This window comes from Aerococcus kribbianus (assembly GCF_026805545.1).
Lineage (GTDB): Bacteria > Bacillota > Bacilli > Lactobacillales > Aerococcaceae > Aerococcus > Aerococcus kribbianus.
On sequence record NZ_JAPRFR010000003.1, the window covers coordinates 57,672 to 115,342 of the forward strand.

Consider the following 57,671-nt stretch of genomic DNA (forward strand, 5'->3'; position numbering starts at 1 on the left):
TTACTACCAAGAGTTCTACTATATCAAGGATCCTAAAGCAGATGGCTCTTTACCAACCGACTGGGCATCAAAATTTGGTGGCCCAGCTTGGGAACCCTTTGCCGATACAGGTAAATATTATCTCCACCTCTATGATGTCACTCAAGCCGACCTGAATTGGCATAATCCTAACGTCCGTCAAGCTCTCTACGAAGTGGTAAACTTTTGGTTAGAAAAGGGTATCACCGGAATGCGTTTCGATGTACTCAATGTCATTGGCAAAGAAGATTTTGTGGATTCTGGTGCTCCAAATTCTGCCGAAGAAAAAGCTCTCTACACCGATACACCTATTGTTCACGAATGGGTGCAAGAATTGCACCAGGAAACGTTCGGTCGCTATCAAGACACGGTGACCGTGGGCGAGATGTCTTCCACTAGTATTCCGCACGGGATCAAATATACCAATCCTGACCGTCAAGAATTATCTATGATCTTCAGTTTCCACCACCTCAAGGTTGACTACCAAGATGGTGACAAATGGACCAAGGCACCTGTCGATATCCCAGCCTTCAAGAAAATTATTGGCGACTGGCAACGTGGCATGGCTCAGGGTGGAGGTTGGAATGCCTTATTTATGAATAACCATGACCAGCCTCGAGCCAACTCGCGTTTTGGTGACACAGAGCACTATAATTTCGAAACCACTACCATGCTCGCCACCATGATCCATCTCTTGCGAGGGACACCTTATATCTACCAAGGCGAAGAAATTGGAATGACTAATCCTTATTTCGCTTCAATTGATGACTACCGCGATGTGGAGTCACACAACGCCTACAAAGAGCTTCTTGATAAGGGCATTGATCCTGATCAAGCTTTGGCTATCATTGGCGATAAGTCACGCGATGCTAGTCGAACACCAATGCAATGGGATGACAGTGAAAATGCCGGTTTTACTTCTGGTCAAGCTTGGATTGGTATTCCTGATAATTACCGGACGATTAATGTTGCTAATGAGCGTGAGAATGGTCGTATCTTCCCTTACTATCAAAAACTAATTCAATTACGTAAGGATTACCCTGTGATACAAGAAGGGGATTACCAAGAAATTCTTGCTGACCATCCTAAGGTTATGGCCTACTTGCGACAGTTGGCTGACACAGAAATGGTAGTCTTAGCAAACTTTACTGCTGATCAAGAAAGTGTTGAGCTCGATAAAGACTATAGTGATTATAAAAAATTAATTGGTAATGGTGATTTAAAACAAATTGGCCATAGTGCTGAATTAGGTTCTTATGAAGTCGCCGCCTTTATCAAAAAATAATTTAAACTAGATACAAAAAGCCATGTGGGTATCTTACCCACATGGCTTTTTTACTTTAATTATTCTATTTTTAAACTATCTAATCTTCAATGGCTATGATCTTATCAAAAATCAATAAGGACCATAATTGATTGCTGTGGCGATAAGTAGGAAGAAGATCCCAATAATCATCCAAATAACGATTAACCGCCAAACAAAACGGAACCACTCTGGCCATGGAATCTTAGCAATGGCAAGTTGGGCCATCAAGACACCTGACGTCGGAATCACTGAATCCAAGAAACCTTCTCCAAATTGGAAGGCTAAAACGGCAGTCTGCCGAGTTACCCCCAGATGGTCAGCAATCGGCACCATAATTGGCATAGACACTGCTGCTAAACCGGAGCTTGAAGGAATGAATGGATTCATAAAGACTTGAGCAAAGAACATCCCCACAGCGGCTAAGGAAGCTGGTAATTGTTTCAAGACATTGGTCAAGAAGTAAATCATGGTATCAATAATTTGACCATCTTCCATAATAACTAGGATGGACCGGGCCAAACCAATCATCATGGCAGGTCCAATCATTTCCTTGGCCCCTGCAATAAAACGGTCCGCCGTCCGGGAAAATGACAAGCCGGATAAAAGGCCACCCAGAATACCCATCAATAAAAAGACAGCAGATAGTTCTGTAATAAACCAATCAAATAATAGTACACCAACAGCAATGGAGATAAATCCTCCCACAAAGACAAGCAACAAGGCCTTATCACGTAAGTCAAGGTCGATAACATCGTCATCTAGCACATCAGAAATATTCAAATCATTTTCAGCAATTTTATGGTTTTTAGAATAATAAATCAGGTAAATTGAAGTCACTAGCCACATAATGAAGAGCACTACTAAACGCAAGCCTATACCAGAATACAAGGGGAGTTCCGCAATCACCTGGGCGACTCCAATAGAGAAAGGATTCATAAAGCCTGCATAGACCCCAATAGCCGCTCCCAAGGAAACCATGGATAGACCAACATATTTGTCGTAACCTACTGCCTTAGCAAGACGTAAAACCAAGGGGACAAAAACGAGGGTTTCTTCCGCTAGTCCCATGGTCCCGCCCCCTAAGGAGAAAATGAAGAGAATTGTCGGAATCAGTAAGTACTCCCGACCTTCCATCTTATTAGCAATAGATTGGATGGCCTTGTTCAAAGCGCCACTGTCCTCAAAAATTTTGAAGGTCCCACCACCAATCATAACGAAGAAAACAATCTCAGCTGTTTCCACCAAACCTAGGGGAACAGCCTTTAAGAAATCAAAAAGGTGTTGGGGTTGCTGACTAACATAATGAAAAGAATCGGGAACGACCTTGGTTCGTCCAGCCTCAGTAATACGCTCGAATGATCCGGCGGGAATCAACCAAGTCATCACCATCATAAATAAGGCAATCCCTAGCAGGATGACATAGGTATTGGGCATCTGCCAACTTTTTTTCTTCTTCATAATTTTCTTCCTCTCTGTGGTGAGCCCATGAAGTCATGGCTCAATCCTTGTCCATAAAACTAGAACTCCGCCGAGCAAATTCAGCAAACCGAAACTTCTCTAAACGGTGATGAGAAGAAGTGTACTGAAAAAAACGTGCGTCTTCCAAATAAACATAAGAATTTACCTGGATTACATGGTCCTTAGCTTCCAAACCAAGTAAGTTCTGATCCATGTCATTGGTTGGGGTGGCAATAATTTCTTTGGTGGCATAGGCAATGTTCAAACCTAATTTCTCTTCAAAATAATCATAAATGGAGTCTTGGGCAATATGATTAGGAATCTGGCCTACAACTGACAAGCGTAAATAATCTTCATCAACAATTTCCCGTTGACCATCTAAATAACGGCATCGGACCAGATGAATAAACTTTTCATCAGCAGAAACAGCTTCAACACCTAATAGAAAAGATGGAGTCTTAACCGTTTCATTGATGATTACCTCAGTTTGACTAGAGAAACCTTGTTCAGTTTGAAGCTCCTTGTAGGAGGTTAACCCTGAAATAGGAAATGAAAAACGTTCATGGTCTAAAACTAGGGCTCCCTTACCCTTCTGTTTTTGGATATAACCCTTGTCTGACAAGGTTTTTTGTGCCTTACGGATAGTCTCCCGCGAGACCTGGTAATCCTCCGCCAAAACATGTTCGCCTGGTAGATAGGAGCCACTGGGATAGTAACCGGATTGAATTTTATCGGTTAAATCAAAGGCTATCTGTTGAAACTTACTCATTAACCTTGCGCCACGTCCTTCCCATTAACACTACATTCACTCATTTACTATTCTTTATCTCCTGTTCCCTAGCCAATAAACACGACTTCACCTGGATTCCTCCGCGAAAACCGCCCAAGGAACCATCCTTAGCAATCACGCGATGGCAAGGGACTAGAAGCATAATAGGATTACGACCAACCGCATTGGCCACTGCTCGACTGGCTTGGCTATTGCCAATTTTTTGGGCTAATCCTTGATAAGAGCATGTTTCACCCCAAGGAATATCTAATAGCGCTCGCCAAACCTTTTCTTGAAAAGGAGTGCCCCTATCTAGAACTAAGGACCAGTCGGCTAGGTCACTAATCACATAATGATCCTTTTGAATGGCTGTAACCACTGGGTCTAAAATTCCTAAATGGTCTTCACTCATCCCTTGGTCACGCCACGGCGCTAAACAATTAGGGTCATTATCCAAGGCATATATTTGCCCAGCTGTTCCAAGCAGCCACCAATCAGTATCTAAATAAGTAAATTGTTGGTAAAGCATTGGCATCCTCCTAGCAAAAAGAGCCCTGACTTTGGTCAAGGCTCAAGCAAAAAGCAAAGGTTGCTCTCATACGATGTTCACTTTTAGGCGAAAAACTTGCCGTATCATTTAGCTTATTTAATTTGACGGGCAATGTCCTTTCCGCGACCAACTGCTTGGTCATAAACGTCCCATGCGCTATCCGCTAAACGTTCGCTTACTGGTCGATCAGGTGTGAAGGAAAGGTCATCCCATTGGCGACGTAATTGTCGTTTGGAACGACGCGCTTGACGGTTAACATCATCAATTAAGTGACTTACACGGTTATTTTTGTCTTCTTCATAAATTGCAATAGCAGAAATTGCCGCAATTCCAGCTAAAGCACCTAATGCGATTAGAGTCGCTTTGGTTGAATTCTTCATGTTAAAAACTCCTTCGTCTTTTATTCTATTATAACACAGGGCGCACTCATAAACTATACAAAGCTGAAGTTAATGAATGATAAACACATATAATAAATCATTACTTTATGGCTAATAAGGGATAATAAACTTGAAATTCCGCAGGCGCTTGGTCATAGGTCAAAAACTTCACCGCTAATTCTGCAGGGCCCGCTTCAACTGGATGACCAGTAAGCAAATAACGAAAATCAATATGATAATGACTGCCCTCATCCTTAACTGGATTAGCGGGAATAGAGATTTGGTTGATGTCCACCAAAATTTGTCGGCAAGTTGGAGTAAACTGTAAGCCGGTTTCTTCACCAAATTCCCGGATGGCAGTCTGCCCTGGGAATTCCCCAGGCTCCACATGACCAGCAGGAAGCAAGCTTTGGTGAAGATAGGGGTGGTGAATAAAGCAGAGTTCTTGGTTGGAAAAATAAAGCGCTGAAGCTGATAAGTGCAGGGTCGACTTCCGATCTGCTAAAGAATGATCGGCGGCTACCTTTAATTGGTCTTGTAGACTCTTCCAGTCTTTCCCTAGCAAATGAGGATAGTTTTGCTTGGCTAAGCGAGCTAAAGCGTTTAAGGCATATGATTTAAGCTTGGTCATAATAGGATGCTCCTATAGTTTTAATTAGATGGAAGGAACCAAGGACAATGACAGGCTGCTTAGGATTAGTGGATTGCGAGTGTTGCTTGGCTTGTTCGAAGGCCCGGTGAGCGTCAACTTGAATAGCGACATTGATTCCATAATCAGAAAAGACCTCTGCCAAATCAGTAGCTGGTAGACGTCGCGAAGGAAAATCAGCCTCGGTGACGATAAAATCAGCCTCTAAGTGGCTAAGACAGGCCACCAAGTCATTAACTGCCTTATCCTTGAGAAAGGCACAGACGATAGTTAAACATTGGTTGGGAAATCTCGCCTGCAAAGTCGCCCGCAATTCGCCCATTGCAGCTGGGTTATGAGCTGCATCAAGAATAATTGGTGGATCCTTAGATAAGCAGTCAAAACGTCCAGGAAGTTGCCAGCCAGACAAGGCTCGATTGACTAAATCACTATCAAAAACTAAATCGTGATCTGCTAGCCAAGCTTGATAGCAAAGCATGGCCGTGGACAAATTCTCACACTGAAAACTGCCTCGTAAAGCTAAATCAACGGTAACTTCTTGACCATTGAGTAACCGCAAACAATAGTTTTCACTATGGGCCTGCCAGGTCACTTGCGAACGATCTTGGTAAAACCATTGGGAATCTGCTTGGTCTTCTTGTTGATGTTTGAGCTGGTCTACGACTTCTGAGTCTTGCTCAGGTCCTACGACCACCTTTTGATGGGGGCGCATAATTCCTGACTTAGTTTTGGCGATTTCACTTAATGTATTCCCCAGCATGGCGGTATGATCACGAGCAATCTTAGTGAAAACGGCATAATCCGAATGAGCAATGGCATTAGTCGCATCTAATTCACCACCTAATCCGCATTCTAAAACCACATAATCACAGCCTTGCTCAGCAAAATAAGTCATCGCCATTAAAAAGACTAATTCAAATTGTGAGAAATCCTCTGCTACTTGGCTATTAACCCTTTCCAATAATGAGGAAAATGCAGATTCGGCAATCATACGGCCATTAATTTGGATGGATTCTCGTTCCGTATAAAGATGGGGACTGGTAAATAAGCCCAACTTAAAGCCATGACCCTGTAACAGATGGGATAGCATATGGGCTGTTGAACCCTTGCCATTGGTTCCTGCAATATGAATAATCGGCATTGCTTGATCCGGGTGGCCCAAGGCTTCTAAGGCAGCTCGCAAAGGAGCCAAGCGATCCCCTTGACCATACAATATTTCCGCATGTTGGGCCCTAAATTGGGATTGACTGGATTCTTGAGAGGTCATTATTGCCCCACCTTTGGCAAGGATTGCAGGAATTCATTACGCAGTTGATTATCCTCATTGAAAGCACCCAAGAAATATGTGGTTCGAGTCATGGATTGGCTCTTAGCCACTCCCCGCATTTCTACGCACATATGCCGGGCATCCACAACCACTGCCACTCCCTTGGCCCCAGTAATATCTGCCAAAATATCAGCAACTTCATGGGTGATTTTTTCTTGTACATTTAAACGACGCGAAACAAAGTCCACCAAACGGGGAATCTTAGACAAGCCAATGATCTTTCCGTCTTGTGGCAGGTAACCAACATGGACCTTACCAAAGAAAGGCAACATATGATGTTCACACATGGAATAAAAGGGAATATTGTTGACACTAACCATCTGAGATGATTCGGTCATTTCAGTGGGAAACATTTTTCCTTGGGTAAATTCACTAACTCCGGTCGAAGACGTTGTTTCTGCCAAGGCCTTAGCCACCCGCTTAGGTGTTTCCACTAACCCCGTCCGGTCAGGGTCTTCCCCAATTTCAATCAACAAGTCTCTTACTAATGCTTCAATACGCGCTAAATTGAGTTCTGTCATCTTAATTTCCTATTCTTTCTATTTTTTGTTCTGATACTTGTAAGTGTTTAATCGCTGCCTCCACCTGGTCATAATAAGTAAAGTCTCTAGGCATAATTTCTGCCAAGGGGACCAGGACAAAAAGGCGGTTAAAAACTTCAGGATGAGGTAGGCTAAGTGCTTTGGTATCTAACTGAGTGTCGCCATAGAAAAGAATATCAATATCAATGGTGCGTGGTCCCCAATGAACTAAACGTTTCCGGTCTAGACTGGCTTCAATCTCATGAATCAAATCAAGTAAGTCTGTAGCTGATAAGTCTGTTTCCATAAGCAGCGCCTGGTTGATAAAGTCATCTTGGACAACTCCACCCACGGGAGAGGTTTGATAATAAGCTGAAGCTTTAATCAACTTATTATCAGGATTTTGACTTAATTTGGCTACTGCTGCTTGTAAGAAGCCTTGCCGGTCACCCATATTGGACCCCAAGCTAAGATATACCTTAGTCATTCTATGCCTCCAATTCAATCTCTGCAGAATCTAAAATTCCCTCAATAGGCACTTGTAACTTCCGCACATTGACCTTAACTCTGGCAATCTTATCAGGGCTTGCAGCCTTAATCAAGTCAACAATGTCAAAGGCTAACGACTCAATTAAGTCTGCCCGACTCTGTTCAATATACTCACGAATAATATCATAAAAGACCGCATAAGATACTGTTTCGTCTAGGTCATCACGGCTAACTGATGACTTCATCGTTACAGTTAGATCAATGGCAATATTCTGACCTAAATGTTTTTCTTCCGGAAAAACACCAATATGGGAATAAAAGCGCATATTATTTAATTTAATTTTAAACATAAAAGACCTCCTCTTGTGGATTAACCAAAATTTACTTGTCCTGGTAGGCAGGAAAATCAATAGCTTCAACCTGGTTTGCCAAACGGACATGGTTAGCAATGCTTTGGGCAATCCGATGGTCATGAGCAGCATGAACACGAACAACCTCAATGCCTTGGTAGGCAGCAATCGCCGTCAATACTGCCGACGCTTGATCGCGGTGGGCAAAGCCAGCTTCTGTGCTAACATCATTTTCTACGCCAATCTCACCCAAAGTATTTTGGATAAAACGTTTTCGTGAGACCCCTAAAAAGCAAGTAAAGCCCCATTCGTGGATTAAAGGAGCAAATTTAATGGCTTGGTAATTTTCACGTTTAGTGAAGCCAAAACCGACGCCCGGGTCCAACATGATGCGTTCATGGTTTAAGCCAGCTTGGTCGGCATAGGCTAAACTTTTTTGGAAATAATTTCTCAGCAAGGAGGGGACATCCATTTCAGCAAATTCAGCTAATTCCTCTGCAGAAAAGACCCCCTCAGCCCCAAAAGTAGGGAAAATTTTAGATGATGGATGGTCTGGACGAACAATCACCGGATTTGCCATGATAATAGCACCGGCATTACTTTTGGCAATCGTCGCCGCCATGTTAGGGTCACCTAAAAGTCCGGTAATATCATTGATAATATCTGCTCCAGCAGCGATTGCGGCTTCTGCTACTTGGGCCTTCCAGGTATCCACAGAAATAAAAATTTCCGGATATTGGGCGCGCAAGCCACGGATAACAGGGACAATCCGATTAATTTCAGCTTCAATTTCCACATAGCTGGAACCAGGTCGGGTGGACTCCCCACCAATATCAATCATCTGGCAACCCTGAGCAATTAAGTCTGTGGCTCGTTGCAGTGCCTTATCAGTGGCAAACCATTTCCCCCCATCAGAAAAAGAATCCGGTGTGACATTGACAATCCCACACAGGATGGTTTCTTGGCCGTGACTGATTGTTCGCCCTTGACATGCGAATTGAATGACTTGTTCTGCCTCCATGCTAGCACCTCGTTCATATAATATAAGTAGACATATACACACTTACATTGTAAACGATAACACAAAGAATAGCGATAACTTTTTTAAAATTTATCGCTTATTTTTAACTATAGATGGTGTGCCTAAAATTTCATTTTAATTGAAATAGAAAAATAGAGGTTAGAACCCTCGTCCCAACCTCTATCCTAAATGAAGTTATTTTAAATACTAGTTAACGCTTCTTGATCAATGCTAATATTTTCTTTGAACTCACTACCATTAGGATGTTTAACCTTAATATAAATTTTTTCCTTATTCACACCCACAGTGACTTCATCACCAGCTCCTACTTGGCCTGCAATCAACATATCTGATAAGGGATCTTCAATCTGACTTTGAATGACACGACGTAAGGGACGGGCTCCATATTCGGGTTTAAAGCCAACTTTAGCAATATGTCGACGTCCGCCAGCAGTAACCTTAAGCGAAATTTCTTGTTCACTCAACCGTGCTGCTAGGTCATCAGTAAATTTCGTCACAATTTCTTCGATTTGTTCTTGAGCCAAGGAATGGAAGACGATAATTTCATCTATCCGATTGATAAATTCAGGACGGAAGGTACGCTTCACTTCCTCACGAATTCGTTTACTCATGGCTTCATAGTTGCTAACTGGATTTTGTGCTCCGAAACCAACTGATTTCTCATCTCGAAGAGCCGTTGCCCCTAAGTTAGAGGTCATAATCAGAATAGTATTGCGGAAATCAACCCGACGCCCCTTACTATCAGTGATATAGCCATCATCAAAGATTTGTAACATCATGTTAAAGACATCGGGATGAGCCTTCTCAATTTCATCAAAAAGAATCACAGAATAAGGATGTTGGCGTACCTTTTCAGTGAGTTGGCCACCCTCTTCATAACCAACATAACCAGGTGCTGAGCCTACTAAACGAGAAGAAGCATATTTCTCCATGTATTCAGACATGTCAATCCGAATCAGATGTTTCTCGGAGCCAAAGAGGTTAACTGCTAAAGTCTTAGCCAGTTCCGTCTTACCTACCCCGGTAGGTCCTAGAAACATAAAGGAGCCAATGGGACGGTTAGGATTTTTCATACCTGAGCGAGCACGCTTAATGGCGCGACTTACCGCTTCAACAGCTTCTTCTTGGCCTTTGACCCGTTGATGGAGGTCAGACTCTAGGTGCTGCAATTGGCTGGTTTCTGAGGCTTGCATCTGTTGAACGGGAATCTTGGTCCACATCGAAACCACTTGGGCCATATCATCTTCTGAGACTAGAGGCCGGTCCTGATCAACTTCCTGATCTTTGGGCTTAGCCGCCATAATTTTAGCTTGTAAGTCTTGGACTAAGTCGAATTGTTGTTTATGCAGTTCAGCCGCTTGATCAAAGTTGCCTTGATTCACTGCGGTTAATTTTTCGGCTTCTAATTGGTCAACCAAACTTTTAACCTCATCTGGATTATGACTAGGTTTTTCTGGTAAGGGTTGATCCAAACGTTTACTTGCTCCGGCTTCATCCATAATATCAATAGCCTTGTCGGGTAAATAGCGATCCGAAATATAGCGTTCTGATAGACGAACGGCTGCTTCTAAGGCAGCATCAGTTATAGCGACATTATGGTATTTCTCGTAGGCTGGCCGTAAGCCCGATAGAATAGCCACTGCTTCTTCTAGGCTAGGTTCTTCCACCTGTACCTTGGCAAAGCGTCGTTCTAAGGCAGCATCTTTTTCAATGTATTTCTGATATTCATCAAGGGTAGTCGCACCGATAATTTGTACGGTACCACGGGCTAAGGCAGGTTTCAAAAGATTAGAGGCATCAATTGCTCCTTCTGCCCCACCAGCGCCAATAATGGTGTGAATTTCATCAATAAATAGTAAGGCATTACCGTCTTCTTCGATTTCATTGACCAAATTTTTTACTCGGTCTTCAAACTCACCCCGGTATTTTGTCCCGGCCACTAAAGAGCCTACATCTAAGGACAATAAGCGTTTATTGGCTAGGCTAGGAGGAATATCGCCATTGGCTAATTTTTGGGCAATCACTTCCGCAATAGCTGTTTTCCCCACACCAGGTTCACCCACCAAAACAGGGTTATTCTTAGTGCGCCGACTCAAAATTTGCAGTAGGCGGCGGACTTCGAAGTCCCGGCCAATCACTTGGTCTAATTTGCCATCGCGAGCTGCCTGAGTTAAATCCTTAGTCAAGGAAGCTAAGACACTTTGTTTTTGTTGGCTACCATTTAGCATTGAAGACTGGCGATTGGCATTCTTAGTATGACGTGGCGGCCGTTTACCAATCATTCGATAAATATCTTTGCGTAAACGCCCTTTATCAACAGCCATATTATCAAGAATCCGAGTGGCCAGCATAGTCTCTTCCAAGATAGCCAGCAGAATATGCTCCGTACCGATTAAGGAGGACTCTAAACGCTTGGCCTCCTCTGCTGCTCGATATAAGACCTTACGACTCTTAGGTGAATAAGCACGATCGTCCTTATAGGCCGAATCTTGAGCGCCATTACCATAACCCATGATGAGTTCGACTTCTTCGCGTAATTCATCGTATTCAGGTAGGTAATGCGCTAGGGCGGCATGGGCTACACCCTGGTCTTCCTTGAATAAACCTAAGAGCAGATGGGCAGATCCAATTGATTTGTGACGGAAAGCATTGGCTTCCTCTGCTGCATAATTTAAGGCTTGCTGTGCACTTTTTGTGTAGATCTCATGCATAGACTAACTCCTCACTGTTTGTTTACTGGTATTTAAGTTTCACTAAAAGGTTGCGTAAAATTTCCGAACGCAAACGGTTAGGATGGTCAACTAAGGATAAGGCATCCTTATCTAAGGCGGCATACATAAGCTGAGCCTCACGTTTACTGATAATCTCGTTATTATAGAGATTTGTAATAATAGCGGCTGCATCACGGTCGGAAGTTTGTTCATCCACCATAGCTAACATGGCATCGATAAAGTCCGATTCGTCGGCTATGTCCAGTTTCATAATCCGGATATAGCCTCCGCCTCCACGTTTACTCTCAACAACATAGCCATTTTCTGGTGTGAAACGCGTTTTAATGACATAGTTGATTTGTGAAGGGACACATTGGAAGCGGTCAGCCATCTGCTTGCGCTGGATTTCAATTCGTTCTTGTTCTTGTAAAATTTTATTGATATAGGTTGCTATAATATCAGACATACTTTCATTTTGCATCTTATTTCACCTCGAGTCTGACTATATTTGACTATTCCTCTTTATCATACGTAATTTTGCCAAACAAGTCAATCAAAAGAGCCTTCCCTTCTTGCAATTAAGAAACAAAAAAGACCTTAGCATAGGCCAAGGTCTTCTATATTAGTCGGGAAAACAGGATTCGAACCTGCGACCCCTTGGTCCCAAACCAAGTGCTCTACCAAGCTGAGCTATTTCCCGCAAATAAAAATGCACCCAGCAGGATTCGAACCTGCAACCGCCTGATTCGTAGTCAGGTACTCTATCCAGTTGAGCCATGGGTGCATATTGTTATTAAATTGTAAATGCCGAGGACCGGAATCGAACCGGTACGGTAATCACTTACCGCAGGATTTTAAGTCCTGTGCGTCTGCCAGTTCCGCCACCCCGGCGCTTTCTTTTATAAAAGCGCTCCGGTATAAGAAATATTATACCACTAATTAAAGTTTTGTCTAGCTCTTTTTATAAAAAAGCGGAAGACGGGATTCGAACCCGCGACCCCCACCTTGGCAAGGTGATGTTCTACCACTGAACTACTTCCGCATATTTAGGGATGCCGGCTAAAGGACTTGAACCCTCGACCCTCTGATTACAAATCAGATGCTCTACCAACTGAGCTAAGCCGGCAAATCAAAAAATGACCCGTACAGGATTCGAACCTGTGACCCACTGATTAAAAGTCAGTTGCTCTACCAACTGAGCTAACGAGTCATTATGGAGAATGAGGGGTTCGAACCCCCGACATCCTGCTTGTAAGGCAGACGCTCTCCCAGCTGAGCTAATTCTCCAAGTCATCCTGTCTTTTTGACAACTATTAAATAATACCACCAGATATTAAATTTGTCAAACCTATTTTTATATTTTTTTCGTATTTATAAGTAGGAGGGATAATTATGCTATTAAAATTCGCCTTGTTTTACTTTGCTGCTTTGTGGGCTTCATTTTTTATGGTGGTTGGTCAACGTAGTGTCAAAGACGAAAATTCCCTCACTGGTCGCTCACACTGTGATTATTGTCAAAAAACCATCCCTTGGCCCTATCTGCTACCAATGATTGGGTATTTGCTATATAGAGGACACTGCCAACATTGTGGTCACAAGGTGTCAATTATTTATCCATTAGGGGAGCTAACTTTTGGATTAGGGGTTTTAATCATTAGCAGCTATTCGATTTTCCCAAGTCGTGATCTCTTCGTCTTTTCTTTACTTTTTATTATGGCTCCTGCGGATTTAGTAGACCATTGGGTGCCTGATTATTTACAAGTTATCTTATTGGTCGGTTTGCTCAGCCTATATCTTTTCACGGGTTTATCATTCAACTATCTCACTACTGGACTTGCTTTACTTGGTTTTTTCCTACTCAATCGTTGTTTTAAAAATGGTTTGGGCGGAGCTGATATCAAGACCATGCTGATCTTACTACTGTGTTATCCACTCACTTTCACTTTACTATTTTTGCAACTCGCCTGTTTGCTAGCTTTGATCGTTTTGCTTTATTTAAATTTTTGGCGTCGTTCGACTGTTCGTGGTCTGGTCTTTTTTCCCTTTTTGTGTTGGGTCTTTCCATTGACTTTTATATTTTTTAATCGACTATTTAACGGATTTCTATAATTAACAGTAAAAAGGAGCAAACCCTAACTTTCTAAAGCAGGTTTGCTCCTTTTTCCTATCACTAGATTCAGTTTAAATGACGATGATTACTTAATTGTAACGTTTTTTAGTAAACAAGACACCACACCCTGAAATTAAAGCAGCCAAACCAACTAAGATGGTAGCTTCTTGACCTGTACTTGGTAGGGCTGAGGCAGAAACGACTTCTTCTTTATCTGTTAGTGAAGATTGATCAGTTTTCCCGGCTTTTACTTCTGCATTTGCAGCTGTTCTTTTGCCTTGGTCGATTGCTTCAACGCTAGCCTCAACTGCCTCTGTTCTTTTATTTGAAAGGGTTGGGGTTTGATTTTCGTTCGTTTCAGCTTCTGTTTTTTGACCTTTATTTTCTTCTAGAATTGGGGCTTGATCTGATTCTTGGTTATTATCGCCATTGGGTTTCTCTCCAGGGTGAATGTTACTGTCTTGTTTGTCTTCTTCATTTTTATTTGTATCACCTAGTTTTTCCGCATTTTTTGAAAGAACATAGGTATGAACTAAATTCGTAGCGCGGTTATTTATGTCTTCTCCCACAACTTCATATAACTTAATAATAATCTCATCAGCAGAAACGTCATAAGTAAAGAAGTTTTGAACGTTGGCTTCCCGAGCGTTAGAGTGACCCGTTTGGTAATATGCGGACTCAAACGGTTGCTCATTCATGGCAAATAAGGATAAATAGTAGTCTAAATCTGCTTGTGAAAGATCTGGAATAATTTTATGAATTTTTTCATATTCTAATACCCAGTCAATCCCTTTGTCATAAATATCATCATAAGTTTTCGTTCCGGCTGTTGACGGAATCATCATTACCGTCCCATTGGCTTGGTTGAAACGAGTCACACCATCGCCTTCACTAATAACTCCGTCCGCTTCATCAATAGCTACACTAGCAAATTTGTCCGGAGCATAAACTAAGGGATAAGTAACCGTCAAGTTATGATCGTGACCGTTCAAGACTAAATCCACGTCATAGTTATCAAAGACTTGCATCAATTCATCACGAGCCGCTTGCACTGAGCTATCTTGCAAGGAATGGTAAGAAGATGAAATTAAGGGACGGTGGGCAGACACAATCAGCCAGTCGACCCCTTTGTCACGGGCTGCTTGTAAATCAGCCTTCAACCAAGCCATTTGTTGGGCGGAAATCATTGGTCCTTCATCATCGTCTTCAGTGTTTAAAACGGTAAAGTGTGCCCCATTATAGTCAAAGGAATAGGCCACTCCTGTCGTCATATCCAGCTCTTGTGGAGTATTGATATGGCTTAGGAAATATTCATTATCATGATTACCTGTCCAAAGGCGTGAGGCATGTGATAAGTTAAGCCTTCTAGAGCAGATAAGGTTTCAACCCACTCAGAATCGTTGTAGTCTTCATTCACGACATCACCAGTATGGAAGGCAAAGTTGGCATCAGGCATGGTGGCAAGGATTGCTTTAGCAGTAGATTCGGAATAAGCCGCTTCCTTCCGGGCATTATCAGATGAAAAAGCATTTTGTGTATCCGTATAATGGACGAATTTAAAAGGCTGATTCCCTGCTTGAGCAGTGGTAAAGCTACCAATCGGAACCACTGCTGGGAAGCCTTCCTTAGAAATTTGATAACCATAGCGAGTGCCAGGTTTTAAACCAGTGACATTCACTGTATAAGCTGTTTCCGCCACTGGATCATATGGCAAGCCCACAGCATAATCTTCAAAGCCTTTATCGGTCCATTTCAAGTTATCGCCAGAGAAAACTTCATCTGTGAAGTAACCGATAATTTTCTTGTCTTCCAGAGGAATATCTTCATCATTAGGTTCCGTTACCGCAAAGATATAGTGCCCATCTTCAGTTTTTTGGATATAAGAACCTTGATATGCAGTCATTTCTGGTGTCCAAGCTTTGACTGAATCAAAATTTCCCTCTTCATAAATATACACCTTGTAGTCAGGATTGGGGTCAGTTGTAAACCATTGGAAATTCATTTCTGACTTAGGATCTGATCCCAAGTTCATAGTAATTCGGTTGGCTTCGTTATTGACAGGAGCTTTTTGAGCAGCAGGCTTCTCCTTAACAACAGGCGCCGTTTCACCACCAATTGTTACTCCAGTAATTGTGCCTTCTTCATCCCAAACATAACCATCATTAGCTTCAATAGAAAAATCATAGCCTTCAGCGCGTTCCAAGTTTTTACGTTTGGTTTCTGCGGTTAAGGCTTGACGTTCTGCTTCTTGTAAGGCATTCTGCTTAGCAACTGCTTCTTCATAGCTTTCTGACCCACCTAAATCCGCATCATTTCCAGTCGCTTCCTCACCTGTTTTGTTTTCTGCAGCTAGGGCCTTAGCCTCCACAACGTCTTGCTTATCAACTGCAGTTTGATCAACTACTGGTGCTTCTACAGTTAATTCAGCAACATCAGTATTTTCTTCAGCAAAAACCGCTGCATCATAAGCAGATAACATGACAGAGGCCATCATACAAGTTATCAATAGATGTCTTTTTTCATCGCTTACTCCTTTTTTAATACCCAATAACAATACATTTCTATTATAGTCCGCTAGTATTAATTTTATGTAAAGTTACTGTAAAGATAGTCAAGAGCAAGTTAAGGTGAGCCTAATCTGAATCCTTAAGCAAAAAGGCTGGAGCATCTACTCCAGCCTTTGCCTAAATGATTTATTTAGCTTTAGTTAATTTCGCTATAATCAATGTCAGAGAGGTTTTCGCCGTCTTCTTGTTCAGCGTAAACTAAGTCTTCATTGATTTTTTTGGGTTGCATCTTGCGGTATTTATTCATACCAGTACCAGCAGGAATGATCTTACCAATAATCACATTTTCCTTGAGACCTAATAGGTTATCGCGTTTACCACGGATAGCGGCATCGGTAAGTACCTTAGTGGTTTCTTGGAAGGAAGCTGCAGATAAGAATGAGTTAGTTTCTAGAGCAGCCTTAGTAATTCCAAGTAATACTGGACGAGCAGTAGCAGGAGTTAATCCTTGGCGGATAACCTCTGCGTTGGCATCAGTAAAGTCACCTAAATCGAGTAACTTACCTGGTAAGAGATCAGTATTACCTGGGTCAAGGACACGTACCTTACGCATCATTTGCCGGATCATTACTTCCACGTGCTTGTCGTTAATGTCTACCCCTTGCATCCGGTAAGTCCGTTGTACTTCGGCAAGCAAGTAAGTTTGCACAGTTAAGGAATCGGTGACACGGAGCAATTCTTTCGGATCAATGGACCCTTCTGTTAGTTGCTGACCACGAGCAACTTGATCGCCTTCTTCTACCTTCAAGCGGGCAGTGTAAGGGATCTTGTATTCACGTTCGTCAACTTGACCCTTAACATTTACAGTCTTGGTCCGAGCAGCTTCATCGATATTAACATCAGTGACGGTACCAGCAACTTCTGTGATAACGGCTCGACCTTTTGGATGACGAGCTTCCACAATTTCTTGGATACGTGGTAAACCTTGAGTGATGTCATCACCGGCTACCCCACCGGTATGGAAGGTACGCATAGTCAACTGAGTACCTGGTTCACCGATTGATTGGGCAGCGATAGTACCAACTGCTTCCCCAACTTCAACTTCACCGTTTGTTGCTAGGTCACGACCATAGCAATGTTTACATACCCCATGACGAGTATTACATGTAAAGGCAGAGCGGATGGTTACCTCTTCAACACCAGCTTCAACGATTTTCTTAGCCAAGTCTTCATCAACTAATTGATTATGACCAGCTAAGACTTCACCAGTTTCAGGATGTAGAACTTCCCGTTGAATGTAACGGCCTAGAATCCGTTCTTCTAAGGATTCAATCACTTCGTTACCATCTGTAATGGCAGTAACCGTTAAACCACGATCAGTTCCACAATCAGATTCACGAATGCTGACATCTTGGGCCACATCAACCAAACGACGAGTCAAGTAACCAGAGTCGGCTGTCTTAAGGGCCGTATCGGTCATTCCTTTACGGGCACCGTGAGTAGAGATAAACATCTCTTGTACAGATAAACCTTCCCGGAAGTTTGACGTGATTGGCAATTCAATAATCCGTCCGTTTGGTCCGGCCATCAAACCACGCATACCGGCTAACTGGGTGAAGTTAGAGATATTACCACGGGCACCAGAGTCGGACATGATGAAGAATGGGTTGTCTTGACCCATGGAATGCATCAGTTCGTTTTGGATTTCATCCTTAACCCGGTTCCAGGTGTCGATAACTTGTTCATAACGTTCTTCATCAGTAATCAAACCACGACGGTATTGTTTAGTGATTTTTTCAACACGTTGGTGACCTTTTTCAATAATTTCTGGTTTTGATTGCAACACAGTAATATCGGCAATCCCTACAGTGATACCAGACTTAGTTGAATATTTAAACCCAAGATCTTTCATGGCATCCAACATCTTAGAGGTTTCAGTAACCTTAGATAGTTTGAAGACACGAGCAATAATATCTTGTAAGTAACCCTTCTTAAATGGGTGGATTAATTCTTGGCGCTTGATGAATTCTTTAACATCGGTACCGGGTTCCATGAAGTACTTGTCAGGGGTTTGAACTTCCAAGTTGAAGGCAGTGGCTTCATTAATGTATGGGAAGTTGTCTGGCAAGATTTCATTAAAGAAGATTTTACCAATAGTAGTAGCCATCAATTTGTTTTCTTGGTCGGCTGTCCATGGCTTATTAGGCATAGAGCTAGTTGAGATAGCTACCCGGGTATGCAATTGCACATGACCATCTAGATAAGCAATATGAGCTTCTGATGGTGATGAAATATGCATCCCTTCTCCTAATACTTCAGGTTCTTCCATGGTTAGGTAATAGTTACCCAATACCATATCTTGAGAAGGCGTAACAACTGGTTGGCCATCTTTTGGTGTTAGGATATGGGTTGCAGCCAACATCAAGAGCCGGGCTTCAGCTTGGGCTTCTTCGCCAAGTGGCAAGTGGACTGCCATTTGGTCCCCATCGAAGTCGGCATTGTAGGCTTCACATACTAGTGGGTGAAGACGGATGGCTTTACCATCAACCAAGACTGGTTCGAAGGCTTGGATCCCTAAACGGTGAAGGGTAGGTGCCCGGTTAAGCAATACTGGATGTTCCCGAATAATATCGCTTAGGACGTCCCAAACATCATCTTCACGGTTTTCAATTTTACGTTTAGCATGTTTCACATTAATGGCTAAGTCACGTTTCACCAATTCGCTGATCAAGAATGGTTTGAAGAGTTCAAGCGCCATTTCTTTAGGTAAACCACATTGGTACATCTTAAGGGAAGGACCAACCACGATAACTGAACGACCTGAATAGTCGACCCGTTTACCGAGTAAGTTTTGACGGAAACGTCCTTGTTTCCCTTTCAACATATGAGATAGTGACTTCAATGGACGGTTACCAGGACCTGCAACTGGACGTCCGCGACGACCATTGTCAATTAAGGCATCCACTGCTTCTTGAAGCATCCGTTTTTCATTTTGCACAATGATATTAGGTGCATTTAAGTCCAAAAGGCGTTTCAACCGGTTGTTACGGTTAATTACACGACGGTACAAGTCGTTAAGGTCAGAGGTAGCAAAACGACCACCATCTAACTGTACCATTGGCCGTAATTCTGGTGGGATAACTGGAATAACATCCATAACCATCCAGCTTGGTTGGTTGCCTGATTTACGGAAGGCATCCAAAACGTCTAAACGACGAATGGCCCGAGTCCGTTTTTGACCAGTTGCTGACTTCAAAGTTTCCTTCAAGTCTTCACATTCTGCATCTAGATCAACTTGGTTAAGCAAGGCTTTAATGGCTTCAGCACCCATTCCAGCCTGGAAGGCGTTCCCATATTCTGCCTTGTTTTCCCGATATTCTTTTTCTGATAAGAGTTGTTTATATTCTAGTGGTGTGTCTCCAGCTTTGGTCACTACATATGAGGCAAAGTAGATAACTTCTTCCAGGGAACGAGGACTCATATCTAAGATAAGACCCATCCGACTAGGAATTCCTTTAAAGTACCAAATATGTGTTACTGGAGTAGCTAATTCTAAATGACCCATGCGCTCACGACGAACTTTGGCCCGAGTCACTTCAACACCACAACGGTCACAAACGACACCAGCATAGCGGATACCTTTGTACTTCCCACAAGAACATTCCCAGTCCTTAGAAGGACCGAAAATGCGCTCACAGAAAAGACCGTCTTTTTCTGGTTTTAGCGTCCGATAGTTAATGGTTTCAGGTTTCTTCACTTCACCGTAAGACCATGAACGAATTTTCTCAGGAGATGCTAAACCAATTTTCATGCTTTCAAATTTATTTACGTCTACCAAGGGGCTAACCTCCCTAATTTAATCGTGCCCTGACTACTCGTTTGCTTGTTTTTTAGCTGACACACTGGCGGCATCGTCATCAGTGGCAGTTTGTTCTGCATTGTCATTAGCAGCCTTGTCTTCTGCTTTTGGCTTCTTAAATCCTAAGGTATCTTCATCCATATCACGTAGGTCGATTTCCTTGTCATCGATATCAAGAACTTGCATATCAAGACCTAGTGATTGCAGTTCCTTCATTAAAACTCGGAAGGATTCTGGAACACCTGGACGAGGGATTGGTTCTCCCTTAACAATGGCTTCATAGGTTTGCACCCGGCCAACAACGTCGTCAGATTTATAAGTTAAGATTTCTTGCAAGGTATAGGCCGCACCATAAGCTTCAAGAGCCCAAACCTCCATTTCACCAAAACGTTGTCCCCCAAATTGGGCTTTACCACCCAATGGTTGTTGGGTAACCAATGAATAAGGTCCAGTGGAACGGGCATGCAATTTGTCATCAACCATGTGGGAGAGTTTCAAGTAGTACATCACTCCAACAGATACACGGTTGTCAAAGGCTTCACCCGTCCGACCATCATACAAGATAGTTTTGGCATCTTCAGCCATACCAGCTTCTTTGATTGTGGCCCAAACATCTTCTTCGTTGGCGCCATCGAATACTGGCGTAGCGACGTGGATACCCATGCTACGGGCAGCCATACCCAAGTGCAATTCAAGCACTTGTCCAATATTCATCCGAGATGGTACCCCTAATGGGTTCAACATGATGTCAACTGGTGTGCCGTCAGGTAAGTAAGGCATATCTTCTTGCGGTAAAATCCGAGATACGACCCCTTTGTTACCGTGACGACCAGCCATCTTGTCACCGACTTGGATTTTACGTTTTTGGATGATATATACCCGGACTAACATGGAAACACCTGGTGATAATTCATCGCCATTTTCGCGTAAGAAGACCTTAACATCAGAAACGATACCATCTCCACCATGAGGAACGCGTAAGGAAGTATCCCGTACTTCACGTGCCTTTTCACCAAAGATAGCATGTAAAAGATGTTCTTCAGCGGTCAATTCAGTGACCCCTTTTGGTGTCACCTTACCAACTAAAATGTCGCCGTCTTTAACTTCAGCACCAACACGGATAATGCCGCGTTCGTCTAAGTTCTTCAAAGCGTCTTCCCCAACATTAGGGATTTCACGAGTAATTTCTTCTGGTCCTAGCTTCGTATCACGAGCTTCAGATTCTAATTCATCGATATGAATAGAAGTATACACATCGTCCTTCACTAAACGTTCAGACATGATAACCGCATCCTCGTAGTTATAACCATCCCAAGTCATGAAGGCAATCAATGGGTTATTACCAAGAGCCATTTCCCCTTGATCCATTGAAGGGCCATCAGCCAAGATATCACCGGCATCAATTTGGTCCCCGACATAAACAATTGGTGTTTGGTTATAAGAAGAGCTAGCATTAGAACGATGGTATTTCAAGAGGTCGTATTTGTCTAAGGTGCCGTCTTCACGACGAACACGGATTTCACGGCCATCCACGTACTCGATCACACCGCTATAGCGAGCAACCACGGCTGCTCCTGAGTCATGGGCATTGATATATTCCATACCAGTACCCACTAAAGGTGCTTGTGGTTTCAACAATGGAACAGCTTGCCGCTGCATGTTAGCTCCCATCAAGGCCCGGTTAGAGTCATCATTTTCCAAGAATGGAATAGATGCTGTCGCCACTGATACTACCTGTTTTGGAGAAACGTCCATGTAGTCCACACGTTCAGGAGAAACTTCGATATTCTCTTCAACGTAACGGGCCATAACCACTTCTTCAGCAAAGGAACCATCATCATTTAACTCAGAGTTCCCTTGGGCAATAACAAATTCATCTTCTTCATCAGCAGTAAGGTAATCAATCTTATCTGTTACCTTATGTGTCTTCCAGTCTACCCGACGATAAGGGGTTTCAATAAAACCAAATTTATTGATTTTTGCATAAGAAGACAAGCTATTAATCAAACCGATGTTAGGTCCTTCAGGCGTTTCGATTGGACACATCCGACCATAGTGAGAGTAGTGAACGTCACGTACTTCAACCCCGGCCCGGTCACGAGTTAAACCACCAGGTCCTAAGGCAGATAGACGCCGTTTATGAGCTAACTCACCTAGCGGATTCGTTTGATCCATGAATTGTGATAATTGAGAAGAACCAAAGAATTCTTTAATTGCCGCTACAACAGGTCGAATATTAATCAGTTGTTGTGGGGTTACCTTGTCAACATCTTGGATTGACATCCGTTCACGTACCACCCGTTCCATCCGAGAAAGGCCGATACGGAATTGGTTTTGTAATAACTCACCGACAGAACGGATACGACGGTTACCTAAGTGGTCGATGTCGTCAGTCTTGCCTAGGCCTTCATATAAGTTCAAGAAGTAGTTAAGTGAAGCAATAACATCAGCAACTTGTAATGATTTTAGTTTTTCATCGGTAATCGCATTACCAATCACATGAATGACACGTTCTGGGTCTTTTGGTGAATATACCTTAACTATTTGCAAATCAAAGGCATCAGGAATAACCGCATCATCATCAGGATGAACAGTCACTGTATTCAAGCCATTAGCAAGGGGTTCTGCCAATTCTTCCATGACTTCACGAGTTAATTGAGTGCCTTTAGCAGCTAAAATTTCTCCAGTTTCAGGATCAACCAAGTTTTCAGCTAAAGTTTGATTGTAAAGACGAGTACGTAAATCAAGTTTTTTATTGATCTTGTAACGTCCCACATAAGCCAAGTCATAACGACGTGGATCAAAGAAACGTGTGTTCAATAAATTACGAGAAGAGTCTGCTGTCTTAGGCTCACCAGGACGTAAGCGTTCATAGATTTCTTTTAGGGCCTCTTCAGTCCGAGAATCAGAGAGATCATTATGAGTATCCTTCTCCATAGTGAGTTCTAATGTCTCGCTCTCACCAAAGAGTTCACGAATTTCGTCATCGGAACCGAAACCTAAAGCACGCATTAAAACAGTCATAGGAATTTTACGTGTCCGGTCAATACGAACGTGGGATACCTGTTTGGCATCAGTTTCCATTTCCAACCATGCTCCACGGTTAGGGATAATGGTTGAAGCAAAGGATTCACGCCCATTTTTATCCACATGATCATGGAAATAAACACCAGGTGACCGTACCAATTGTGAAACGATTACCCGTTCTGCACCGTTGATAATGAAAGTCCCAGAATCAGTCATTAATGGGAAATCACCAAAGAAAACTTCTTGGTCCTTGATTTCACCAGATTCCTTGTTCACCAAACGTAATTTGGCATAAATTGGTGCAGAATAGTTAGTATCTTGTGCCCGTGATTCAGAAATATTATATTTTGGCTCTTTGAAGGTATAGTCAATCAACTCAAGAGCCAATTTCCCTTGATGGTCTTCAATTGGGGAAATGTCTTCAAACATTTCCTTCATACCCTCTTCTAAGAACCATTTATAAGATTCCGTTTGAATCTCAATTAAATTTGGCAATTCGAGGACTTCATTAATCCGTGAGTAACTCCGACGTACACGATGCTTACCATAGTTGACATTATGTCCAAGCATAACTAGCCACCTCTCTGAATTTTTTGCAAAGATTAGAATTTGGTTAAAATTAGGTAAAAATTTGATTAAATCGGCAATTTTACCCTAATTTTAGGCAAAAAAAAGACAAAAGAACCGACAAAACCTGTCATTTTTCTTTTGTATTCCCATAAAAGCGAGCCGGACAATATTTCGGCGCCTTTATATTCCAATAATTTGTATCATTTACAATTATACGCCCTTTAATCCATCAAGTCAATACCTTTTTTTCAATAAATCCCAAAGATTGGCAAACAAAAGAGGCTGGGATAAAATCCCAACCTCTGTGTAATATACGACTATTTATTAGTTTTATTCAGCTAACCATTGATCAACCTTGTCACGGTTGTTGTCAATCCAATCACGTGCAGCTTGAGAAGGATCTTTACCCTCATGGACATCAGCCATAACCGTTTCCATATCTTCTAGTTCCCAAGCAAATTGATCTAAGATTTGGTAAGCACGTGGTGAGTCTTCTTGTAAACCTTCACGTACCATGGTGTTGATTGTTTCACCATCACCATAAACACCCTTAGTATCTTCTAAGTATTTCAAGTCATAAACTTGGAATTTCCAGTGTGGAGACCATGCAGTTACGACGATTTCATCTTCATTTTGAATGGCTTGGCCGAGTGCCGTTGCCATGGCACCAGATGAAGACGTTTCGACAGTCCAATCAGATAGGTTGTCATAAGTATCTACCGCTTCTTCTGTCGCAGCCACAACACCAGCACCAGGTTCGATACCTGTAATGGTTTGCCCAGCTTCATCTGTTAAGTCTTCGATAGAATTAACGTCTTCCATATAAGTTGGCACAGCCATACCAGTAATGGCACCTTCCAAGTTAGGACCAAGATTTTCCATTTGGTCACCATATTGGTCAAATTGTTCACCGTGAGTTTGTGGCAACCAAGCACCAACCATTCCATCGGCTTCACCATTAGCCACAGCAGACCACATAATGGCGTTATCTAATGGCACGATGTTTACATTAAAACCTTCTTCTTTTAAGACTTCAGCGATCACGTTGGTGGAAGCAACTTCTGTGTCCCACTCAACATAAGATAGGGTGATCGTCTCACCGGCACCAGAGCCGGAATTTCCTAAGCTACTTTGAAAGGCATCTTCAGACCCGAAAGTCAATACTAGGCCAAAGATGGCAATAATCCCTAAAACAACTTTCTTAAACAAAATGACTCCCCCCTCTAATTAATGTTTTTTGTCACGTGCTAATGCTTGTGTCAAGCGGTCGATAACGATCGCTAAGACCACAATACCTAAACCAGAAACAAAACCAGTTCCGACTTGCGCTCTTTGAAGAGATGATAATACTTGTCGACCTAAACCAGGCGCACCGATCATGGAGCCAATTACAACCATAGATAAGGCTAACATTGTTGTTTGGTTGATACCAGCCATAATCGTTGATTTCGCTAACGGTAATTCAACCTTGAATAATTTTTGGCTAGCAGTAGAACCGAATGAGTCTGCTGCTTCAATTAATTCTGTCGAAATTTGACGGATTCCTAGGTCAGTGAACCGTACTGTTGGTGGTAGTGAGAAAATTACTGAGGCGAACACCCCTGGCACTACCCCAATACCGAAGAAAGCAACAGCAGGAATCAAATACACGAAGGCAGGCATGGTCTGCATGAAGTCCAATATTGGCTTCAAAATGGCATTGGCTGTTTCACTTTTAGCAGACAAGATCCCTAGAGGTATTCCTAGGATTACTGACACTAAACTAGAAACGAAGATCAAAGAAATAGTATTTAACATTTCCATCCATAGCCCTTGGTTTAATACATAACCAAAACCAACTAGAACAAAAACTGGTAGGCCCCATTTCTTCTCTGAAGCAAAATAGGCTAAAACTGCTACCAAGACGATAAATAAGGCTGGCGGAATAATAGAAAGAACACCAGTCATTCCATTAATTAGATATTGTCCAATCACTTGCAAGACATCAAACAAACCAGCAAAAACTTGGGTAATCCAAGCAGTCGCATCTTCTACCCAATTAGCGACTGGAAATTGTGGAATTGCAGCTAAGTAATTAATCATTGTTGTCCCCCTCACTTACTAAACTATTGACAAGCATCTTAGGACTTACCATACCACGTAGGTGGTTGTCTTGATCAACAACTGACACGGGCATGAAGGCATCATTGATAATATCAAAAATATCATTGATGGTTGTATCCAGTTGAACAACTGGCATATCAGTCCGTAAAATTTCATCAATGTTAATGCGTTCCGTTTGATCATGTTGTTGGATAAGACGAATGGCATCAACTTCACGCACATAACCTTGCAATTCATGTTGACTGTTTGTCACCATAATGAAGGAGTAATCTTCTTGTTGCATACGGCGTAAGGCCATACGTGCCCCTTCTTTGTCAGAGTTAAGGACGACAGCTGGACGGGTCATGGCGTGTTCAGCTGTTAATACCTTAGACCGGTCAACATTTTCAACGAAGCGTTCGACATAACCATTAGCAGGGTTTTGTAAGATTTCTTCACCCGTACCGATTTGAACGACTTCCCCATCCTTCATTAAGGCAATCCGATCACCAATACGTAAGGCTTCATCTAAGTCATGAGTAATGAAGACAATCGTCTTGTTCATTTTTTCTTGCATTTCTACTAATTCATCTTGCATATCACGACGAATTAAGGGGTCAAGCGCTGAGAATGCTTCGTCCATTAGAATAATCTCAGCATCATTCGCTAAGGCCCGAGCAAGACCAACCCGTTGTTGCATACCACCAGATAATTGGTCTGGGTATTGGTCAGAATAGGCGCCTAAACCAGCGTTATCTAGCGCTTTTTGGGCTGCTTTTTTCCGTTTATCCTTGTCAACACCCTTGATTTCTAAACCATATTCAGTATTTTCTAGAATGGTTTTATGTGGGAAAAGGCCAAAGTTTTGGAAAACCATGTTGACCTTGTTTCGACGCAATTCTTGCAATTCTTCACTAGATGCATGGGTAACATCTTGATCATCAACATAAACAGTACCTAGTGTTGGTTGAATCAAACGGTTTAGCATCCGTAACATAGTTGATTTCCCTGAACCAGATAAACCCATAACAACGAATGTTTCGCCTTCCTTGATATCAAGATTGGCGTTATTTACCCCAACAGTTGCACCCGTTGCTTTAACAATTTCTTCTTTTGACTTACCATTTGCTAACATATCTTTAGCTTTTTCAATAGCTTGGCGGCTACCGAAAATCTTAGATAAGTTTTCAATCTTTATTGAAGCCATACTTTCCTCCTCTTAGTGTGTTCGTTTTTTTGCATCTATTCTAGATTAACAAAATATGAACTCTTAACCAAGGTAAAATGGTCAATTCACAAATACAAAAACTTTTTCTGAATTGTCAGACATATGTGCTATGCTGATGAAAACAGCAATGAAAACGTTTATTGGGGGAAAGATAGGGATACAAGGATTGTATATCGGCCTAGTTAATCACGCCTAGAACAAAGTATTTACAGGCAACGGTTAATTCAATCTTGTTTATAACTTTGTAATATCCAATAGCCCTTTTTACGGTCAAGTTCAGTCACATTGCCATACAGCTCTGCCATCTTTTTCTTAGCTGAAGGAGCCCCCTGTTTCTTTTGAATCACAATAGTAAGTCTACCTCCTAATTTAAGGTGGTCTTTAGCGCCACTAATAATCCCATGAACAACTTCTTTTCCGGCTCGGATTGGTGGATTCGATAAGACATGGTCATAATCTTTTTTCTTGACCTCAGAATACACATCAGAGAAAAAAATCGCTGTATTAGTGATTTGGTTGGCTTGGGCATTGTTTTCTGCCAAAGCCAAAGCTCGTTGACTAACATCTACCATATCAATCTGGGCCTTAGGATAAGCGATCGCTAAAGCTAGACCCATCGCCCCATAACCACAACCTAAATCAAGCAGCTGGTCGAAGTCATCTGCCGTATTATTTAAAAAAGTTTCTAATAAGGTACGCGAGCCAAAATCAACATTATCTCGCGAAAAAACGCCCGCATCAGTTTTTAAATGTAGGGTCTGTCCTTGCCAGTTAAAGTCAATAATTTTGTAATCATGATCTAAGTCTTGGTTGTCTTCAAAATATTGGTGGGCCATGCCCTCAACTCCTCATTCTTAATCGTTGGCTTAAGTGTAGCAAAAGGGCTAAGTTCTTGACAAGCGCGAATAATAAGCAAAAAAGAGCCCTAGCAAAACTACTTTTGCTAGGACTCTCTATGAAATAATTATGGTTGATTATTTTAATTCTGCAGAACCGCCAGCTTCTTCGATAGCGGCAACCAATGCTTCTGCGTCTTCTTTTGGCATAGCTTCTTTAACAACAGCAGGAGCGCCGTCTACTAAAGCTTTTGCTTCTTTAAGGCCTAAACCAGTTGCTTCACGAACTGCTTTGATAACTTTGATCTTAGCAGATCCAGCACCAGTTAATTCAACGTCGAATTCAGTTTTTTCTTCAGCAGCTTCACCAGCACCACCAGCAGCAGCTACAGGAGCAGCAGCAGAAACGCCGAATTCTTCTTCGATAGCAGAAACAAGGTCAGATAATTCAATGATTGTTGATTCTTTTAAATCAGCAATAATTTGTTCAATATTTAAAGCCATTTTAATTCCTCCATTTTTAAGGTTATTTTTTAAGATGCAAGTTGGGATAAGTTAATATGATTATGCTGCGTCGTCTTCTTTGGCGTCGGCCACTGCTTTGACGGCGTATGCCACATTGCGGACTGGCGCTTGAAGAACTGACAATAGCATAGATAGTAAACCTTCGCGGTTTGGTAGACTTGCGATTTTGTGGATTTCTTCCTTAGTAAGAATTTCTCCGTTAAGCATACCACCTTTAAGTTCAATCGCTTCAGCTTCTTTAGCGAATTTAGCGATAATACGTGCAGGTGCTACGGCGTCTTCGCTACCAAATGCGACAGCAGTTGGGCCTTGGAATACCTCTTCGTGGTAATCCATGTCTAAACTATCAAAAGCGCGACGCATGATAGTGTTTTTAATTACCTTGTATTCAACGCCAGCTTCACGCAATTCTTTACGTAGGTTAGTCACTTCTTCTACAGTTAAACCTAAGTAGTCGATAACGACAACAGAAGATGCGTTTTGAATCTTTTCTACGACCGCTTGGACTTCTTCTTGTTTTTTAGCAATTGCTGCTTCACTCATTAAATTTCACCTCCAGAGATTAGTTAGAGTTTTCTATAAAAATAAAAAACTCTATGTCACTGAAGACATAGAGGATGTAGACCCACTACTCATAGTAGGGGTAACGTGATCTTCCTCGGTTGGAAATTAAGGCTTTTGCCACCAACTGTCTTCGGTAAGCTATTGATTTTTCATCAACCTAGGCCATTTTAGCAAACCTAAATGGCCTAGTCAAGACTTTTTTATAGGGAAGTTTGGTCTAATTTGATACCAGGTCCCATAGTTGAAGACACGGTAACATTTTGGATATAAGTTCCCTTAGCAGCAGCTGGTTTTTCACGTAATACCATTTCATGAACAGCTTTCAAGTTTTCTGCTAATTGGTCAGCAGAGAATGATACACGTCCGATTGGTAAGTGAAGGTTACCTGCTGAGTCAGCACGGTAAGCCACTTGTCCAGCTTTGATGTCAGAAACAGCTTTGTTTACATCTTGTGTTACTGTTCCTGTTTTAGGGTTAGGCATTAAGCCTTTAGGTCCTAAGACACGACCTAAACGACCAATTTGACCCATCATATCTGGAGTTGCCACGATTACATCAAAGTCAAACCAACCACCGTTGATTTTTTCGATGTATTCATCGTCACCAACATAGTCTGCGCCAGCATCTTTGGCTTCTTGGGCTTTGTCCCCTTTAGCAAATACTAAAACGCGTTGTGTTTTACCAGTACCGTTTGGTAATACCATGGCACCACGAATTTGTTGGTCATTCTTCTTAGTGTCGATATTTAAGCGATAAGCCACTTCAATAGAAGCGTCAAATTTCGCATAGTCGACTTCTTTCAATAATTCTAAAGCTTCAACTGCTTCATATTTTTTGGTTTTATCAATTTTTTCTGAAGCAATTTTTTGGTTTTTAGTTAATTTTGCCACTTTCATTCCTCCTATTGTGGTTTTAACGGATGATCCTCCCACTCATAATGCGACTAACAGCATTATGGCGTACTATTAAATGTGTTAGGTTAACAATTAGCCTTCAACAGTGAATCCCATTGAACGAGCAGTACCTTCCACCATACGCATAGCAGCTTCTACGTCTGCTGCGTTTAAGTCTTCCATTTTTGTTTCTGCAATTTCCCGTACTTGGTCACGAGTTACAGATGCTACCTTATTTTTGTTAGGTTCACCAGAACCTTTTTCTTGGCCAGCAGCTTTCTTAAGTAATACGGCTGCAGGTGGTGTTTTAGTAACAAAAGTAAATGAACGGTCTTCATAAACTGAGATAACAACTGGAATAATTAAACCAGCTTGGTCTTGTGTTTGAGCATTGAATTCTTTACAGAATCCCATGATGTTAACACCAGCTTGTCCCAAGGCAGGACCTACTGGAGGAGCTGGACTTGCTTTACCAGCTTCAATTTGTAATTTTACAACTGTTTCTACTTTTTTAGCCACGAAACATTCCTCCTTAGTTTTTGTTCGTGATGTGGTTTTATTGGAGTTGATAGATTTCTCCTCCCACACATGTGTACACAAGGCACACATCAAAATATTATAGCACAAAAGTCTCCGGAGTCAAGTAATAATTTTATTTTGCTCCTTAAAGACCGATTTTTTGACTGACGAATTATTTGCCAGACCATTTGGAAAGGGCTTTCCTTGCCGCCCTAAAAGGCGCTTAGATTTACATTACATCGCTTATTTGATAGAATTATCCTATTCTAATATTCAGAAAGAGGGATAGAAAAATGTCTGAACCAATTCGGAAAACCTATGAAGAACAATTAAAAACACTCGATGAAATGTTTGTTAAATTAGGTCGTGCCTCTGCAGAAGCTTTCAGCCAAGCCATCGCTGCGGTTGAAAACAACGATTCTCAACTTGCTAAAACCGTCATTGAAAATGACCGAACTATCAATACTATGGAAGTCGATATCGAAACTTATGCGGTACGATTAATCTCCTTGCAACAACCTATCGGAGTTGACCTACGTAAAATTGTCTCCATCCTAAAATCATCTTCGGACTTAGAACGGATTGCTGACCATGCCGTATCTATCGCTAAAAGCGTTCGTCGTGAAGACGAATTAAACTTAAAACCGCTAGCAAACGGCCTTACCGCTATGAGCGGGCAAGCCCATAGCATGGTAATTGATGCCATTGATGCTTTTGTTACCAACGATACAGACAAGGCCCAAACAATTGCGGAACGTGATGAAGAAGTAGACCACGCCTTTAAAACATTATTAAATGATTTAGTGGCTGAAATGGAAAAAAACCAAGCCCTATCTCAAGTCGGCACTTCTTATGTTAGCACCTTATCTAATATCGAACGGATTGGCGACTATGCTACTAATATTTGTGAACGAATCTTATATATCGACAAAGCTGAGTTATTCGAACTCAACAAATAAGATAGAAACCAGAAAGAGGCTGGGACGTTTTGTCCCAGCCTCTTTACTTTATACAAATATCTATCTATTATCGGAGCTCCCGCATTTCATCGCATTCTTTTAGTCGGGCTCTGAAAAGCAGGACTGACATGCGTTTCCCAAAAGTCTTTGATAGCTAGTCGCTATCTTCAGGCTTTTGGTCCAACGATTCCGTCCTACCGCTTTTCATCACACCCTTTAGTCGAGCTCGCAAAAGCAAGCGCTTCGGATATTTGTCCAATAAGCTAAAAGATTTAAGTTCATATCTTTTGCCTATTGGCTCAAATCTCTCGCTCTTACCGCTTTTGCTCACATCCTTTTATTAGAATTTATCTACTTGATCATATTCTACTTCAGCAATCGTTTCGCGGCCAAACATTTCTACAGTTACTTTGAGTTTTTCGTGTTCATCGTCAATAGCTTCTACCTTGCCTTCCATTCCGTTAAAGGCACCATCAACCACCTTAACCATTTCACCTAATTCAAAACTAATGTCCCGTTTTTTAGTTGACATTCCTAAATTACGCAAGATACTGTGCACTTCTTCATCCAATAGGGGTGTCGGTTTTGATCCTTGTCCATGAGAACCTAGGAAACCAGTCACACCTGGGGTATTTCGCACCACAAACCAAGCTTCATCTGACATAATCATTTCAACTAAAACATAACCTGGAAAAGTTTTTACCATATTGACTTTCTTTTTTCCCGTTTTAGTGGTTTCAATATGTTCTTCTTCTGGCACGATAGCTTGAAAAATATAATCTTCCATACCCATAGAAGTAATCCGCATTTCTAAGTTTTCTTTGACCTTATTTTCATAACCAGAATAAGTATGTAAAACATACCATTGTTTTCTTGCTTCTAATTCTGTAACCATTGCAATCCCCTCAATTCTAAATTTTCTGTAAATAAAAAACCTTCCTCTAAATCGGAAAGGTTTCTTGTCATTTTGCACTATTAGTATAGCACAATGGTCAAATGTGACCAAGTAAATAATTAGTTAAAACACGACTAGGCAATAAATAAGTCATAGGTCTTCATTCGCTTTGTCGCTATTTTTATTTTAAATTATAGGCCGATAAACCATTCAAAGGCTAAACTAGCTCCATAGTCAACGATACCTAGAAATAGGGCTACCAAAATAATTGTGCCCAAAACAATCCCCGTATAGCGTAATAGTTCCTTACCTGTCGGCCAGGTCACTAAACGCATTTCATTAAAGACATTCTTGATAAAAGCCAAATCTATCCCTCTTCCGTCTTACTTGGTTTCCTTGTGCAAGGTATGCTCATTACAGTATTTACAATATTTCTTGATTTCTAAGCGTTCTGTGCGGTATTGGGGATTAGCTTTGACAACATAATTCCGTGACCCGCACTTGGAACAGGCTAGAGCAATTTTATTTGTTTTCATTATAAGACTCCTTAAATACCATTCTATACTACTGGGTTAAAAACAAGTTGTCAACACTTATCAGTACAGGAAGATTTTATACTCTCATCATTCAGGCTTCCTTATAGAGTTGTACGCGAAGTTTGGCACGGGAAGCAGCAATTCGCCTTCTCACATTAGAAACAGATAAATCCATTTCACTCGCAATTGACTCTAGCTGATAGCCTTGAAGGAGTAGATTAAAAATACGCTTATCAATAGGCCCTAACTTGGCTGAGAATATGGCGATTTCTTCTCGTATAACCGTATAATGTTCTGGAGTTTCATAGATCTTATGGGCACGTAGACTAACTTGATTATTGATACCATCTTCATTATCAGTAGTGGTTAGTTGCTGGGTGTTATAGTTAGCCTTACGTTTTAAAGTCACCTGTTGGCGCATAATATCAATATAATAATTTCTTAGGACTTTTTTATAGTAAATTCCAAAGGTGATGCCTTGACCAGAATGAAAGCGTTGCGTGCATTTATAGAGGCAGATAATCGCTTCTTGGTAGAAGTCATCATCTTCCAACATTGTCACCGGCACATAGGGCCTTAAGCCTTTAACTAAGGGTAAATACCGACAAAATAAGCTTTTCAACGCTTCTGGATTGCCCCTACACATGCTTTTTATCAGTGCTTCATCCGATAATTGATGGCCAACAAAATATTCTTCTCCCATAGCTTTCCTCCAAACTTAAGTATTGTCCTCTTCATCTGATAAATCACGTAGTAACCCTTGTAAAGTATTTAATTGCCGACGATTCCAAGGAATACGTCGTCTATAGGTCAAGGGGCGATAGTTATCATCACCAGTATGGACAATCTTGGCAGTTTGTTCAACATCACGCCAGAGTTCTTGAGCTGACTTCCTAAGGGCGCCATGTTGGAAAACCATGCGTTGTTCAGCGAGATCGCTAGTTGCTACAGTTACTGTATAAAGAATCCCCACCATAGCATCCATCATTTCCTCGATATAGGAATCGGCTGTTTGTCCTTCTGCGGTGAATATAACCTTTAAATTATAGGCATCATATTGTTGGCTAATTCCAGGAACAAACAAAGCGTCAAATACTACCCAAGTTTCAATGTGATGAAAGCCGGCATAGTTAGATAAACGGGCAAGCAGTAAATCACGTGCTTCTTCTAGTTTATCTTGATTCTTTAATCGCAACAATTCGGGCCAGGAACCAATCATATTATAACCATCTACAATAAGACGCTCTTGTTTCACATGATTCCACCCCCTTTAATGGCCTTGCCGTTTACGAAAGACTTCATACATGACTAGAGCCCCAGCCACACTGGCATTCAAACTCTGAACATGACCGGTCATAGGAATGGTTAATACTCCATCCAAGTGTTTTTTCACTCCGGGGGAAATTCCCTTCCCTTCATTACCAATAACTACTGCCAAGGGGAGGCTAGCATCCATGGTAAATAAGGACTGGCCAGACATATCGGTACCAAAGACCCATACGCCTCTTTGTTTTAATTTATCAATGGTCTGGCTAATATTCACTACACGAGCGACGGGCACATGTTCAATTGCTCCTGTAGATGTTTTCGCTACCGTCTGAGTTAGACCTACCTGCCGACGTTCAGGAATAATAACCCCATGACAACCAATAGCATCTGCTGTTCGTAGCAGTGATCCGAGATTATGGGGATCTTCTAGTCCATCTAAAATTAAGATGAAAGGATCTTCATCTGCTTCTTCGGCCCGAGCAAAGAGGTCGTCAATACCAGCATACTGATAAGCAGCCACAGCAGCCACTACACCCTGGTGATTGCCGCCATTAGTCATGGTGTCTAACTTGGACTTGGGCACTTCAGAGATTAATGTCTTATGTTTTCGTGCCAGTTGTTTAAGCTCTTGAGCATTACGATCTTTTAGATCAGATTGGAGAAACAACTTATTGACGTCACGGTCTCCTTTGAGGACTTCTTTGACACTATGAAGGCCAAAAACAAAATCTTTGTCGTCATTTTGAGTCTTTTCTTTAATATTTTTCTTTTGGTCTCTAGACATGCAAATCCTCCTCTATAATAGCGAGTGCTGACTCACTCAATTCTTGGTAACGTTTCGGTTCATCTCCTAGGTAAAGATAAGCAAACAATGCTTCAAAGCCCGTGGCTAAACGATAATCAGCTATGGAGGCATTTTTAGCACTTGTATGCGATTTGGCATTACGCCCTCGTTTAAAAATTGTCAATTCCTCAGCCTTTAGCCAGTTAGGTCGGTCCAACCACTCTTGCATAATCCGTGCCTGACCAGCAGCCTTGACATAGTGAGTCGCTTGCTGATGGAGCTGGTTGGCTTGCAAACGACTCTTACGCACAAGGTGATCGCGAACAAGGATTTCCCAAACGGCATCCCCTAAGTAAGCTAAGGAGAGAATTGGAATCTGCTGAATGGCTCGCTTATCCATCTACTCACTCCGTTTCCAACGTGTTCCTTGGGCAGTGTCATCTAAAATAATACCTTGGTCACGTAATTGGTCACGAATTTCATCAGCACGAGCAAAATCTTTATTGTTTCTGGCAGTAGTTCGTTCATCAATTAAGGCTTGAACCATGTCATCTAAATTGTCTTCTTGGGCCGTAAAGTCAATCCCAAAAATTGCTAAAAGTTGGCTATAAGTTTTAAGCAAAGCATCTAAAGCACGTTTAGACACCTCTTGGCCTTCAATATAAACATTAATATCCCGCATGAATTGATAGATAACTGTTAATCCATTTGGTGTATTAATATCATCATCCATCACCTCAACAAAATGCTTTTGGTGATTAGCAATCCTACTTAGAATATCTTCATCATTTGCTAAAGTATTCACAGCATCTTGATAGCGATAATTTAAGTTTTGGTAAGTCGTTTTTAGACGATCCAAGTTACTTTTAGCGTCATTAATGTTTTGTTCAGAAAATTTGAGCGGACTCCGGTAATGGGCACTAGCAAGGAAGAAACGGATGACCTCAGGAGAAATTTCTCGGATTAAGTCATGCGCCAAGACAAAGTTCCCCAAGGACTTAGACATCTTTTCCCCATCGTCACCCATGGTAACGAAGCCATTATGTAACCAATAATTAGCGAAAGTTTGCCCTGTCTTGGCTTCAGACTGAGCAATTTCATTCTCATGGTGAGGGAAGGTCAGGTCATGACCCCCGCCATGAATATCGATAGTTGGCCCCAAGTACTTAGTCGCCATCACTGAGCATTCAATGTGCCATCCTGGTCGTCCTTGCCCCCAAGGTGACTCCCAAGCGATCTCTCCAGGCTTGGCTTCTTTCCAAAGGGCAAAGTCAACAGGGTCTTCCTTTAGAGCGTCAGCATCATCGGCCAAACGTTGGCTCGCTCCTTGACGGAGGTCATCAATGGATTGGTCGGACAAATCACCATAGTGGTCAAACTTCCGAGCTCGGTAATAAACATCCCCACCCGCTTGGTAGGCGTAATCTTTGTCAATAAGATCAGCTACAAAATCAATAATATCGGTCATATTTTCGACAACTCGCGGATTAGTCGTGGCCCGCATGACATTGAGAGCATCAGTATCTTCATAAAAAGCAGCGATATACTTGTCGGCCACTTCTTGGGGACTTAAGCCTTCTTCATTGGCGCGCTTAATGATTTTATCATCCACATCAGTAAAGTTAGACACATAGTTGACCTCATAACCACGGTATTCAAAATACCGGCGAATAGTATCAAAGGCAACTGTTGACCGGGCATTACCAATATGAATGTAGTTATAAACGGTGGGGCCACATACATACATGGCAATTTTACCGGATTGAATAGGGGTGAATTCTTCTTTTTGGTTGGTTAAGGTATTATATAATTTCATTTATTAACTTCCCTTCTATTTGGCTAATTCTTGTTTTGGTCACCGGCCTCATAGTAGCGCACAATTTGAGCGGGAATTCCCACGACTGTGACATGGGCAGGGACATCTTCTAGAACCAAGGCATGAGCCCCAATTTTACTGCCTTCACCAACTGTCACATTGCCTAAAACTGAAGAATTAGCTGAGACTAAAACACCATTCCCAATATTAGGATGACGTTTTCCTTTATCCTTGCCGGTTCCGCCTAGGGTTGCGCCATGAAACAACATGACGTCATCTCCGACAATAGCTGTTTCACCAATCACCAAGCCCATCCCATGGTCAATAACCACACGACGACCAATTTGTGCACCAGGATGAATTTCAATCCCAGTCAAGAAGCGAGAAAACTTAGCGAAAATTTGAGCAAGTAAAAATAAATTAGCACGGTAGAGTCGGTGGGCCAAACGATGGATAATCAGCGCATGAATCCCTTGGTTAGTGAGCAATAACTCGAGAGTTGAGCTGACAGCAGGATCTTTGTCCTTATAAGCTGCTAAAAGCTCCTTTAATCTTTTTAGCATGATGAGCCTCATTTCTGTATGTAATTGATTCGGCTTACCGTCATTGCTTTTTATTATAATTTATTTCTCGCGTAAACGCACACATTCTAACTCTACGAATGATTTATAATGAATACTTGAGTCAAAATGATTGTAACATATCTTTTCATAATGGTGGGCATTGCCTTGTGATGTTTACACACATTTTACATTAGGAGAAAAATCTTTACAAAATCTATACCTACTTTTTCGGTTTTTTTACGTAGACGAATACGATAGTGAGCTTATCCTCTTCATTGAGTGATTGCTATATCTGTAACTATAGCCTATAATTTTTAAGACGTAAGAATTACAGATGCAATAATAATTCTTCCTATTGCAACCCCAAACGATTATTTATTAAAGGAGTACTTTATGACCCAAAAACTAAGCTTTGCTGGTGATAAAACGTGGATTGTTGTCAATACCCAAGACCTTGACCAAGCAGATGTCCACCAAGAACTAGAAGCAATCGATCAAGAAATTATCGAGTATGCCTTAGACAAAGATGAATACGCTCATATGGATTATAATAAGGAAAGTCACAGCTTGACCCTTATTTTTAATACTATTATTCCTAATCGTAAGGATGACCACTATGAAACCACACCAATCACCCTTATCGCACAAGAAAAGTGTCTAATCACCTTAGTCAATAACAACAACAAGTATTTAGTCCCTATCATGGCCAAGTATATCCGGCAGAACCGCCAAGTAAGCGTCTATACCTTTCTCTTTGCCTGCTTGGAAATCATTTCAGAACAATACTTCCCGATTACCGATAAAATTGATAAGGAAAGAGACCAATTAAACACCAAACTCCGCCAGCAAACCTCTAAGAAAAACTTACTAGCCTTGTCCGACTTGGAAACTGGTAATGTTTACTTACTTTATGCTGCCAATCAAAATGCTTTGTTAATTAACCAGTTGAAAAAACATGCCATTTATCATTATTTGTCTGCTGAAGAAAAAGAACAGCTCGACGATGCACATATCGAAGCCAAGCAACTTTTGTCTATGACCAAGCTTAATTCTGAGATTATGGAACAATTATCCGCTAGTTACAATAATGTGTTGAATAATAATTTAAATGATAACTTAACCAACCTTAACATTATCTCTATTCTCCTAGCAATTATGGCGGTTATTACCGGCTTCTACGGAATGAACGTTGCCTTGCCTTTTATGGATTTACCAAATGCTTGGATATATATCAGTATCTTCGGACTCATTATTTGGACACTCCTCTATTATTATTATAAAAACCGCTTCAAATAGACTTTCAGCATAAATAAATGCTTAACAGAAAAGCAGACCCAACGTAATCCATTCGTTGCGTCTGCTTTTTAAATTGTTATCGAGGCATGACAAAAGTCTTGGCTAACCAGTCGTTATCTGCAGTCTTTTGGTCCATCGATTCCGTCCTAGCGCTTTTTATCACACCATAATTTCCAACAGCTCGGAGCTCCCGCATTTCATCGCATCCTTTTAGTCGAGCTCGCAAAAGCAAGCGCTTCGGATATTTGTCCAATAGGCTAAAAGATTTAAGTTCGTATCTTTTGCCTATTGGCTCAAATCTCTCGCTCTTACCGCTTTTGCTCACATCCTTTTAGTCGAGTTCTGAAAAACAGCCCCATCAGTATTTTCTGCAAATGAGTCAGTAGTCTGCGAATACTTTCCATTTTCAGACAAATCCTTTGGGGCTAACCGTTTTTCATCTCATCCATGACTATATATACTATTTTTTATCCCAAACTGGTACACTTGAGCCATTAGATTCTTCATCAATAATCTTAGCAACTTCTTCAGTTTGGAAGTATTTTACAATGGTTTGATAGGTTTCATTATCGACTTCATCTTTGCGAGCGGCAATAACATTGTAATAAGGCTTAGAAGAGTCAGCAATTGGTTCCAAGAAAATCGCATCTTTAGTAGGAACCAAACCAGCATCAGCTGCCATGTCATTGTTAATTAGCGAAATATCCACATCATCTAAGACACGGGCCGTTTGGTTAGAAGCCATAATTTTAAACTGAAGGTTTTTAGGGTTAGAGGTAATATCTGTATGAGATGGCAAGTTCCCCTTACTTGGATCTAACTTAATCAACCCTGCTGTTTGCAAGAGCAATAAGGCCCGACTTTCATTAGATACATCATCAGGCAAGGCCACCGTTGCTCCATCTGCCAAATCTTTGACATCATCAATTTTATTTGAAAAAATCCCCATTGGATTAAGGGTGGTATAGGCAATTGTAGTATTAGAATAGCCACCCTCTTCATTCATTTGATCCATATAAATTTCTGTTAAGGCAGAATGTAAGTCAATAGAGCCATCTTCCAAGGCTACAATAGGTTGGCGATACTCAGTAAATTTCAACAATTCTAAATCAATATTTTCTTTTTCCTTGAGTTGGTCACGCACATATTCCCATTGCTTATTTTTCTCGCCTACTACACCCAATTTCACATGGACCGTGTCGTCTTGCTTGCCACAAGCTACTAATAACAAAGTCGCTAGGACTGTCATCACTGTTAACCAAATTTTTTTCATTTTTCTGCTCCAATCTTTGCTTTATTTTGTTGATAATCTGCTTTTATTTTTGCTAATAAGTCACTATCTTCATATAAATCTAAGGCGGTTCGGGCTAAAAGTTCGGCCGCCAGAGGGATAGAGTCCAGACCCTTTTGACTGCAAGCTGCGGCTCTAAACTCTGGTGAATGGCCGGCCATATCTTGGTCAGAAATAGAAATATTCGGTTGAATAGTTGGGATAACCTGGCTAACATTCCCTACATCAGAAGACCCTAGACTCTTAGGTTGATCTAAATCAATATCCTTGTCAGGAATCCCAAGTGCCTTAACATGGTCAAAGAAGAGGTCGTCAAAACTTGGCGTAAGAATCATATTGTCAACAGCATTTTGAAAGAGTTCGAAACGATAATCTGTTCCTGTTGCCAGAGCTGCTGCCTTAACAATATTTTCCACACGTTCCTTAGCTGCGTTCAAGGTTGGCCGTGTTTTAGCTCGTAAATAGAACCGTCCCCTAGCATAATCAGGGATGACATTAGCTGCCTGACCACCATCTAAAATCACCCCATGGATGCTCACATCTTTCGGTAAATGAATACGGATGTTGTCAATTCCCACAAAGGTTTGAATTAATGGGGTTAGGGCAGAAATTCCTTGTTCAGGGGCTGCCGCTGCGTGCGATGTTTTGCCGAAGAATTCAATATCAACAGGATCATTGGCCAGTAACGTGGTTGACCGTTGATATTTAACGCCAGGGTGGGCTGATAAGGCAACATCTACATCAGAAAAGAAACCTTCGCGAACAAAGCTTCCCTTAGCAGACCCATTTTCGCCTCCCTCTTCACCGGGAGTCCCATAAACACGAATTTCACCACCCAACTCATCAATCACCGATTTAAGGGCAGTCGCCGCTAGGAGCGAGTAATTGCCATAGAGATTATGACCGCACGCATGGCCAGCATCAGCTAAAGCATCATACTCAGCTAGAAAGGCCACTGTAGGTCCTGGTTGATTGGTTTTGTAAGTAGCAGTAAATCCAGTAGGGTGACCGGCTACATCACGAACAATTTCAAAACCATCTGCCTCCAACTGCTTAGTTAATACTTCTTGGGCATAATATTCGTGGTTAGAAGTTTCTGGGTGTTGATGAATATCAACAGCCAATTTTTTAAACTCTTCTTGGTGAGCCTGAATATAGTCATGAATGGTTTTTTGTCTATTTGTCTTACTCATGTAATCCCCTTCATTCTATTGGTGCATCTTTTGCAGTTTCTCTTAACTATTTACGCCCAAACAGTTCCCAAGCCGGGAGGTCTGCGCCGTTAGATTCTTCCTTAATCACTTGGGCTGTTTCATCTGTTTGGAAGGCATCCACTACCTTGTTATAGGTCTCATTGTCTTCGTCTTCCTTACGGGCAGCAATGATATTAGCATAAGGCTTAGCATTTTCGTCCACCGGTTCAAAGAAGATAGGGTCTTCAGAAGGATTGAGGCCAGCATCCACAGCCACACCAGAATTGATAATAGACGCAGTAACATCATTCAAAGCCCGAGCCGTTTGAGAAGCGTCTAGTTCCTTGATTTCAATATCAACATTATATTTAGTGATATCAGAAACTGTTGGGGTAATTCCCTTATCAGGATCCACTTCAATCAAACCTGCTGCTTGCAAGACCAATAAGGCCCGACCACCGTTAGTTACATCATTAGGGATAGCAATAGTATCTCCATCTTTAATCTCTTCGGGGGAATCTACCTGGTTAGAATACAGTCCTAAGGGAACAATGACCGTGTTACCGATTGAAACTAAGTCAGTCCCGGCTTCTTTATTATAATTTTCTAAGAAAACTTGGTGTTGGAAGGCATTTAGATCAATCTCACCTTCTGCCAGAGCAGAGTTGGGTTGGGAGTAATCGGTGAATTTTACAAATTCAAGGTCAATATTTTCATCGGCTAACACTTCTTGAGCATGGTCCCAGTTTGATGTGTCATCTCCAACGACACCTAATTTAACGGTAGTCGATTCTTGTCCACATGCAGCTAATAATAATGAGGCACCTAATGCTAAAATTCCTTTTGTCCATTTATTCATATTCTTTTCCTCCTTTAAGACAGCAAATTATTATGGCATAAAAAAAGTCCCTTTACTGTATATACAGTAAAAGGACGACTTATCGTGGTACCACCTTAGTTTAGGAGAATCGCTTCTCCCCTCAATCCGACACAGACCAGCTGTTATCAGTGTCTATAGTAACGGTGGGACACACCGGAATCACCTAAATATCAGCAATTCTTCCTCGAAGCTCATTTTCAATCAAAGTCCACTTAACTTCTTTCACCCAACGAAGTCTCTCTAAAAAGTTGCTTTGATTTACTCTACTTGTCAACAGATCGTATTATGCAATAACTGATTTGCTTGTTGAAATAATAATAGCGACAATTTCCCTAAGAGTCAATATTCAGACAGATAGCATTTTAATGACACCTTTGATCGCTAAATCCGAACACCCCGCCTTTAATAGGAGAATACGAGACTAGAACAATCATTCGAGTTTTGATCCAAAGATTCAATCCTAGTGCTTTTCATCTCATCCTCACAGTCGGGCTCTGAGAAGCAGGACTAACATGCGTTTTCCAAAAATCTTTGATCGCTCGGCGCTATTTTTAGTCTTTTGGTCCAAGGTTTCAGTCCTTGCGCTGTTCATCACACCCTATCTAGTCGAGCTCGCAATTATAGGGTCGGCGTCCATTTCTGAATGAGCCATCAAAACGGCAGCCTCCATTTTGGGTTTCCTTCCGATATAGTCCGTCCCTTATCGCGATTGACTCACATTCTTCCATTTGAAACCGTTATCGAAATAATCTATACTAATTAAAAACACCTAGGAGATGATGATATGACTTCATACCAAAGCATTGTTGACCAACTTGAAACTTTAGCCATCCCCTACGAGATTGTCAACCATCCCCCTGCTCTAACCACTGAAGAAGCCGATGCCTTTATAGAAGGCAAGGAAGGTGTCCGAACCAAAAGTTTATTCTTAACTACTAAAAAGAAAAACGCCTATTATCTGGTAATTATGGATGACAGCAAACGTTTAGACATGGATAAGTTTCGTGATCTGGCACAAACACCGCGCTTACGTCTCGGTCCACCCGAATTAATCCAAGAAAAATTAGGCTCTCAACCGGGAGTCGTCTGCCCCTTTGACTTAATCAATAACACGGACCAAGATGTCCAACTTTACTTTGACCGTGCGATTCTGGCTGAACCTATCCAAACTTTTCATCCTGGCGAAAATACCAAAACTATTTTTCTATCAACAGACGATTTATTGAAATTTCTTGACGCCATTAACTATCCTTATCAAATTATTGACCTATAGTTTTTACTTTTTTGCAATCTGAAATCATATCAGTTTATTTTTTGCCAAGTTCTTGTTATGCTATGTTTACCAAATACGAAAGGGGAATTTTACTATTATGGGATTAGATGACTTAAAGAACAAAGGAAAAGACTTTGTAAATGAAAATAAGGACGAAGCTATCGACAAAGGTAAAAAACACCTAGACGAAAACAAAGATGACTACACTGAAAAAGGCAAAGAATTTGCTAAAGATAAATTTGGTAAAAACTAATTAAAATCATACAATAAGTAATGGTGTTGGTGAGTATAGTGCTCACTAACACCATTTTCATTTAAAAACTCGTAGAATTTAACACGGCTTGTAAATTAAAGATGGTTTTTATGTGGAGATGTATACCTTTAACTTAAAGTTATAACAAAATTTAACAATAAAAAACAGAGCCTGAACATGGCTCTGTTTTTCTCTGATATTTATTTACGAGATCTTAGTGCACATTAGAAAAGTAGGTATCAACAGCATCAGCAGTCCCTTGCACTAATTTAGCTTGGTAAGCACTTGATTTTAGAAGACGCAATTCACTTGGATTATCTCCAAAGCCATATTCCACTAAAACAGCTGGAATATCAGTTTCTCGTAATACTGAGAAAGTATTTGTCTTCACACCACGGTTAATCGCTCCGGTTTGCCCTATTAAGTTGCCTTGAATTTGTTGGGCAAGGTAAGCGGAATTAATTAGACGTTGCCCATCATTATGGTAAGCACCATTAATCGCTGGATAAACACCATTGTAATATTCATAGTAGAAGGTTTCAATACCTGTTGCTGTTCCACGGTTGGCTGCTCCCATTGAATTATGGTGAAGAGAGATAAAGATATCCGCGTTTGAAACGTTGGCTTGGCGACTACGATTTAATAGCGACACATCAGTTGCGTCGGGACGAGCAGAAATCACCGTGTAACCCCGACTTTGTAACTCTTGAGTTAACTGTTGAGCCAATTGACGGTTCAATGTGCCTTCGTTAACACCAGCATATTGAGCACCAGACCCATCGCCATGACCTGGATCTAACATAACCACTTGCTTACCATCACGCGATTGGGTATTATTCATTGGTTTGGCAGTAGCATTAGGGATTTGTAAGGTTTGGCCTTCAGCTAGCCAGTTACCAGATAAGCCATTAGCTTGACGGATAGAAGCTGCTGAAACACCGAACTTATTAGCAACTGAGTTAACAGTATCCCCGCGACCCGCACCGTAAAGAACACTTGTCACCATTGTGCCTACTTCAGCCTTAGGAATAGTTAATACTTGGTTAGTGTAGAGTACATTAGAGTCTAGACCACTAGCTTGGCGAATACCTTCAACAGTAACACCATATTTTTGCGCAATTGACCATAATGATTCGCCATGAACAACAACATGTTGGTTGTCGGCAACTTTTTGAGTTCCACGACGCACAATTTTGTCGATTGTTTCTTTGGTCACACGTTCGTCAACTTTTTTACGGCTGACTTCTTTACCATCACGATAAGTGATTTCATAGCTTATTTCTTTTTCACCATTTTGACCTTCTTGAATGATTTTTTCAGTGCCGTCCTTGAATTGCTCGTCGTCTTGGTAACGAGTTTGGAAAGGAATCGTTACCTTTTCAGTAACAATCTGAGTTTTTTCCTCAACGGAACGTGTGCCACGATGGATAATCTTATCTTGAGCAGGAGTCACTGACACTTCACGTTCTTGACGACTAACTTCTTGACCATCTACTAAGTCGATAGTAACTTCTATCACACGCTCACCTGCTTGAACCACTTTTTCTTGGCCTTCTTCTAATTGGTCGTCTTGAACATATTTAGTTTGTGGGTGGAGCACTTCTACTCGGCGACTTGTTTGACTAGTAACTTGACCGGATTGGTCTACATCTTGGTCAGTTTCTTCTTTAATATCTTCTTCTATTTCGACTGCTTCTTCATTTCCAAGGCTTGGCTCTTCAACAGGTGCTTGATTACCGGTTTCTTCTAAAGGTTCTTCAATTTTTTCTTCAGACGGAGCGGTCGCTTCTTCAGAAAGCTCTTCTGCTACTTCTTCATTAACCACATTAGGGTCTTCAGCAGGGGTTTGATCACCGGTTTCTTCTAAAGATTCTTCAACAGTTGCTTCAGATTGGCCAGCTTCTTCTTCAATACCCTCTGCTGTTTCGACTGTTTCTTCACTTTCAGCGTTTGGCTCTTCAACAGTTGTTTGATTATTGTTCTCTTGTGAAGACTCTTTACTATTTGCTTCAGTTTCACTAGCATTTTCAGGTGCGTCTACACTGTCTTGGCCTGCTTGTGAAGTTTCTTCGTTTATTGCTTGGTCGTTTTGGTCACTATCTATTTCTGCTTTTGTAACTTCTGAACCAGCTTCTTCAACAACTTCACTAGTAGAATCATCCTGGTCTATAGTTTCTTGTTGATCAGGCATTTCCTCAACAATCGTTTCATCGGACTCTACTTGTTCTTGGTTATCGTCTTGAGCGTCGGCTTGTTCAGCATTCTTGCCAGGAAGAGCTGGATCAATAGTAGCGGGATCATCATAAATAACCCCATTTAATTCGTCTTCACCTGGCTCGGTTGTTTCATTATCAGCAACTTTGGCTTCTGGGCTTACGTCTTCATTTGTGGCTTCTGTTACTGTTTCATTTTCAGGAACTAGAACGGTGATTTGCACCTCTTCAGCAGCTGCTTCACTCGCTTGATTTTCTTCTACAGCTTCGTCAGCTTGAGTGTCTTCAGTGTCAGCTTCTGTTTGGTCTTTTGATTCAAGTTGACTTGCTTGTTCGCTAACACTTGTCTGTTCGTCTTCAGAACGTGACACAGATGTTTGAGCTACTTCTTGTTTTTCTTGTTCTTGGCCGTGGTTTACTGAATTGGCTGACCTAGGCCCGAGAACACCTGTCAACAAATCACCTGTTAAAATCAAATGAATATTGCCTAATTGGTTGGCTTCAGCAAGGTCATCAACACTTTGTCCTGTTGCTGCGGCAATCACTGATAAAGTGTCACCCCATTGCACCACGTAGGCATCTAAGCCTGCTTCTTTTTGGCGAGCAATTTCAGCACGTACTTCTTCTTCAGTATTCTTAGACCAAGTGGCTTCAATATTGGCTACTGCTTCTTGGCTAGCACTTAAGATTGCTCTGTCTTCTTCCAGAGTAGCTTTATCAGCAAATGATGAAGCGTTCAATGAACGGAATGTGTTGGTGGCCACTGTATTGAAATCAGCTAAAACTGTTTCATTATTTAATCCCCAATTCCCCAAGGCAAGTCCAGTTGTTAATAATAATGAGCACACAATCCATTTCCCCTTAGATTTGCGCATAATGCGGCGGTCTTTCTCTTCCCTAAATTGATTAAACTTCATTTAAAATACCCTCACTTTTCTTAATAAAACCTTTCATATTCGCACTCATTATAGCAAAGGCCATCGAAAAAGAGATATTACCGAATATTACGATTTTATTACACCAATAGATACAATCGTTGAAAAGTATATTTATGTTTATTGCAAAAACTAGTTATTCCTATTACCACCATCATAAAAAGAAGGCTAGGACAGAAATCCCAGCCTCTCTATAATATATGAACATTAATTTCCTAAAACTCTCTGATGGTCGTTTGCCATCTTTCACGTTTTAGTCCAAGGCTTCTGTTCTTAACGACTTTTGTCGCACCCTGTTTAATCGAGTTCTGAAAAACAGCCCCATCAGTATTGTGTATTGTCTGCAAATGAGTCAGTATTCTGCGAATACTTCCCATTTTCAGACAAATCCTTTGGGGCTAATCGTTTTTCATCTCATCCTCACAGTCGAACTCGCATTGAGAAATAACGTTTTAATTATAATCCAGCAATCGCTTGATCTAAGTGGTGAAGAGCTTTTTTAGGACCTAAAACTTCAATAGTCAAGCCAATTGAAGGACCGTGTTGTTCGCCAGAAGTTGCCACTCGAATAGGCATATAAAGGTTTTTCCCTTTGATCCCTGTTTCTTTTTGGACAGCTTTAATGGCTGCCATAATCTCACTTTCAGTGAATTGTTCTTCAGAAACCGCTGCTAATTTTTCGCGGAAGCTAGTTAAGACAGTTGCGACGTCATCGCCTTGGAGGATTTCCTTGGCTTCAGGAGCAATTTCCAATTCTTCTTGGAAGAACATTTCTGATAATGGCACAATTTGCGCAGCATAAGACATTTCATCTTGGTAGAGCGAGACTAGTTTTTCTGTCCAGGCTTTTTCTTCAGCATCAGCATTCTCACTCACGCGATTAGCTCGTTGTAAATGGTCAATAGCTAATTTTGCCACACGTTCAGAATCAGCAGACTTCATGTAGCGGTTATTGATCCATTCTAGCTTCTTATTATCAAAGGCTGCTGGCGATTTAGAGAGACGGTCTGTAACAAAGATTTCAATCAATTCTTCTTGACTAAAGATTTCTTCTTCTCCCTTAGGCGACCAACCAAGCAAAGCAATGAAATTAAACATTGCTTCAGGAAGATAACCTAAATCACGATATTGCTCAATAAATTGTAAGATACTTTCATCACGTTTAGAGAGTTTCTTCCCAGTTTCAGCATTGGTAATCAAAGTCATATGACCAAAAACAGGTGCCTCCCAACCTAATGCTTCATAAACCATCATTTGTTTTGGTGTATTAGCAATATGGTCGTCACCCCGTAAAACATGGGTAATTTCCATAAGATGGTCATCAACAACAACTGCAAAGTTATAAGTTGGCTGCCCGTCTTGTTTTAAGATAACAAAGTCACCAGAAATATCTTTGGATTCAAATTTGATATCCCCTTTAACCATGTCTTCGAAACGGTAAACACCATCTTCTGGTACGCGGAAACGAACAGATTGTGGACGCCCTTCAGCCCGAGCTGCTTCTCGTTCTTCCTCGCTGGCATCACGCCATTTACCAACATAACGTGGGGCTTCACCACGGTCGATTTGGGCTTGGTGCTCCGCTTCAATCTCTTCTGATGTGTCATAAGCATAGTACGCTTTACCTTCTGCAATTAATTGTTCAATATATTTAAGGTAAATTTCATTACGTTCAGATTGACGGTAAGGACCAAAGTCGCCACCCTTGTCTGGACCTTCATCCCAATCCATACCTAACCAAGTTAAGTTATCTAATTGGCTACGTTCTCCGTCTTCTAGGTTACGTTTGGTATCAGTGTCTTCGATTCGAATAATGAAATCGCCATTGTTATGACGAGCAAATAAGTAGTTAAATAAGGCTGTACGCGCATTCCCAATGTGCAAATGTCCTGTTGGGCTTGGTGCATACCGTACTCTTACTTTGTCAGCCATTGCAGCATTCCTCCTCAAATTTTTTGAAACTTCTTTATTATTGTATCACTTCTCTTAGCAAGGGCAAAATCTTGGTCTTACTGCTTTTCATCGCACCCTTCTCATCTAAACAATCTTGGCAAAGATCATTTTTCCAGCATTGGTTTGGATGGATGAGGTGATTTCAACTTCTAAGTTTTCATCCATATGGTGCTTACCGTCTTCAACAACGACCATGGTGCCGTCATCGAGATAGGCTACCCCTTGTTGGCGTTCGGTGCCAACTTTGATAATACGAACAGTCATACGCTCACCAGGAATCACAACCATCTTCAAAGCATTTGCTAATTCATTTAAATTAAGTACCTTAATTTGGTGGAGCTGGCTCACCTTATTAAGATTGTAGTCATTAGTCACCACTACCCCATTGACCTGGCGCGCCAAAAGTAAGAGCTTCAAGTCCACATCTTCTTCTTGGTCGAAATCACTATCAGTAAATTCTACTGGTAAATGGTTTTCCGTTTGCAGTTTATTTAACACGTCTAAACCACGCCGACCTCGCACGCGTTTAACACTATCAGCAGAATCAGCAATGTATTGTAATTCTTTAAGCACAAAATTGGGCACCAAAATAATCCCTTCAACAAAGCCAGCCCGAATAACATCTAGAATTCGACCGTCGATAATGACACTAGTATCCAAAATTTTGTAGACCTGAAAAACAGCATCTGGATTCGTTGAAGTCGACGTGTTGACTAGCGCTAACTCATTATTACTTGATGCCTGGTCTGGGTTAATTTCTTGACCGTTTTCTTTGATCTCATCATTTTCCTCATTAGCTACCAAACGTGGCAAACGGGTAAAGAAGGCTTGAATCTCTTCACTACGGCTACTTCCAATATAATAACCAATAAATCCTAGGACCACTGTTAGGACAAAGGGTAAAACATTCGAGATAAAGGGAACATTAAAACCAATAATTGGTATATTGGCTAACCAGGCTAAAATCAACCCTAAAATAAGCCCTAAAATTGAAGTCAATAATTTCCCTAAAGAGAGTTGTTTAATCTGGTCAACTAAGTTAGAAAATAAGCCTTGCATCCACCCTTTGAGCAATTCAAATAAAATATAGAAAATAAGTGCACCTAAAATAAGATTGACAATAGCATTATTAATCAGTCCTTGGTCTTGACCAAGAAATCGCCAGAAGATTGGCAAAAGATAGTATCCCATACTAGCACCGACTAACATAAATAAAAGCCGAAAAAGGCGTGTTTCATTTTTTCTTGACATTATGTCACCTCCTTAAAAAATCAGTCTTTGTTTATCTAGGAAATACTGTATTTAAGACTTCGCGTAGGGTGGTTACTCCCACGACTTGGATTCCATCCGGTTTTTCTAGTCCCTGACTAGATCCCTTAGGTACAAAGATACGTTTAAAACCAAGTTTATAGGCTTCATTAACTCGTTCTTGTAAACGTGTCACCCGGCGAATTTCACCTGTTAAACCAATTTCACCGGCAAAACAATCAGTGGCTTGGGTTTCCTTTTCCCAATAGGATGAAGCAATAGCTACTGCAATCGCTAAATCCACAGCCGGTTCATCCAAACGGACACCACCTGTCGACTTGAGATAGGCATCTTGGTTTTGTAACATTAAACCCGCACGTTTCTCTAGCACTGCCATAATCAAAGTCACCCGTGAGTAGTCTAGACCCGAAGCGGTTCGACGAGCGTTCCCAAAGGCAGTTGGTGCTAGTAAGGCTTGCACTTCTGTGAGAATGGGTCGCGTCCCTTCCATAGAAGCAACTACAGCTGAGCCGTTTGCACCAGCTAAACGTTCCTCTAGGAAAAGTTGACTTGGATTGGCCACTTCCTTAAGTCCATCAGTCTGCATATCGAAAACGCCCATTTCATTAGTAGAACCAAAGCGATTTTTGACGGCTCGTAAAATCCGATAGGAATCATGTTTTTCCCCTTCAAAGTATAAAACCGTATCCACCATATGTTCCAACATCCGTGGTCCAGCAATATTCCCATCTTTTGTGACATGGCCCACAATAAAGGTAGCAATACCGTTTTGTTTAGCTAAAGCCATCAACTCAGCAGTTGTTTCCCTTACTTGACTCACCGAGCCAGCAATGCCATTGCTTTCCTCATGAGTCATCGTTTGAATAGAATCAACCACCAAGAATTGAGGTTTGATCTCTGCAATCGCTGACCTAATCTCAGCCATATCTGTTTCTGCATAAACATAAAAATCCGGATCCTTAAATCCTAAACGATCAGCCCGCATCTTTATTTGTTGCATACTTTCTTCTCCAGAAACATAGAGCACAGTGCCTTGATTTTGACTCAAAGCCATGGAAACTTGGAGCAAAAGAGTGGATTTCCCAATACCAGGGTCGCCCCCAAGTAAAACCAAGGACCCTGCCACAACACCGCCGCCGAGAACACGGTTAAATTCCTGCCAAGGCGTTTTTACTCGGCTTTCAGCTTCTGCAGTCACACTCTTAATCCGTTGAGGTTTATGACTCTTATAACCTTTATGGATGGGCTCTTGGTCTTCGGGATGGACAATAGCCTTCCCGCCAATCCGTTCTTCCTCCATTTGATTCCAGGCCCCACAGTTAGGACAGCGTCCCAACCAACGCGGAGAATCATAGCCACAAGCCTGGCAAATATAATGAATACTTGTCTTCTTTGCCATTACTTTCCTTCTTTCTTAGTTTTGTCCTGAACTGCCAAAACCGCCTTGGCGTTTAACACCATTATCAATGTCCTGGTCCGTCTTTTGATAAGATAAGAATATCCCTTGAGCGATACGGTCGCCCTTTTTGATATGGACATCTTCAAGGCCAAAATTTAACAGTTGGACATAAATATGGCCTTCATTATCGTTATTACCATAATAATCACTATCAATAATCCCTACGCCATTGGGTAAGATTAGTGATCGTTTCAAGGGGTTAGAAGACCGGCAAGTCAGTTGTAGGTACTCATCTTGGGGCATATAAGCCTTAATACCAGTTGCTACTAAGACCGGTTTAATGGCTGGCGCTTTTTCTAAGGCCGTCTGCCAATCTTTATTAGATTTCCCTGCTTCACTCATTAATAAGGTTGCCATAACCCCTCTTTGCCAAATGGAAGGTATGGTAACATCTTCAGCAGCAGCAATATCATAGCCTGCTGAGCCAGATGTTTGACGCATTGGCAGGTTAAGCCCTTGGTCTGCATAAGTCGATACAAATTCAAATCCACGTTGTGCCATTATATCCTCCTCTAATCTTTTTTAGGTAACCAGACAGAAAGTCCGGTATGAGAACAAGTAAATATACCATAACCCTGGTCATCAATCTGTACAGGTGCTTGGTTAGATAAGCAGTCCACCCAATATTCTCCTGCATGACTAGGGCCCACCGACATACGCTTTTCTTGGGCGCCAGCATTAGAAACTAGGAGAGCTAAGCCTCCCGGATGGTCAATATCACCTTGCCGGGTCAAACCTATACAATGAGGCGCATCAAAATACTGAATTTCCTCCCCATAAGCATGGTGACGACGTAAGGACAGAAGTTTGTCTAAAATTTTTGCCATCCCTTGATAGTCTTCCCCTGCTGCAATACCATAGTAATCCCCATAAAAGAGGCAAGGTAAGCCTTGGGCCTGCAATAAAATTAATGCATAAGCTTGGGCTTTAAAAGATTCTCCTACCCAAGATTCCAGGGCTTGGCCAGGTTGAGAGTCATGGTTGTCAACAAAAGTCACTGCCGCATCGGGATGAGTAACTACAAGACTGCCGGAAAATAGCTCACGTAAATCGTAGTCTGCTCCTTGAACAGCTGCCTGGTGAAAATTAAAATGTAGGACAACATCGAAGAGTTGTAACTGCTGGTCAGTCTGTTCTAAATAATGCAATAAGGCAGGCGTATCATTTTCCCAGTACTCACCCACTACATAGAACTCTGGATAGTCTTGGTAAATTTCCTTTAATAAACGGTAGATAAAACGGCTATCCACATGTTTGATAGCATCCAAGCGACAGCCTTGTATCCCTGTTTCTTGAATCATCCATTTGGCCCAAGCAATCACTTCATCAGCCACTCGGTCATTGGAATAATCAACATCCGCAAACATCAGATAATCATAATTGCCATTTTCTGGGGCTACATAATCGCCATGAGCCCAGCCTTTTTTAAATCCTTTAATCATGAAAATACCTGTTTCATCACGGGCCTGGTCATAGTCAACTCCTGAGAAACAGGTCCAATCCCATTTAAAATCAGAATATTTAGTGCCTCGGCCGGGAAAGGTAAACTTGGTCCACCCTTCAAGCTGACGAGGTGCACCTAACTTATGTTGCCGATCAAATGGATCTACCGGATAAGCAGGGAAAGTTTCAGTTTGGTCGGCTCCTGCCCGATGGTTAAGTACCCAATCAGCTAGCGGTTTGATGCCAGCTGCTTTTAAGTGTTTAATTGCTGTTTGATAATCAACTTTACTGCCGTATTTAGTAGGGATGCCTCCTTTTTGTGGAAACTCGCCTAAGTCATACGGATCGTAAATTCCATAGCCAACATCTTGACTAGCAACTGCCTTACTAGCAGGTGGTAGCCATAAATGACTGATTCCCATGGCTTTTAAATGGTCAACATCCTGACTCAAGCGTTGCCAATGGTCATGCTGACTTGGCATTTCCCATTCGAAATATTGCATCATCGTTGGATTAGGCATAATTCCTCCCCTTCCAGAAAAGTCGTCTCCTTATTATACTAGAAATACGCAGGCTTATCATTGCTAATCCCTAAAAGATTTCAAAAAAATTCCCTGATTTTCATTGTTAATCTGCTTTAAAAGCTTACTAATCTCTTGTAGAATAAGATAAGATATTGTACTTCAACAAATTAAGAGTCGATAATATCGGCTCTCACTACTCATCACTAAGGAGCAGCTCTTACTATGGAATTAAAATCATTATTAGTCTCTGTGACCATGCTTGGTCTATTAGCGGGTTGCCAGGTCAACAACAGTCAAGAAATTACAGATTCAGTTAACCAATCCTTCGCTGAACAAGCCAATTACCAACAAACAACCCTTATCGACCAACAAGATCCTAATAGCCATGGTCAAGCGCAAAAAACGAATCAGATTACAGTTAATGATGATAAAATGACTGAAGCTAAAATTATCGTCAAACAAAATGACCAAGACCACCAATATCTAGAAATGAAACAAGAGAACGATGGCACTACCTATATTCGGGAAAATAATGATGAATGGCTACAATCCGCCCATTCTAATCAGGAAATTGACCGCGTCACTTTACTCAGCTCCCAACAAGTGCAGCAGCTCTTCAATGTGATTGCCCAAGAAGGAACTTGGCAGCAATACCCCCAATCCACACAAATCGAATTTGCTGGTGAAAATGATGACTTACTCCACCTGTTAAACTCTGTCGCAAGCCAACAAATAAGCCCCGGAGCTCAACACCAGATTAGCATCCGTTTGAATCCTTCCTCAATAAATCAACCGATTAATACCATTATTTGGGAGATTAACGGAACCGGACGCACTAAGGGCCAAGCCGTCAAAACTCGGGTTGAAATTCAATACACCGATTCCCTTGAATAAGGAGGAATGATTATGAGTCGCTATACCCTAGGGATGCTCCTAGCTATAGGAACCATCCTATTGAATGTCTATATCATGTTTAAAGGTAAGAGCCAGGAAGGCATGACTACTGCCGAAGAAGGGCGCATTAAAGTCGTTGCTGGAGTCCTACTTATCCTTGCCTTTGTCGTTATTACTTTTGGTCAATATATGGGCTTAGAATAATTAAGCCACTTATGGTAAATGCCTCATTCAATTAATAGAGAACACTCCCCCTAAAGTAGACTCATTGCTAGTACTACTCTAGGGGGAGTTTTGTCTAATGAATTGTGACGTGAATTGATATTTTATTAATCACTTTGTTCTTTTTCTTTCAAGGCACGTATATGGTCAAAGGCGAATTTACTGTCCAAGATATTTTGCTTGTTGCCTATTACCACAACTGCTGGATCAGCCATAATCTTATCCACAAAGTCAGCATAGCTTTGCAAATCAGTCAGACTGGTTGCTAAGGCTTCGGTAAGCCGACGATCAATCGCTTCCTTACTTATGCCTTTTAGATAACGGGTTAACATGACTTGGTTAGCCTTGGCTGGAGTGATGGGATAGTGGAAGGCTTTCATTGAACCAATAATAAATTGGTCTAACTGAGATTGGGACAATGATAGTTTACGAAGCGATTCCCCTATACCTCGGTAAGTAGTTAAGCTTTGATCAAGTTTAGGGTCACGATAAGAATAAGCTCCCAAATCACCAGAAGGTCTTATCGTTAAGCCAGCACCGTAAGCTCCGGATTGGACACGGATATGATCATAGAGGTAACCCTTAGACACGATATTAGCTAACACCAAGGCTTGGCCGCGATAATCATCACTAGCAAAACCGCCACCCATTGCCACATATTGAACATTTGAATTGGTCGTAATGGCTTGACTATTAATGGTTGGTAGCTCCAAATCAGGAAATGCTTGAACTTGACGCCCAGAAGAAGTTAAACCATGAGCAAAAGCTTGCAGCTCTGTTAGCAAGCTTTCTTTATCCGATGCATCTGCAGCCAAACTCACGATTAAGCGGTCACGATCCCAAATTAAGTTATTAATTTCTCGAATTCGCTCTTGCCAACTAGCGAATTCTTGATCAAAATGAGCCAAAAATTCAACCAAGTGGTCATAGTAGGCAAGACCAGCTAAGCGTTCACCGTAAAGGCTGGCTTGAGAGTAGAAAGACCGCAAACGTGCTAAAGCCGCTTGGTGTCCTGAAGCTTCAAAGTATTGTTCCATCTCGGTTTTAACCCGGGTTAATATATTTTTAATCCGAGCTTTTTGGCTAAAGTCAGAACAAGTAATAATTTCTGTAACTAAGTCTAAGGCCGGTTGACTATTATCTCCAATCGCCGCAAAATCAATCGCCATTTGACTCTTATAAGACTCACTATCCAAGGCGTAAACTTTAGGTTGGAAGGACAAGCCCGCTGTTAACTTCATTAATTCTGTATCCAAATCTTGGTAGCTATAGTTTTCAGTAGGCAGAGCGCCTAGAAGGATGGCTAAGTCTTTGAGATAAGGAATGGCATCCGCTGAAATTTGATCAAGGGCAAAAGACAAGCTAATATAACGCACACCAGCTGCCTCTTGGCCATGAAAAAGGATTAGTGGTGAGTGAGACAGCGTTTCTTCTGGAATCACTTGAGTTTTTGTGGGGACATCGTCTAAGTGCAATTGTGGCAACTTCGCTAAGTCTTCTGCTTGATCTGCTTGATTTTGATACTCACGTAAAGATAGATTATCTTGAATAAGCTGATCAATTTCTGCTTGTGAGAGTCGGGCTTTTTCTTGGGCCAGTTTTTCTTCTAAAGTCTGGTCCTGGCTGATAAAATAATTAGCTTGCGGTTCATGAATTAATACTTGCTTAGTCTTAGCCTCAACTAGACGATTGTGAATAATCTTTTCATAGTAATCGCTCTGTAATTGCTCTCTAAAGAAAGCAAAAGACGACTCATATTCCAAACCAGAGAGCGGCCGTTCACCATAACGCCATACAGATAACATCTGAATACTGTGGGTAATGCCGCGCATGGCCCCACCTGCTTGACGGTAATAAAATTCACGGGAATTCATAATCGCTGCCAGCAAATTGCGGTCAAGACCCTGTTTTGCTACCCTAGCTAGAGTCTCTTCAATAATAGCTACGATTTGGTCAGCTTGTTGGCTGTTCATATTCTCTACAATGATGCCAAAATCTTGATAATACCCATCAGCCGGATAGGCGGAAATGTCTTCAGCATAGCCTGCTTCAACTATCGCTTGACGCAAAGGACTAGCTTCAGCATCTACCAAAGCCTCAGCCAATAGTGGTAGCAAGAAAGCTTCCTCCCTATTAGTCACAGTGGTAAAGGGTAGCGTATAAGTCAAATAAGAATGTTGGTCTGCGGTCATCGTGTCATCAGCAGGATAAGTCAGCGTTTTTACTTTGTTTTCACATGGAATAGTTGGCAAGGCCAGGCTAATCGGCTGATCATTAGTCGTAAACTCAGCAAAATATTCCTCATCAATTTGGGCTAAAGCACGGTCTATATCTACTGCGCCATATAAACATAGCAAGGCATTATCAGGGCGGTAGTGGTCTTGGTGGAATCGACAAAAGTCTTGATAGGTCAAGTCAGGAATAACATAAGGATTCCCACCCGATTCATGGCTATAAGTCGACTGAGGATGGAGATTTTCTGCCACCGCACTCACAATGGCACGATCGACATCAGCAAAAGCACCCCGCATTTCGTTATAAACAACCCCACTTATAGTAATAGGATCTTCTGAACTTAAAATTTCCTTGTGCCAACCCTCTTGCTTAAAGATATTCGGCTGACTTAACATCTTAGGATAAAAAACCGCATCCAAGTACACATCCATTAAATGATGAAAATCCTCTTCATTCATAGACGACACCGGATATACAGTCATATCAGAAAAAGTTAAGGCATTAAGAAAAGTTGCCATAGAGGTCTTCATCATTTGCATGAAGGGGTCTTTAACCGAATACTTACGTGACCCTGATAAGACCGAATGTTCAACGATATGTGCTACACCTGTTGAATCTTCCGGAGGGGTTAAAAAACCAATGGCAAAACTACGATTACGGTCATCATTATCTATCCACATGACCTGGCCACCTGATTGCGGATGGTCAAATCGCCAAACTGTCGCATCGATGTCGGCAAGATATTCTTTACTTATTTCATTAAAACCATGCTTATAATTTGTCACTACTTATCTATCCCTTCAATTACTAAAAATTCTGCCTTGAGCATTACTTAATAATTATGGCTGAAGTCCTCAGGTTGGACAAAGCCCCCTTGATTAAGAATCTCATTATAAAGAATCTGACGCACATCTTCATCGGTGAGCTGTCTTTCTTTGCTTTTACTCTTAGGACGATGATATTTATTATAGATTGCTTGCACACTCAAACCTTCTTGGATGTAATCCTTTATTTCCAATAAACGATCCACATCATTTAAGGAATACATCCGACGATTGGTATCCGTTCGTTGCGGTTTCACTAATTGGCGTTCTTCATAATAACGAATTTGGCGTGCACTGAGATCAGTTAACTTCATCACCGTGCCAATCGGAAAAACAGCCAAAGACCGTCGTAACTCCTTTTCTCTCATTGCAATCTCCCCCTCATTGTCATTAATAATTAAG

At 41.4% G+C, this 57,671-nt stretch carries 47 protein-coding genes, 7 tRNA genes, 3 pseudogenes and 2 other annotated features (1 of these 59 only partly in view); of the genes and pseudogenes, 8 read left to right on the top strand and 49 right to left on the bottom strand.

The features are described 5' to 3' along the window. Positions 1-1,303 carry the 3' portion of an alpha,alpha-phosphotrehalase gene (gene treC / locus OW157_RS06515; RefSeq protein WP_268752544.1) on the top strand. The gene continues 353 nt to the left of window position 1, outside the view, so only the last 1,303 of its 1,656 coding nucleotides appear in the window; the start codon falls outside the window, past its left edge; it ends in the stop codon at positions 1,301-1,303. A gap of 111 nt (positions 1,304-1,414) precedes the next feature. Here treC and OW157_RS06520 read toward each other — a convergent pair whose 3' ends face one another. From OW157_RS06520 to OW157_RS06605, 18 genes and pseudogenes are all read right to left on the bottom strand, one after another. Continuing rightward, a complete protein-coding gene (locus OW157_RS06520) occupies positions 1,415-2,782 on the bottom strand; it encodes a YfcC family protein (RefSeq protein WP_268752545.1) in 1,368 nt (455 codons plus the stop codon). A gap of 40 nt (positions 2,783-2,822) precedes the next feature. Beyond that, positions 2,823-3,551 carry a trehalose operon repressor gene (gene treR / locus OW157_RS06525; protein ID WP_268752546.1) on the bottom strand — a complete coding sequence of 243 codons (729 nt, stop codon included), beginning with the start codon at positions 3,549-3,551 and terminating at the stop codon, positions 2,823-2,825. Between the two features lie 40 nt (positions 3,552-3,591). Next, a complete protein-coding gene (locus tag OW157_RS06530; RefSeq protein ID WP_268752547.1) occupies positions 3,592-4,080 on the bottom strand; it encodes a methylated-DNA--[protein]-cysteine S-methyltransferase in 489 nt (162 codons plus the stop codon). 113 nt (positions 4,081-4,193) lie between these two features. Continuing rightward, positions 4,194-4,481, bottom strand: coding sequence for an arginyl-tRNA synthetase (locus tag OW157_RS06535; RefSeq protein ID WP_268752548.1), 288 nt, complete (start codon positions 4,479-4,481; stop codon positions 4,194-4,196). Between the two features lie 100 nt (positions 4,482-4,581). Beyond that, complete coding sequence (locus tag OW157_RS06540; protein WP_268752549.1) at positions 4,582-5,112, bottom strand: NUDIX domain-containing protein; 531 nt, start codon at positions 5,110-5,112, stop codon at positions 4,582-4,584. Next, positions 5,099-6,397: a bifunctional folylpolyglutamate synthase/dihydrofolate synthase gene (locus tag OW157_RS06545; RefSeq protein WP_268752550.1), complete on the bottom strand. Its 1,299-nt coding sequence runs from the start codon at positions 6,395-6,397 to the stop codon at positions 5,099-5,101. Before OW157_RS06545 ends, OW157_RS06540 begins: the two co-directional genes overlap by 14 nt. Beyond that, positions 6,397-7,465, bottom strand: a pseudogene (gene folE, locus OW157_RS06550) (GTP cyclohydrolase I FolE). The gene OW157_RS06545 and the pseudogene folE overlap by 1 nt, the downstream one beginning before the upstream one ends. A 1-nt stretch (position 7,466) precedes the next feature. Beyond that, complete coding sequence (folB, locus tag OW157_RS06555) at positions 7,467-7,817, bottom strand: dihydroneopterin aldolase (RefSeq protein WP_268752551.1); 351 nt, start codon at positions 7,815-7,817, stop codon at positions 7,467-7,469. Between the two features lie 31 nt (positions 7,818-7,848). Next, entirely contained in the window at positions 7,849-8,838 is a 990-nt protein-coding gene (folP, locus tag OW157_RS06560; RefSeq protein WP_268752552.1) for a dihydropteroate synthase, read from the bottom strand. A gap of 200 nt (positions 8,839-9,038) precedes the next feature. After that, positions 9,039-11,570: an ATP-dependent Clp protease ATP-binding subunit gene (locus OW157_RS06565; protein ID WP_268752553.1), complete on the bottom strand. Its 2,532-nt coding sequence runs from the start codon at positions 11,568-11,570 to the stop codon at positions 9,039-9,041. Between the two features lie 22 nt (positions 11,571-11,592). Further along, positions 11,593-12,051 (bottom strand): CtsR family transcriptional regulator, encoded by a 459-nt coding sequence (locus tag OW157_RS06570; RefSeq protein WP_268752554.1) that lies wholly within the window; start codon positions 12,049-12,051, stop codon positions 11,593-11,595. Positions 12,052-12,196: 145 nt separating this feature from the next. Beyond that, positions 12,197-12,270, bottom strand: a tRNA-Pro gene (locus OW157_RS06575). 10 nt (positions 12,271-12,280) lie between these two features. Continuing rightward, positions 12,281-12,354 (bottom strand) — tRNA-Arg (locus OW157_RS06580). A gap of 21 nt (positions 12,355-12,375) precedes the next feature. Next, positions 12,376-12,461 (bottom strand) — tRNA-Leu (locus OW157_RS06585). A 79-nt stretch (positions 12,462-12,540) separates the two neighbouring features. After that, positions 12,541-12,612: transfer RNA gene (locus tag OW157_RS06590), tRNA-Gly, on the bottom strand. 11 nt (positions 12,613-12,623) lie between these two features. Further along, a tRNA-Thr gene (locus OW157_RS06595) sits at positions 12,624-12,696 on the bottom strand. An 11-nt stretch (positions 12,697-12,707) separates the two neighbouring features. Continuing rightward, positions 12,708-12,780: transfer RNA gene (locus OW157_RS06600), tRNA-Lys, on the bottom strand. Positions 12,781-12,784: 4 nt separating this feature from the next. After that, positions 12,785-12,857, bottom strand: a tRNA-Val gene (locus OW157_RS06605). A 105-nt stretch (positions 12,858-12,962) separates the two neighbouring features. On the opposite strand from OW157_RS06605, the gene OW157_RS06610 reads away from it, so the two are divergent. Beyond that, positions 12,963-13,679 carry a prepilin peptidase gene (locus OW157_RS06610; RefSeq protein ID WP_268752555.1) on the top strand — a complete coding sequence of 239 codons (717 nt, stop codon included), beginning with the start codon at positions 12,963-12,965 and terminating at the stop codon, positions 13,677-13,679. A 90-nt stretch (positions 13,680-13,769) separates the two neighbouring features. Here the strand turns inward: OW157_RS06610 and OW157_RS06615 are convergent, their stop codons facing one another. From OW157_RS06615 to rplK, 11 genes and pseudogenes are all read right to left on the bottom strand, one after another. Then, positions 13,770-14,951 (bottom strand): metallophosphoesterase, encoded by a 1,182-nt coding sequence (locus OW157_RS06615; RefSeq protein WP_268752556.1) that lies wholly within the window; start codon positions 14,949-14,951, stop codon positions 13,770-13,772. 29 nt (positions 14,952-14,980) lie between these two features. Beyond that, positions 14,981-16,159, bottom strand: coding sequence for a fibronectin type III domain-containing protein (locus OW157_RS06620; RefSeq protein WP_268752557.1), 1,179 nt, complete (start codon positions 16,157-16,159; stop codon positions 14,981-14,983). Between the two features lie 224 nt (positions 16,160-16,383). Further along, positions 16,384-20,025 carry a DNA-directed RNA polymerase subunit beta' gene (rpoC, locus tag OW157_RS06625; RefSeq protein ID WP_268752558.1) on the bottom strand — a complete coding sequence of 1,214 codons (3,642 nt, stop codon included), beginning with the start codon at positions 20,023-20,025 and terminating at the stop codon, positions 16,384-16,386. Between the two features lie 150 nt (positions 20,026-20,175). Beyond that, a pseudogene (gene rpoB / locus OW157_RS06630) lies at positions 20,176-23,643 on the bottom strand (DNA-directed RNA polymerase subunit beta); the annotation flags it as partial. Between the two features lie 330 nt (positions 23,644-23,973). Further along, positions 23,974-25,725: pseudogene (locus OW157_RS06635) on the bottom strand (ABC transporter permease/substrate binding protein). Beyond that, positions 25,718-26,932, bottom strand: a complete 1,215-nt coding sequence (locus OW157_RS06640) for a quaternary amine ABC transporter ATP-binding protein (protein WP_268752560.1) — start codon at positions 26,930-26,932, stop codon at positions 25,718-25,720. The pseudogene OW157_RS06635 and the gene OW157_RS06640 overlap by 8 nt, the downstream one beginning before the upstream one ends. Positions 26,933-27,177: 245 nt before the next feature. Further along, entirely contained in the window at positions 27,178-27,789 is a 612-nt protein-coding gene (locus OW157_RS06645) for a class I SAM-dependent methyltransferase (RefSeq protein WP_268752561.1), read from the bottom strand. A gap of 138 nt (positions 27,790-27,927) precedes the next feature. Beyond that, entirely contained in the window at positions 27,928-28,293 is a 366-nt protein-coding gene (gene rplL, locus OW157_RS06650) for a 50S ribosomal protein L7/L12 (RefSeq protein WP_268752562.1), read from the bottom strand. A 60-nt stretch (positions 28,294-28,353) separates the two neighbouring features. Beyond that, a complete protein-coding gene (gene rplJ / locus OW157_RS06655) occupies positions 28,354-28,857 on the bottom strand; it encodes a 50S ribosomal protein L10 (RefSeq protein ID WP_268752563.1) in 504 nt (167 codons plus the stop codon). 33 nt (positions 28,858-28,890) lie between these two features. Continuing rightward, positions 28,891-29,030 (bottom strand) — a sequence feature (ribosomal protein L10 leader region). A 48-nt stretch (positions 29,031-29,078) separates the two neighbouring features. Further along, positions 29,079-29,768: a 50S ribosomal protein L1 gene (rplA, locus tag OW157_RS06660; RefSeq protein WP_268752564.1), complete on the bottom strand. Its 690-nt coding sequence runs from the start codon at positions 29,766-29,768 to the stop codon at positions 29,079-29,081. A gap of 96 nt (positions 29,769-29,864) precedes the next feature. Continuing rightward, positions 29,865-30,290, bottom strand: coding sequence for a 50S ribosomal protein L11 (gene rplK, locus OW157_RS06665; RefSeq protein WP_268752565.1), 426 nt, complete (start codon positions 30,288-30,290; stop codon positions 29,865-29,867). A gap of 293 nt (positions 30,291-30,583) precedes the next feature. On the opposite strand from rplK, the gene phoU reads away from it, so the two are divergent. Then, complete coding sequence (gene phoU / locus OW157_RS06670; protein WP_268752566.1) at positions 30,584-31,249, top strand: phosphate signaling complex protein PhoU; 666 nt, start codon at positions 30,584-30,586, stop codon at positions 31,247-31,249. 340 nt (positions 31,250-31,589) lie between these two features. Here the strand turns inward: phoU and nusG are convergent, their stop codons facing one another. The 9 genes from nusG to cysE form a co-directional block, all read right to left on the bottom strand. After that, a complete protein-coding gene (gene nusG, locus OW157_RS06675) occupies positions 31,590-32,144 on the bottom strand; it encodes a transcription termination/antitermination protein NusG (protein WP_268752567.1) in 555 nt (184 codons plus the stop codon). A 191-nt stretch (positions 32,145-32,335) separates the two neighbouring features. Next, a complete protein-coding gene (gene secE / locus OW157_RS06680) occupies positions 32,336-32,509 on the bottom strand; it encodes a preprotein translocase subunit SecE (protein ID WP_268752568.1) in 174 nt (57 codons plus the stop codon). Between the two features lie 18 nt (positions 32,510-32,527). Then, entirely contained in the window at positions 32,528-32,680 is a 153-nt protein-coding gene (gene rpmG / locus OW157_RS06685) for a 50S ribosomal protein L33 (protein ID WP_268752569.1), read from the bottom strand. A gap of 91 nt (positions 32,681-32,771) precedes the next feature. Continuing rightward, positions 32,772-33,383 carry an RNA polymerase sigma factor gene (locus tag OW157_RS06690; RefSeq protein ID WP_268752570.1) on the bottom strand — a complete coding sequence of 204 codons (612 nt, stop codon included), beginning with the start codon at positions 33,381-33,383 and terminating at the stop codon, positions 32,772-32,774. A gap of 15 nt (positions 33,384-33,398) precedes the next feature. Then, a complete protein-coding gene (locus OW157_RS06695; RefSeq protein WP_268752571.1) occupies positions 33,399-33,935 on the bottom strand; it encodes an NYN domain-containing protein in 537 nt (178 codons plus the stop codon). 15 nt (positions 33,936-33,950) lie between these two features. Next, the gene (gene rlmB, locus OW157_RS06700) at positions 33,951-34,733 is read right to left on the bottom strand and encodes a 23S rRNA (guanosine(2251)-2'-O)-methyltransferase RlmB (RefSeq protein WP_268752572.1); all 783 of its coding nucleotides are present in this window, start codon (positions 34,731-34,733) and stop codon (positions 33,951-33,953) included. Further along, on the bottom strand, positions 34,726-35,133 hold the full coding sequence (locus tag OW157_RS06705; RefSeq protein ID WP_268752573.1) for a Mini-ribonuclease 3: 408 nt from the start codon (positions 35,131-35,133) through the stop codon (positions 34,726-34,728). Before OW157_RS06705 ends, rlmB begins: the two co-directional genes overlap by 8 nt. Continuing rightward, a complete protein-coding gene (cysS, locus tag OW157_RS06710; protein WP_268752574.1) occupies positions 35,134-36,549 on the bottom strand; it encodes a cysteine--tRNA ligase in 1,416 nt (471 codons plus the stop codon). A gap of 23 nt (positions 36,550-36,572) precedes the next feature. Next, positions 36,573-37,112 (bottom strand): serine O-acetyltransferase, encoded by a 540-nt coding sequence (cysE, locus tag OW157_RS06715; protein WP_268752575.1) that lies wholly within the window; start codon positions 37,110-37,112, stop codon positions 36,573-36,575. A gap of 393 nt (positions 37,113-37,505) precedes the next feature. Between cysE and OW157_RS06720 the strand changes: the two genes are divergently transcribed. Next, positions 37,506-38,408, top strand: coding sequence for a magnesium transporter CorA family protein (locus OW157_RS06720; protein ID WP_268752576.1), 903 nt, complete (start codon positions 37,506-37,508; stop codon positions 38,406-38,408). A gap of 460 nt (positions 38,409-38,868) precedes the next feature. On the opposite strand, the gene OW157_RS06725 is transcribed toward OW157_RS06720, so the two are convergent. The 3 genes from OW157_RS06725 to OW157_RS06735 are packed head-to-tail and all read right to left on the bottom strand — an operon-like array spanning position 38,869 to position 41,751. Continuing rightward, complete coding sequence (locus OW157_RS06725) at positions 38,869-39,681, bottom strand: MetQ/NlpA family ABC transporter substrate-binding protein (protein ID WP_417882752.1); 813 nt, start codon at positions 39,679-39,681, stop codon at positions 38,869-38,871. Next, positions 39,678-40,892 carry a M20 family metallopeptidase gene (locus tag OW157_RS06730; protein WP_268752577.1) on the bottom strand — a complete coding sequence of 405 codons (1,215 nt, stop codon included), beginning with the start codon at positions 40,890-40,892 and terminating at the stop codon, positions 39,678-39,680. Before OW157_RS06730 ends, OW157_RS06725 begins: the two co-directional genes overlap by 4 nt. A gap of 46 nt (positions 40,893-40,938) precedes the next feature. Then, entirely contained in the window at positions 40,939-41,751 is an 813-nt protein-coding gene (locus tag OW157_RS06735; RefSeq protein ID WP_268752578.1) for a MetQ/NlpA family ABC transporter substrate-binding protein, read from the bottom strand. Positions 41,752-41,818: 67 nt separating this feature from the next. Continuing rightward, positions 41,819-42,055, bottom strand: a binding site (T-box leader). 501 nt (positions 42,056-42,556) lie between these two features. Here OW157_RS06735 and OW157_RS06740 point away from each other — a divergent pair. Both OW157_RS06740 and OW157_RS06745 read left to right on the top strand, forming a co-directional pair. Next, on the top strand, positions 42,557-43,045 hold the full coding sequence (locus OW157_RS06740; protein WP_268752579.1) for a prolyl-tRNA synthetase associated domain-containing protein: 489 nt from the start codon (positions 42,557-42,559) through the stop codon (positions 43,043-43,045). A gap of 97 nt (positions 43,046-43,142) precedes the next feature. Beyond that, positions 43,143-43,298: a hypothetical protein gene (locus tag OW157_RS06745; protein ID WP_268752580.1), complete on the top strand. Its 156-nt coding sequence runs from the start codon at positions 43,143-43,145 to the stop codon at positions 43,296-43,298. A 214-nt stretch (positions 43,299-43,512) separates the two neighbouring features. On the opposite strand, the gene OW157_RS06750 is transcribed toward OW157_RS06745, so the two are convergent. The 6 genes from OW157_RS06750 to OW157_RS06775 all read right to left on the bottom strand — a co-directional run bounded on the left by OW157_RS06750 (position 43,513) and on the right by OW157_RS06775 (position 53,091). Beyond that, positions 43,513-46,428, bottom strand: a complete 2,916-nt coding sequence (locus OW157_RS06750) for an N-acetylmuramoyl-L-alanine amidase (RefSeq protein ID WP_268752581.1) — start codon at positions 46,426-46,428, stop codon at positions 43,513-43,515. A 474-nt stretch (positions 46,429-46,902) separates the two neighbouring features. Next, positions 46,903-48,378: a glutamate--tRNA ligase gene (gene gltX / locus OW157_RS06755; RefSeq protein ID WP_268752582.1), complete on the bottom strand. Its 1,476-nt coding sequence runs from the start codon at positions 48,376-48,378 to the stop codon at positions 46,903-46,905. A gap of 105 nt (positions 48,379-48,483) precedes the next feature. Further along, complete coding sequence (locus tag OW157_RS06760) at positions 48,484-49,650, bottom strand: PIN/TRAM domain-containing protein (RefSeq protein WP_268752787.1); 1,167 nt, start codon at positions 49,648-49,650, stop codon at positions 48,484-48,486. Between the two features lie 31 nt (positions 49,651-49,681). Then, positions 49,682-51,067: a DNA repair protein RadA gene (radA, locus tag OW157_RS06765; RefSeq protein WP_268752584.1), complete on the bottom strand. Its 1,386-nt coding sequence runs from the start codon at positions 51,065-51,067 to the stop codon at positions 49,682-49,684. Positions 51,068-51,082: 15 nt separating this feature from the next. Continuing rightward, on the bottom strand, positions 51,083-51,628 hold the full coding sequence (locus OW157_RS06770; RefSeq protein WP_268752585.1) for a dCTP deaminase/dUTPase family protein: 546 nt from the start codon (positions 51,626-51,628) through the stop codon (positions 51,083-51,085). A gap of 11 nt (positions 51,629-51,639) precedes the next feature. After that, positions 51,640-53,091 carry an alpha-amylase gene (locus OW157_RS06775; RefSeq protein ID WP_268752586.1) on the bottom strand — a complete coding sequence of 484 codons (1,452 nt, stop codon included), beginning with the start codon at positions 53,089-53,091 and terminating at the stop codon, positions 51,640-51,642. Between the two features lie 225 nt (positions 53,092-53,316). Between OW157_RS06775 and OW157_RS06780 the strand changes: the two genes are divergently transcribed. Then, entirely contained in the window at positions 53,317-53,988 is a 672-nt protein-coding gene (locus tag OW157_RS06780) for a hypothetical protein (RefSeq protein ID WP_268752587.1), read from the top strand. A gap of 12 nt (positions 53,989-54,000) precedes the next feature. Beyond that, positions 54,001-54,192, top strand: coding sequence for a hypothetical protein (locus OW157_RS06785; RefSeq protein ID WP_268752588.1), 192 nt, complete (start codon positions 54,001-54,003; stop codon positions 54,190-54,192). A 125-nt stretch (positions 54,193-54,317) separates the two neighbouring features. Here OW157_RS06785 and OW157_RS06790 read toward each other — a convergent pair whose 3' ends face one another. Next, on the bottom strand, positions 54,318-57,230 hold the full coding sequence (locus tag OW157_RS06790; protein ID WP_268752589.1) for an insulinase family protein: 2,913 nt from the start codon (positions 57,228-57,230) through the stop codon (positions 54,318-54,320). A gap of 47 nt (positions 57,231-57,277) precedes the next feature. After that, positions 57,278-57,637: a MerR family transcriptional regulator gene (locus OW157_RS06795; protein ID WP_268752590.1), complete on the bottom strand. Its 360-nt coding sequence runs from the start codon at positions 57,635-57,637 to the stop codon at positions 57,278-57,280. Positions 57,638-57,671: the final 34 nt, after the last annotated feature.

What these genes read in the sequence shown, in the direction of transcription:
- OW157_RS06520 (WP_268752545.1), bottom strand. Translation starts at nt 2,782, where the DNA reads ATGAAGAAGAAAAAAAGTTGGCAGATGCCCAATACCTATGTCATCCTG.
- treR (WP_268752546.1), bottom strand. Translation starts at nt 3,551, where the DNA reads ATGAGTAAGTTTCAACAGATAGCCTTTGATTTAACCGATAAAATTCAA.
- OW157_RS06530 (WP_268752547.1), bottom strand. Translation starts at nt 4,080, where the DNA reads ATGCTTTACCAACAATTTACTTATTTAGATACTGATTGGTGGCTGCTT.
- OW157_RS06535 (WP_268752548.1), bottom strand. Translation starts at nt 4,481, where the DNA reads ATGAAGAATTCAACCAAAGCGACTCTAATCGCATTAGGTGCTTTAGCT.
- OW157_RS06540 (WP_268752549.1), bottom strand. Translation starts at nt 5,112, where the DNA reads ATGACCAAGCTTAAATCATATGCCTTAAACGCTTTAGCTCGCTTAGCC.
- OW157_RS06545 (WP_268752550.1), bottom strand. Translation starts at nt 6,397, where the DNA reads ATGACCTCTCAAGAATCCAGTCAATCCCAATTTAGGGCCCAACATGCG.
- folB (WP_268752551.1), bottom strand. Translation starts at nt 7,817, where the DNA reads ATGTTTAAAATTAAATTAAATAATATGCGCTTTTATTCCCATATTGGT.
- folP (WP_268752552.1), bottom strand. Translation starts at nt 8,838, where the DNA reads ATGGAGGCAGAACAAGTCATTCAATTCGCATGTCAAGGGCGAACAATC.
- OW157_RS06565 (WP_268752553.1), bottom strand. Translation starts at nt 11,570, where the DNA reads ATGCATGAGATCTACACAAAAAGTGCACAGCAAGCCTTAAATTATGCA.
- OW157_RS06570 (WP_268752554.1), bottom strand. Translation starts at nt 12,051, where the DNA reads ATGCAAAATGAAAGTATGTCTGATATTATAGCAACCTATATCAATAAA.
- OW157_RS06610 (WP_268752555.1), top strand. Translation starts at nt 12,963, where the DNA reads ATGCTATTAAAATTCGCCTTGTTTTACTTTGCTGCTTTGTGGGCTTCA.
- OW157_RS06615 (WP_268752556.1), bottom strand. Translation starts at nt 14,951, where the DNA reads ATGACGACAGGAGTGGCCTATTCCTTTGACTATAATGGGGCACACTTT.
- OW157_RS06620 (WP_268752557.1), bottom strand. Translation starts at nt 16,159, where the DNA reads ATGTTATCTGCTTATGATGCAGCGGTTTTTGCTGAAGAAAATACTGAT.
- OW157_RS06640 (WP_268752560.1), bottom strand. Translation starts at nt 26,932, where the DNA reads ATGGCTTCAATAAAGATTGAAAACTTATCTAAGATTTTCGGTAGCCGC.
- OW157_RS06645 (WP_268752561.1), bottom strand. Translation starts at nt 27,789, where the DNA reads ATGGCCCACCAATATTTTGAAGACAACCAAGACTTAGATCATGATTAC.
- rplL (WP_268752562.1), bottom strand. Translation starts at nt 28,293, where the DNA reads ATGGCTTTAAATATTGAACAAATTATTGCTGATTTAAAAGAATCAACA.
- rplJ (WP_268752563.1), bottom strand. Translation starts at nt 28,857, where the DNA reads ATGAGTGAAGCAGCAATTGCTAAAAAACAAGAAGAAGTCCAAGCGGTC.
- phoU (WP_268752566.1), top strand. Translation starts at nt 30,584, where the DNA reads ATGTCTGAACCAATTCGGAAAACCTATGAAGAACAATTAAAAACACTC.
- nusG (WP_268752567.1), bottom strand. Translation starts at nt 32,144, where the DNA reads ATGGTTACAGAATTAGAAGCAAGAAAACAATGGTATGTTTTACATACT.
- rpmG (WP_268752569.1), bottom strand. Translation starts at nt 32,680, where the DNA reads ATGAAAACAAATAAAATTGCTCTAGCCTGTTCCAAGTGCGGGTCACGG.
- OW157_RS06690 (WP_268752570.1), bottom strand. Translation starts at nt 33,383, where the DNA reads ATGGGAGAAGAATATTTTGTTGGCCATCAATTATCGGATGAAGCACTG.
- rlmB (WP_268752572.1), bottom strand. Translation starts at nt 34,733, where the DNA reads ATGTCTAGAGACCAAAAGAAAAATATTAAAGAAAAGACTCAAAATGAC.
- OW157_RS06705 (WP_268752573.1), bottom strand. Translation starts at nt 35,133, where the DNA reads ATGGATAAGCGAGCCATTCAGCAGATTCCAATTCTCTCCTTAGCTTAC.
- cysS (WP_268752574.1), bottom strand. Translation starts at nt 36,549, where the DNA reads ATGAAATTATATAATACCTTAACCAACCAAAAAGAAGAATTCACCCCT.
- cysE (WP_268752575.1), bottom strand. Translation starts at nt 37,112, where the DNA reads ATGCTAAAAAGATTAAAGGAGCTTTTAGCAGCTTATAAGGACAAAGAT.
- OW157_RS06720 (WP_268752576.1), top strand. Translation starts at nt 37,506, where the DNA reads ATGACCCAAAAACTAAGCTTTGCTGGTGATAAAACGTGGATTGTTGTC.
- OW157_RS06725 (WP_417882752.1), bottom strand. Translation starts at nt 39,681, where the DNA reads ATGAAAAAAATTTGGTTAACAGTGATGACAGTCCTAGCGACTTTGTTA.
- OW157_RS06730 (WP_268752577.1), bottom strand. Translation starts at nt 40,892, where the DNA reads ATGAGTAAGACAAATAGACAAAAAACCATTCATGACTATATTCAGGCT.
- OW157_RS06735 (WP_268752578.1), bottom strand. Translation starts at nt 41,751, where the DNA reads ATGAATAAATGGACAAAAGGAATTTTAGCATTAGGTGCCTCATTATTA.
- OW157_RS06740 (WP_268752579.1), top strand. Translation starts at nt 42,557, where the DNA reads ATGACTTCATACCAAAGCATTGTTGACCAACTTGAAACTTTAGCCATC.
- OW157_RS06745 (WP_268752580.1), top strand. Translation starts at nt 43,143, where the DNA reads ATGGGATTAGATGACTTAAAGAACAAAGGAAAAGACTTTGTAAATGAA.
- OW157_RS06750 (WP_268752581.1), bottom strand. Translation starts at nt 46,428, where the DNA reads ATGAAGTTTAATCAATTTAGGGAAGAGAAAGACCGCCGCATTATGCGC.
- gltX (WP_268752582.1), bottom strand. Translation starts at nt 48,378, where the DNA reads ATGGCTGACAAAGTAAGAGTACGGTATGCACCAAGCCCAACAGGACAT.
- OW157_RS06760 (WP_268752787.1), bottom strand. Translation starts at nt 49,650, where the DNA reads ATGTCAAGAAAAAATGAAACACGCCTTTTTCGGCTTTTATTTATGTTA.
- radA (WP_268752584.1), bottom strand. Translation starts at nt 51,067, where the DNA reads ATGGCAAAGAAGACAAGTATTCATTATATTTGCCAGGCTTGTGGCTAT.
- OW157_RS06770 (WP_268752585.1), bottom strand. Translation starts at nt 51,628, where the DNA reads ATGGCACAACGTGGATTTGAATTTGTATCGACTTATGCAGACCAAGGG.
- OW157_RS06775 (WP_268752586.1), bottom strand. Translation starts at nt 53,091, where the DNA reads ATGCCTAATCCAACGATGATGCAATATTTCGAATGGGAAATGCCAAGT.
- OW157_RS06780 (WP_268752587.1), top strand. Translation starts at nt 53,317, where the DNA reads ATGGAATTAAAATCATTATTAGTCTCTGTGACCATGCTTGGTCTATTA.
- OW157_RS06785 (WP_268752588.1), top strand. Translation starts at nt 54,001, where the DNA reads ATGAGTCGCTATACCCTAGGGATGCTCCTAGCTATAGGAACCATCCTA.
- OW157_RS06795 (WP_268752590.1), bottom strand. Translation starts at nt 57,637, where the DNA reads ATGAGAGAAAAGGAGTTACGACGGTCTTTGGCTGTTTTTCCGATTGGC.